Origin of the sequence: Limnochorda sp. (assembly GCF_047459355.1) — a bacterium.
Lineage (GTDB): Bacteria > Bacillota > Limnochordia > Limnochordales > Limnochordaceae > Limnochorda.
This window is the reverse complement of record NZ_VSCV01000010.1, coordinates 1-57312: the sequence shown is the minus strand read 5'-3', so window position 1 is coordinate 57312 and position 57312 is coordinate 1. Positions and strand designations below refer to the sequence as shown.

The window sequence follows — 57312 nt, the reverse complement described above, 5'->3', positions numbered from 1 at the left end:
GAAGGGGAGGTCGATCAGCCCCTCTAGGAACCGCCGGCCGGGAAAGGGCGCGCGGCTCAGACACCAGGCGGCCGCCAGGCCGAAGAGGGTGTTGGCCGCCACCGCCGAGGCGGCCACCTGAAGGGTGAGGCGGATGGCCGCCAGGGTGTCCGGGTCGCGCAGGGCCTGCCAGTAGGTCCCCACCCCCTTGGCGAAGGCCTCCACGAAGACGACGGCCAGGGGAAGGAAAAGGACCAGCCCCAGGATGGTGAGCCCGCTCCCGATGAGGAGCGCCCGGACCCACGGCGGGTCGCTGCCGGGCGGGGCGGAGGGTGCCCCGTTGGGTGCCTGGAGCCGATTGCCTGCCAGCCAGCAGATCCTCATCCCCCAACCCGCCCCTTATGGCCCCGGGCCCCCGCCAGCCGGGTTTCGAGGACCCGGGCCGCCAGCAGGAGGACGAGGGAGCCCGCCAGCATGACGACGGCGATGGCGGCGGCTCCGGCGTAGTCGAACTGTTCCAGCTTGGCCATGATCAGGACGGGGGTGATCTCCGTCCGGTAGGGCAGGTTGCCGGAGATGAAGACGATGGAGCCGTACTCCCCCAGGGCCCGGGCGAAGGCCAGGGTGGCCCCCGTCAGCACCGCCGGGGCGATGGCCGGCAGGATCACCCGCCCGAAGGTCTGCCACCGCCCGGCGCCCAGGCTCTCCGCCGCCTCTTCCAGCTCCCGGCCCAGATCCCGCAGGGCGGGCTCCACCGTCCGGACCACGAAAGGCAGGCCGACAAAGACCAGGGCCAGGACCACCCCCAAAGGCGTGAAGGCCACCCGGAGGCCCAGCCCGTCCAGGAAGCGGCCCACCCAGCCGGTGGGGGCGTAGACCGCGGTGAGCGCGATGCCTGAGACGGCGGTGGGGAGCGCGAAGGGGAGGTCCACCGCGGCGTCGACCAGCCGGCGCCCGGGGAAGGGGTAGCGGGCGAGGCACCAGGCCAGGAGGAGGCCGAAGACCCCGTTCAGCCCCGCCGCGGCCAGGGAGGCCCCGAAGGAGAGCTTGAGGGAGGCGAGGACCCGGGGGTCGCTCACCTGGCGGGCCACCTCCTGCCACCCCAAGCCGGCGGCCCGCAGGATGAGGGCAGCCAGGGGGAGGAGGACCACCAGGCTGAGGTAGAGGGTGGTCACCCCCAAGGAGAGGCCGAAACCTGGGAAGAGCCTGGGACGGGCTGGGAACATGGGCGCCTCACCTGCCTTGGGCCAGGATTTGGTCAAAGAGCGCGCCGTCGGCGAAGTGGATCCGGTGGGCCTCTTCCCAGCTTCCGAAGACCTCCTCAATGGTGAACCGGTGCACCTGGGGGAAGGCTCGGAGCTCCTCGGGAGCCACATATTCGGGGAAGGCGGGCCGGTAGTGGTGGCGGGCGATGAGGCGTTGAGCCTCGGGCGAGTAGAGGTAGGCCAGGTACGCCCGGGCCACCTCCAGGGTGCCCCGGCGCCGGGCCACCCCCTCCACCACGGCCACCGGCGGCTCCGCCAGGATGCTGATGGGGGGCACCACCACCTCGAAGGCGCCGGGGCCCAACTCCTCCAGGGCCAGGTAGGCCTCGTTCTCCCAGGCAAGGAGCACATCGCCCAGGCCCCGCTGCACGAAGGTGATGGTTGCCCCCCGGGCGCCGGAATCGAGGACGGGCACGTTCCGGTAGAGCTGGGTGAGGTAGGCCCGGGCCTGCTCTTCCGCGGCCCGGACAGCTTCCGCATGCTGGGGGTCGCGGACCCGGCTCAGATCGCCCAGCTCCCGGTGGAGGACGGCTCCCCAGGCGGCCAGGTAATTCCAGCGGGCCCCGCCGCTGGTCTTGGGGTTGGGGGTGATCACCTGGACCCCCGGCTGGATGAGGTCGTCCCAATCGGTGATCCCCTTGGGGTTCCCCCGGCGGACCAGGAAGACGATGGTGGAGGTGTAGGGGGCGCTGTTGTGGGGCCACGCCTGCTGCCAATCAGCGCTGATGAGGCCGGTGAGGGAGGCGATGGCGTCGATGTCGTAGGCGAGCGCGAGGGTGACCACGTCGGCTTCCAGCCCGTCGATAACCGCCCGGGCCTGCCGGCCGGAGCCGCCGTGGGACATCTGGACCCGGACCTCTTGGCCGTGCGCCGCCAGCCAGTACTGGGCAAAAAGCTCATTGTACGCCTGGTAGAACTCCCGGGTGGGGTCGTAGGAGACGTGGAGCAGGGTGACGGGGGGCGCCTGGGCGCCCGCCCCGCCGGCCCAGCCGCTCATCAGCCCCAGGGCCAGCACCACCCCGAAGGCCCGACGGAGGACCCCCCGCCCCGGGAGGCCAGGGTGCAGCGCCATGGTCTCATCTCCTCCTCGCACGAAGGGCTCGAAGGCGATCAGACCATGTACTATGCAGGCTTGGGCTCCTAGGAGCGTTGTCCACCCCGGAAGGGCGGCCTCAGGCGGGCCGTGGGGCGGGTCGCGGATGGGGTGGGGGTTGGAGGGTTCTGCCGGCGCTGGGAGGGCTCAGAGAGGCATGCCCCACATGGGGTACCAGCGGGTGACGTCGGGTTCGATGGGCATCTCTTTCTCCATGGCCGCTTGGAACTGGAACTCCAGGTCGCTCGCCCGGTCCTTGCCGGACCCGGTGGGGACAAAGGGGTAGAAGGCGCCCCGCTTGTAGTTGTAGATCAGGTAGGCGGCCGGCCGGTCGGGGGTGGTGAAGCGGAAGACGGCGGCCAGGAGCTGGGGCCCGTACCCGTGGCTTTGAAGCTCCTGGGCGGCCAGGTGGATGAGGGCGACCAGATCGTCCAGTTGGGGGTCTGTCAGGACGATCCAGCGGTACCGGTAGGAGTCGGTCTCCACCTGGATCTCGGTGCCCGTCTCCCCGGCGGCCGCCCGGACCAGATCCTTCAGCTCCTCATCCAGCTGGCGGAAGGCGCCGGTGGTGATGGGTTTGAGGCAGAGGGCCGCGCGGCCTGCCGGCTCCCAGCCCAGCTCGGTCTTGAGGGCGAGCTGGGCGGTGGTGAGGGCGAAGAGCCCCTCAGGGCGGGCCTTGGGCAGGCGGGTGCGGCCCAGGAGCGCGTCCAGCCAGCCCATTACCGGCGCATCTCCTCTTCCAGCCGCCGGAGGTGGGCCAGGCGCCGCTCCAGGGACGGGTGGGTGGAGAAGAGCTCGGCGAAGCCATCGCCGCTCAGGGCGGGCGCGATGAAGAAGGCGTTCATCGCCTCCGCCTCCCGCAGATCCCGCTGCGGGACCACCTTCATCCGGCCGCTGATCTTGATCAAGGCTGACGCCAGGTGGGACGGCGCGCCCGTCAGGATGGCCGCGCCCCGGTCGGCCGCGAACTCCCGGTACCGGGAGAGGGCCCGGATGAGGAAGAAGCTCAAGGTGTACACCAGGATGGAGACCAGGTAGACGATGACGCCCCAGTTGGCCCCGTTCCGGTCATCCCGGCCGCCGAACCCGCCCCAGAGCCCCCAGTAGAAGAGGTGCTGGGTGAGGTACCCGGCCAGGGTGGCGAAGAAGCTGGCAAAGGTGATGATGGCCACGTCCCGGTTCTTGATGTGGGTGATCTCGTGGGCCACCACCGCCTCCAGCTCGTGGGGTTCCAGCTGATCGAGGAGCCCCTGGGTGACGGCCACCGTGGCGGTCCGCTGGTTCCGGCCCACCGCGAAGGCGTTGGGAATGCGGGCGGGCGAGATGGCCACCTTCGGCTTGGGCAGGTCGGCCAGAGCCGCCAGGCGGGCGACCATGTCGTGGAGTTCCGGCGCCTGCTGGGGCGTCACCTCGCGAGCCCCCATGGAAAGCAGGGCCAGCCGGTCGGAGAGAAAGTACTGGGCGGCCAGCATCAGGCCCAGCACGAGGACCATGGTCTGGATGCCCGCGTTGGCCTGGAGGAGGATCCAGGTGAAGAAGAGGTAGAGGGCCCCCAGCAAGACCACCGTCAGCATCATGCGGGCCGTCAGGCCTCGATCTGGCGGAAGGGTCTTGGTACGAACTGCCATGCCCGTGCCTCCTTGACCACGCTCGCAGATGGAGGAGCGGCGCTCCCAGGGCGCGGCCCCGGCCGCGCAGCCCCGGACACCGGGTCGTCCTCACCAGCATTGTACGACAGCTCCTGTTCTCACACAACGGCCGGGCCCGGCAAAGGCAGAGCCGCCGCCTTTTCCCGCCGCCCGATCCCGACGGGCGAGGCCCTGAGCTGGCTCCCCCTTCCGGCAGGGAGGGCCCGCCCCTGGAAGAAAGGGGAGGGGCGAGGAACGATTGCTTGCCGAAAGGGTGTCTGCCATGACGGGTCTCCAGACGGGGCACGGAGCGGGGGCCGCCTGCCGGGCCTTTGCCCGCCGGCTCTTTGGCGGTCTCCTGGCGTGGGTTCTGGTCGCCGGGCTGGCCGGGGGCGCGGCCGCCCAGGAGCCTGTGCCTGAACCGCTGCCCTACGGCCGGCTCACGGTGGAAGGGGTGGCCTCCCGTACAGTCGTCCCCGACCAGGCCACCATCGACTTCGGGGTCCGGCAGGAGGCGGCCAGCGCGCAGGCTGCCTTCGACAGCGCCCAGTTCCTTCTTTCCATGGTGGTCACCGCCTTGAAGGCCAACGACGTGCCGGAGGAGGCCATCCGGACCACGGGCCTCACCCTTCACCCCGTCTACCGGTACGAGGAGGGGGCCTCCAAGCTGGTCGGGTACGCGGCCGAGGGGAGCGTCCGGGTGGAGACCCGGGACCTGCGCCGCCTGGCCAACCTGATCGATGCCGCGGTGGCGGCGGGCGCCAACCGGATCGCCAACCTCCAGTATGGCGTGAGCGACGAGCAGGCCTTGCGGGAGGAGCTGCTGACGGAGGCGGCCCGCCAGGCCCGGGAGAAGGCGGAGCGGATCGCCGGGGCCTTGGGCCAGACGGTGAAGAGCGTGGCCCAGGTGCGGGAGAGTTCCGCCCGCGCCTTCGGCCTCCAGCGGAGCGTGGCCCTGGAGGCGGCCGCCGACGCCTCCTTCGTCCTGCCGGGGACCATGGCCATCGAGGCCCGGTTGGAGGTGGAGTTCATCCTGGCGCCCGCCAAGCCCATGACCGCCCTGCCCCACCCGGAGCCGGAGGAGGCTGAGACCACCGCTGAGCCCTAAGGCAAGGAGCGCCGGGGCAGGGCCCCATGGCCTCGCCTGGAGCGCCCGGGGTGTGGGGGCAGGGCGGGCAGAAGGGGGCCGGGCCTAACCCCCCAGGTAGGCCTGCCGCACCTGGGGATCCTGGGCCAGCGCGGCCGCCGGGCCAGCCGTCTGGATCCGGCCCGTCTCCAGCACATACCCCCGATGGGCGAGCTTCAAGGCCTGATGGGCGTTCTGCTCCACCAGGAGGAGGGTGGTGCCCTCCCGGTTGATGGCGGCCAGGGTGGCGAAGATCTCCTCTACCAAGACGGGGGCCAAGCCCATGGAAGGCTCGTCCAGGAGCATGAGCCGGCTGCGGGTCATGAGGGCCCTTCCCACCGCCAGCATCTGCTGCTCGCCCCCCGAGAGGGTGCCGGCCAGCTGGCCTTTCCGCTCGCCCAGGCGGGGGAAGAGGGCGAAGACCCGCTCCAGGTCCTGGTGGACCCGGGCCCGGTCCCGGCGGCCGTAGGTGGCCAGGAGGAGGTTTTCCAGGACCGTCAGGTTGGCGAAGATCCCCCGGCCCTCGGGGACGTGGCTCACGCCCAAGGCCACCACCTGGTGGGGGGGAAGCTGGGTGAGGTCCACCCCGGCGAAGCGGATCGTCCCCCCGCTGGGCGGGACGAGGCGGGAGATGGCCCGCAGGGTGGTGGTCTTGCCCGCGCCGTTGGCGCCGATGAGGGTGACGATCTCCCCTTCCTCCACCACCAGGTCGATGCCGTGGAGGGCTTGGATGGGCCCGTAGTGGACCCGGAGCCCCCTCACCTCCAGCAGGCTCACGACCCACCCGCCCCCTGGCCCAGGTACGCCTCCAGCACCCGGGGATGCCGGCGGACCTCGTCGGGGGTCCCGCTGGCGATGAGCCGGCCGAAGTCCAGCACGTGGACCACCTGGCAGAGGCCCATCACCATCCGCATTTGGTGCTCGATGAGGAAGATGGTCACCTGGAAGCTGGCCTGCAGCCAGCGGATTAGCTCCATCAGCGCCTCCACCTCCGCCGGGTTCATGCCCGCGGCCGGCTCATCCAGCAACAGGAGCCGGGGCCGGGTGGCCATGGCCCGGGCGATCTCCAGCCGCCGCTGGTCCCCGTAGGGGAGGCTCCCTGCCGGTTCCAGGGCGTAGCGGGCCAGGCCGAACCGCTCCAGCCACTGGTAGGAGGCGGCGAGGATCGCCTCTTCCTCCTCCCGGAAGGGCCGGCCCCGGCTCAGCCAGGCCCCCGGCCCGTAGGTGACCCGGGCGAAGTGGGCGATGCGGACGTTCTCCAGGGCGGTCAGGCCCTTGAAGAGGCGGATGGACTGGAAGGTCCGGGCGATGCCCCGCTGGACGATGGCCGCGGGCGGAAGGCCCACGAGGTCCTGGCCGTCGAAGAGGATCCGGCCCCCGGTGGGCCGGTAGACGCCGGTGATCAAGTTGAAGACGGTGGTCTTGCCCGCGCCGTTGGGCCCGATGAGCGCCGTCAGCTCGCCCTCCGGCACCTGGAGGGTGAGGTCGGCGACGGCCTGGAGGCCGCCGAAGCGGCGGCTCACCCCCTGAAGCTCAAGCAGGGCCATGGGGTCCCACCCTCCCTGCCTCGCCCGCCGGGGGCCACCCTTGGCGGCCTCGGCCCAGGGCCTCCAGGCGGGCCCGGAGGTTCCGCTCCTCCCGCGGAATGAAGGCGACGAACTCCCGGAGGCCCATGATGCCCGTGGGCCTCAGGATCATGAGGAAGACCAGGAGGAGCGGGGCGATAGCCATCCGCCACTGGCCCAGGAAGCGGAGCCACTCCAGGGCCACGGTGTAGACGGTCGCCCCGATGACCGAGCCGGCCAGGGACCCGATCCCGCCCAGGTAGACCATGACCAGGATCTCCGTGGAGCGGACGATGTCGAAGCTCCTTGGGGTGATGAACTGGACCACGTGGGCGAAGAGCCCCCCGGCCAAGCCCGCCAGGGAGGCGGAGAGGATGAAGGCATGGAGCTTCACCCGGCGGGTGTCCACCCCGAGGAGCTCCGCGGCCACCTCATCCTCCCGGATGGCCAGCACCCCCCGGCCCAGGTTGGCGTAGATGAAGTTGCGCAGGAGCCAGAGGGAGGAGATCACCCAGAAGACCACCCAGGGCAGGGTGGTGAGGCGCTGCATCCCCAGGAAGCCCCGGGGCCCGCCGATCACCTCCAGGTTCTCAATGGCGCTCTTGACGATCATGTTCAGGGCCAGGGTGACGATGGCCAGGTAGTCGCCCCGGGTCCGGAAGGAGGGGAAGGCGACCAGTAGCCCCACGATCCCCGCGGCGAGGCTGCCCACCAGGAGGGCCAGGGGGAAGAGGAGCGGGGCGGCCTGGAAGGGGAAGAGCCGGACGGTGATGAGGGACGAGACGTACGCCCCCACGGCCATGAAGGCCGCATGGCCCACGGCGAACTCCCCCATGTAACCGTTGACCAGGTTGAGGCTGGCGGTGAGGATGATGTGGATCCCCACGTACATCAGGATCTGCTGCTGGTAGGGGTTGAGCCACCCGTACCGGTGGATGAGCCACGCGGCCAGAAGGAGCCCGGTCAGGACCAGGGGCCAGCTGGCCGGCCTCGCGAAGAAGGCGGTGGTGAGATCGGCGGCCCGGCTCACCAGCCGGCGGGGCGCGGCGGGCGTGGACGGGACGATGGCGGCTCCCTCCTTCCCCTAGACCTTCTGGACCTCCCGCCGCCCCAGAATCCCCTGGGGGCGGAAGATCAGGAGCAGCAAGAGCAGGCCGAAGGCGATGAAGTCCCGGTAGGTGGAGGGCAGGAAGGCGGCCACCAGCACCTCCGCCCCGCCCAGGACGAAGGCGCCCAGCATCGCCCCCCGGATGACGCCGATGCCGCCCACCACCGCGGCCACGAAGGCCTTCCAGCCTACCAGCACCCCCATGTAGGGCTCGATGACGGGATAGGCGGTGGCGTAGAGGAGCCCGCCCGCCGCGGCCAGCCCCGAGCCGATGGCGAAGGTGAGGGCGATGATCCGGTCCACCGAGATGCCCATCAGGGGCACCACGCTCTTGTCCCAGGAGACGGCCCGCATGGCCATCCCCGTCAGGGTCCGGTTGACAAACCGGTCCAGGATCAGCATGAGGAGGAGGGCCACCAGGAAGATGACCAGCTGGACAGTGGTCACCCGGACGGGCCCCGCCTGGTAGACGGCGCTGGCGATGAGGGGCGGCATGAGCCGGGGCTGGGCCCCTACCGAGGCCAGGGTGAAGTGCTCCAGGAAGAGCCCCACCCCCAGCGCGGTGATGACGGCCGAGACCCGGGGCGCGTGCCGCAGGGGGCGGTAGGCCAGGCGTTCGATCATGACCCCCAAGAGCGCGGTGGCCGCCATGCTGGCCAGCAGGGTGGGGAGGAAGGGGAGCCCCAGGACGGCCGCGGCGAAGAAGCTGAAGAAGGCGCCCACCATGAAGATGTCGCCGTGGGCGAAGTTGATCAGGCGGAGGACGCCGTAGACCAAGGTGTAGCCCAGGGCGATGAGGGCGTAGATGCTCCCCAGCTGGAGGGCGTTGACCATCTGCTGGGCGACGAACGGCATGGCGAACCTCCCCTCGCGAGGCGGAATGGGCGGGTGCTCAGGGATCTGGCCGCGGCCCGGGGGTGGGGCCGCGGCCAGCCTCCCGCCTTAGGGGGCAGCGCTGCCGAAGTAGCGGAAGGCGCCCTCCTGGATCTGGAGGACCACCGCGGTCTTCTCCGGATCCCCCGAGCCGCGGAAGCTCATGGTGCCGGTGACGCCCGTGAACTCGGTGATCTGGGCGAGGGCCTCCCGGATCGCCTCCCGGTCGGTGGAGCCCGCGGCCTGGATGGCCTGGAAGAGCATGCCAAAGGCGTCGTAGGTGAGGGCGGCCACATCGTCGGGGGTGGCGCCGTAGCGGGCCTCATACCCCTCGATGAAGCGGCGGGCCTCCGGGGTGGCGATGTCGGGGGCGTAGTGGGTGGTGAAGTACTGGCCCTCCATGGCCTGGCCGCCCAAGGTGATGATCTCCGCGCTCCCCCACGAGTCGCTGCCCACGACGGGGCCGGAGTAGCCCAGGTTCCGGGCCTGCTGGATCTGGAGCGGCACCTCGCTGTAGTAGTTGGGGAGGAAGAGGACGTCGGGCTGGAGGGCGGTGATCCGGGTCAGCTGGGAGCTGAAGTCCCGGTCGCCGGTGGTGTAGGTCTCAAAGGCGACCACCTGGCCGCCCAGCTCGGTGAAGGAGCTCCGGAAGATCTCGGCGATCCCCTTGTTGTAGTCGCTGGCCACATCGTAGAGGACCGCGGCCCGCCGGGCGCCCAGGTCGTTGTAGACGAAACTGGCCACCACCCGGCCCTGGAAGTCGTCGGTGAAGCAGGCCCGGAAGACGTACCGCTTCCCCGCGGTGGTCTGGGGGTTGGTTGACCAGGGGGAGATCATGGGGGTCCGGGCCGACTCGGCGATGGTGGCGGCAGGGATGGCGTCCCGGCTCGCGTTGGGGCCGATCATGGCCACCACCCGGTCCTGGTAGATGAGCTTCTGGGCGACCGCGGCGGCGATGGCCGGGTTGTCCTGGTTGTCCTCGATGATCAGGCGGACGGGACGGCGGGTGCCACCGACCAGGAGTCCCCCGGCCGCGTTGACCTCGTCCACCGCCATCAGGGCCGCGTTCCGGCTGGACTGGCCGACGACGGGAATGCTGCCCGTCAGCTCCGCGTTGAGGCCGATGACGATCTCCTGGGCGGAAGCGACCCCCCACGCTCCGCAGGCCAGGGTGAGCACCAGGAGCAGGAGCAGCCGACGGCGCACAGGACCTTCCTCCTCTCAGAGTGTGGGAATCGAGCGAATTGACAGTCTAGACCGAGTACCCACGACAATTCCACCCGGAGGAGGGGAATCCTGCCGCGGGAGCCGGACGATCTGCGCGCGAGTATACAAACATTTTCCGGTCGGTTTGATTAGAATTAGCTATGATCATCAGGAAGGCGGCCCTTCCCGGGCGGCCGGATCATAGCGTAGAGAAGGGGGTTTGGCTGACCTATGGCGGCACACGGCGCCGTTGAGGCTGCCATCCAAGCCAAGGGGTACGCCCACCCGGAAGCCCTGGTCACCACCCAGTGGGTGGCCGACCACCTGGACGATCCCAATGTCCGCCTGGTGGAGTCCAACGAGGACGTGCTCCTCTATGATCTGGGGCACATCCCCGGCGCGGTGAAGATCGACTGGCAGACGGACCTGCAGGATCCGGTGATCCGGGACTACCTGGATCCCGAAGCCTTCGCCCGGCTGGCCAGCTCCAAGGGCATCGGACCTGACACGACCGTCGTCTTCTACGGGGACAAGAACAACTGGTGGGCCTGCTACGCGTTCTGGGTCTTCAAGCTCTTCGGCCACCGGGATTGCCGCATCATGGATGGGGGCCGGGCCCTCTGGGAGGCGGAAGGGCGGCCCCTGGTCCGGGAGGTGCCCCAGTACCCGGAGACAGCCTACCCCGTGCCCAGCCGGCAGGACTCTCTGATTCGGGCCTTCCGGGAGGACGTGGAGGCCCACATCCGGGCCCGGAAGCCCCTGGTGGACGTCCGCTCGCCGGACGAGTACTCTGGAAAGAAGCTGCACATGCCCGAGTACCCCCAGGAGGGGGCCCTGCGGGGCGGCCACATCCCCGGGGCTCGGAATGTGCCCTGGGCCCAGGCGGTCCGGGAGGACGGCACCTTCAAGAGCGCGGAGGAGCTGCGGGCGATCTACGTGGAGCGGGAAGGGCTGAAGCCTGAGGACGACGTGATCGCCTACTGCCGCATCGGCGAGCGGAGCTCCCACACCTGGTTCGTCCTCACCTACCTGCTGGGCTTCGCCAAGGTACGGAACTATGACGGTTCCTGGACCGAGTGGGGGAACCTGGTGCGGGCCCCCATCGAACGCTGAGGCGTCCGGGAGCCGCGGGTCCAAGGAGCACCGGGGCGCGTCCCTCTCCGCGAGCGGCGGAGGGGCGCGCCCCGTCTGAGATGGGAGTGGGGCGGGTGGACCGCCAGACGCAGATCGAGTTCCTCAGCGATCACTACCGGAATCCCCGGGGACGGGGCCCCCTGCCCGGTGCCGATGTGGTCCTCCCCGGCGGCAACCCGGGATGCGGCGACGTGGTGACCATCTACCTGAAGGGGGACGGCCAAGGGGGCATCGACCAGGTCCAGTTCGAGGGCGAGGGGTGCACCATCAGCCAGGCGGCCGCTTCGGTCCTCATGGAGCTGGTCGCCGCGGGTCAGCTCGATGCCGAGAGCATCCTGGCCATGGACGGTACGGACATGATGGACATCCTGGGGCGGGAACTGGTGGCCTCCCGGCCCAAGTGCGCCACCCTTGCCCTGGGCACCTTAAAGACCGCCCTCCGCCAGTACCGGCGGAAGCTGGCCCTGGAGCGGGCAAGCCAGGAGGACCGGCCCGGCGGTGGGCTCTAAGAAGAGGAGGTCCGGGGCCCGCGTGGAAGGTTGGGCTGTCACCAGGGGTCCCTGGGCCGGGTGAGACCAGGGTGGGAGGGGGCAGGAGGCCACGGGAGCGGGTCAACCGCCGGAGCAGCCGGTCGACGTGGTGCTCCTGGAAGCGAGCTACGGCGGGGGGCACGCCCACGCGGCGGCCGCCCTGGCCGCGAGCTTGGCGGAGCTGGCGCCCTCCCTTCGGGTGGAGCGGGTCGACGTCTTCGATCGGATCAGCCCTGCCCTCAATGAGGCGACCCGCTACGCCTACATCCAGTGCCTGATCCACGTGCCGCTGCTCTGGCGGGAGGTGTACGAGCGGACCCGGCACGTCCCGCCCGACTCCCCCTGGCAGCTCTTGGACCGGGCGGCGGCTCGGCGGGTTGGGCGCTTCCTGGCGGGCAAGCGTCCCCGGGCGGTGGTGGCCACCCATCCAGGACCGGCCCGGCTGGCCGGAGCGTTGCGGGCTGCGGGCCAGCTGGACGCCCCCGTCTTCGCGGTGGTGACCGACTACGTGGTCCACGGCCTTTGGGCCCATCCCGGGGTGGACTGGTACCTGGTGGGCCATGAGGCGGTCCGGGACGGGCTCACCGCGCGGGGGATCGACCCGGCCCGGGTGGCGGTCACGGGGATCCCCATCCATCCCCGCTTCGGCCGCCCGGCCGACCGAGAGCGGCTCAGGCGGGCGTGGCAGCTGGGCCCGGAGCCGGTGGTCCTCTTCATGGCCGGCAGCGCCGGCCTGGTTCGGGGCATGGAGGACGCGTGCCGGGCCCTGGTCCAGGCCCAGGGGCGCTTCCAGCTCCTGGTGGTGGCCGGCCGGGACGGGGTCTTGGAGCGGCGCTTGCGGGCGGCTGTGGCCGGGGCGGCCCGGCCGGCGCGGGTGCTGGGCTTCGTCGACCGGGTGGACGAGCTGATGAGCCTGGCCGACCTGCTCCTCTCCAAGGCGGGGGGCCTGACGGTGAGCGAGGCCCTGGCCAAGGGGCTGCCCATGGTGATCTACCGGCCCATCCCCGGCCAGGAGGAGGGGAATGCGGCCTTCCTGGTGGCCCACGGGGCGGCCCGGGTCACCCGGGAACCCCAGGAGCTGGTGGCCCAGGTCCAGCACCTTCTGAGGAGCCCAGGGCTCAGGGCTCAGATGGCGGCGGCCGCCTCCCAGTTGGGCCGGCCGCAGGCTGGGTTGGCGGCGGCTGGTCTGCTCCTGGAGGCCGCCGGACTGGCGGGGCGGGATGGAGGCCCGAGGCGCGATGGTGGCGATGGGTTGGGCTAAGATGGGGGCCTATTCCGAGAAGCTCGGTCGGGATGGCCCGGGCCCCGTCGGACATCCAGGGGCCGGGGGAGGCAAAGGGCATTCAATTCGGCCTTTCCTTGCCTTGACGCTGGGGAATCCCCCCCATATAATGACTGGCGACGGCAGGGCTATGGGCTGAAAACCAACTAACGAACTCGGTTTTGCCCCGGTTCGCCGTGGGGGCGGGCGGAGCCCGGGGCCGAAGGAGGTTGGGATCATGGGCAAGGCGGTCGTCGATCTCGGCGAGTACAAGTACGGCTTCCGCGACCCAGAGCAGTACGTCTACGATACGGGCAAGGGGCTCTCCCGGCGGGTGGTGGAGGAGATCTCCTCGATTAAGGGCGAGCCCCAGTGGATGCGCGACTTCCGCCTGAAGGCGCTGGAGATCTTCGAGAAGAAGCCCATGCCCACCTGGGGTGGCGACCTCTCCAAGCTCAACTTTGACGAGGTGCGCTACTTCGTGCGGGCCAGCGAGCGGCAGGGCCGGAGCTGGGACGAGGTCCCCGAGCAGATCAAGCGGACCTTTGACCGGCTCGGCATCCCCGAGGCGGAGCAGAAGTTCCTGGCCGGCGTCTCCGCCCAGTACGAGTCGGAGGTCGTCTACCACAACATCCGGAAGGACCTGGAGGCGCAGGGCGTCATCTTCTGCGACATGGACACCGCCGTCCGGGAGTACCCCGACCTGGTGCGGGAGTACTTCGGGACCGTGGTGCCGCCGGGCGACAACAAGTTCGCCGCGCTCAACAGCGCGGTCTGGAGCGGCGGCAGCTTTGTCTACGTACCGGCCGGGGTGAAGGTGGAGATCCCCCTGCAGGCCTACTTCCGCATCAACGCCCAGAACATGGGCCAGTTTGAGCGGACCCTGATCATCGCCGAGCCGGGGAGCTTCGTCCACTACATCGAAGGCTGCACGGCCCCCATCTACTCCACCGACTCCCTCCACGCCGCGGTGGTGGAGATCATCGTCAAAGAGGGCGCCCGGGTCCGGTACACCACCATCCAGAACTGGTCGACCAACGTCTACAACCTGGTGACCAAGCGGGCCGTCGCCTACCGGGACGCCACCATGGAGTGGGTCGACGGGAACCTGGGCTCCAAGCTGACCATGAAGTACCCCAGCATCTACCTGATGGAGCCTGGGGCCAAGGGCGACGTCCTCTCCATCGCGTTCGCCGGCCATGAGGGCCAGCACCAGGATGCCGGGGCCAAGATCTACCACATGGCGCCCTACACCACGTCGACCATCGTCAACAAGTCCATCTGCAAGAACGGCGGCATGACCACCTACCGGGGGATCGTGCACGTCGCACCCGACGCCCACCACTGCAAGTCCAACGTCAAGTGCGACGCGCTCATCCTCGACAACCGGTCCAAGACCGACACCATCCCCGACATGGAGATCATGAACAACACCGTCGCCATGGAGCACGAGGCGTCGGTCTCCAAGGTGTCGGAGGAGCAGCTCTTCTACCTCATGAGCCGGGGCTTGTCGGAGCAGGAGGCGACCCTCATGGTGGTCATGGGCTTCATGGAGCCCTTCGCCAAGGAGCTTCCCATGGAGTACGCCGTGGAGCTGAACCGGCTCATCGAGCTGGAGATGGAAGGTTCGGTTGGCTGAACGGGCAGAACCCCCTCGTCCTGCCAGGGTCGCCGGCAGTCCGGCGACCCTGGCGCGTTGAGCGGAGTTTTCCGATGGCTCCGGCAAGGCCCGGCCCCGGAGGAAGAGGGATCGCGGACGAGAAAGGAATCGGGGATGGAAGGTGCCTCGATCGACCCATGATGATGCGGGGGGTTGGGTGACGTGGCTGAGTGGATCCGCCTGGCCGAGGCCTCGGAGATGAAGGTGGGCGAGGCCCGCCGGTTTGTGGTGGGCAACCAGGCCATCGCCCTCTTCCGCCTGGCCGACGGCTTCTTCGCCATCGGCGACCGGTGCTCCCACGCGGAGGCCTCCCTGGCCGAGAGCGACGTGGACCCGGAAGCGGGGGAGGTGGCCTGCCACCGCCACGGAGCCCGGTTTGACATCCGGACGGGGAAGAACCTCAGCCTGCCGGCCACGCGCCCGGTGCCCCGGTTCCCTGTCCGGGTGGTGGACGGGCAGGTGGAGGTGGCGATCGAGTAAGGCGGCGCGCCGGGGCCGGCGCGTCTGGGGTGGGAACTGACGTGGACGAAGGGGGCAAGATCATGGAGGAGCTCGTACAGCAGCTGGCCACCCCGGGTGGCAAGATGGTTCTTCTGGTCTTGGACGGCCTGGGAGGGTTGCCGCACCCGGAGACGGGCAAGACCGAACTGGAGACGGCCCGGACGCCCAACCTGGACGCTTTGGCCCGGAAGGGCAGCCTGGGGCTGCACGATCCTGTCGCGCCGGGCATCACCCCGGGGAGCGGCCCGGGGCACCTGGGGCTCTTCGGCTATGATCCCGTCAAGCACCTGGTGGGCCGGGGCGTGCTTTCGGCCCTGGGCGTCGGCCTGGAGCTGGGTCCCCAGGATGTCGCCGCTCGGATCAACTTTGCGTCCATGAAGGACGGAGTGATCGTCGACCGGCGCGCAGGCCGGATCCCGTCGGAAGAGGGCGCCCGGCTGGTGGAGAAGCTCTCCCAAATCCGCCTGCCCGGGGTGGAGATCGAGCTGAAGGCGGAGATGCAGCACCGGGCGGTGGTGGTCTTCCGCGGGGAGGGTCTTTCGCCCCACGTGACCGACTCCGATCCCCAGGAGACGGGCGTTCCCGCCCGCCGGGTGGAGCCCACCAGCTCCGAGCCCGAGGCGGCTCGGATGGCGGAGGTGGCCAACCAGTTCATCGCCGAGGTGAACCGGGTCCTGGCCGATGAGTGGCCGGCCAACACCGTCCTCCTGCGGGGCTTCGACCGGATGCCCAACCTGCCCAGCTTCCAGGAGCGGTACGGCGTCAACCCCGCGGTCATCGCCGTCTACCCCATGTACCGGGGTTTGGCCCGGCTGGTGGGGATGACCGTTCTCGATGCGGGCCAGGAGATCAGCGACGAGTTTGACCGGCTGGAGGCCGCCTGGAACGACTTCGACTTCTTCTTTGTCCACGTCAAGCCGACGGACTCGGCCGGGGAGGATGGGGACTTCGACCGGAAGGTCCAGGTCATCGAAGAGGTGGACGCCCAGATCCCGCGGCTGTTGAAGCTGGAGCCGGCGGCGATCCTGGTTACGGGCGACCACTCCACTCCGGCCCTCTTCCGGGCCCACAGCTGGCATCCCGTGCCCTTCCTGATCGCCTCCCAGTGGAGCCGCTGGGAGAACGACTGCGAGGGGTTCGGCGAGCGGGCCTGCTCCCGGGGCCAGTTGGGCCGGGTCCGGGCGGTGGACTTGATGCCTCTCCTCTTGGCCCACGCCGGGCGGCTGAAGAAGTTCGGCGCCTGAGCCAAGGTCGGGGCCTGAGCAGGGGAGCCGCACCCAGGAGCTGCCAGCGCCGGGTCTGGCCGGCGCCGGGCAGGAGAAGCCATCCTCGCCGGGGAAGCCCCCTGGCGAGGATGGAGTGCGTGTGAGGGGACGAAGGGCGATGGTGCACGGAGAGGTCGGCGGGCGGGCAGGGCGACGGGCCTCCGGGCGGATCCTGCGCGGAGGGCTCCTGCTCCTGGTGATCTGCCTGCTCGCCGGGGGGACAGGCCTGCCCGCCGCGGCCCAGGCGGGCGAGCCGCGCGTCTTGCGGCCGGGCATGTGGGGCGAGGACGTCTTCAACCTGCAGCGCCTGCTCATCCGGGTGGGCTTTGAGCTGCCCGCCACGGGCATCTACGGCGAGATGACCACGGCGGCCGTTCGGCAGGTCCAGCGGTACGGCGGCCTGGCGGTGGACGGCGTGGCCGGGCCGGCCACCATCGCCTTCCTCCAAGAGCTGGCCGCCCGTCCCCGCTACGTGGTCCAGCCCGGCGACACCCTCTACGACTTGGCCCGCCGCTTCGGCCTCTCCATGACCGACCTGGTGGACGCCAACCTTCTCCAGTCCACCACCCTCCGCCCGGGCCAAGAGTTGGTCATCCCCGGGTACTGGATCTACTCGGTCCGCCAGGGGGAGACCCTGGGCGGGCTGGCCCGCCGCTTCGGCGTGAACGTGAACACCCTGGCCCGATCCAACGGGCTGGCCACCAACGCCTCCCTCAAGGCGGGGCAGGCCCTGTGGGTTCCCCTGCCCGACTGGTGAGCCCTTCGGCCGGGGGCCCCCGGCGCCGTCAGGTCTCTTCCTGAACCCAGCCGGGCTCCCTTCGGGCCAGCTCCTCCAGCTCGGCGGGGGGCAGGGCCCCCAGGGGGCCCTGCCGGCCCCGGCGCTGGCTGCCCAGCGGGTGATCGGCCTCCATGTGGTACTCCTGATGGGCGAGGCATCCGTCGCAGAGCACCCGGTCCGGGCCTGGCGTCGGTGCGCCACAGACCTGGCAGAGACCCGCTTCCACCCCGATCCCGCCTTTCACGAGGCCACCATCCTTCCTCAGTCTCCCACCCGGGTCGGCCCGCTACCCCCTTCGGCCCCCGTCGGGCCCTTTCTGGTGCATCTTTACAGCCCATGGTATGATCGATGGGGGGGTGACGGCTATGTGGCTTCCAGCCCTCATTTGGGCCTTCTTACTGGTAGGCCTGCTGGCCGCCATCCGCCGGGACCGGCGGGCCTGAGTGGCCCGGGCGGCCCGCGCGCAGGATACCGTTGCTCAGAGGCCGAATCGCGACGAGGTTCGCTCTCACCAGCAGGACTTGGTGCGGCAATCGGCGTATAGAGGGAGCAATCGTGCGGATTTCCCGATGGGTGGAGGGGTTCCGATGACCGAGGCCGACTTCGACGCCCTGGATAAGGCGATCCTGCTCGAGCTCCAGCGCGATGGGCGGGCGCCCTTCACCAGCATCGCGGCCCGCCTGCAGGTGGCGGAAGGCACGGTGCGCAAGCGGGTCAACCGCCTGGTGGAGCGGGGCGTCTTGCGGCTGGTGGGCATCATCGACCCGGCCCGGGTGGGCCGGACCATCCAGGCCATCGTGGGAATCCGTGTCGGTGACGGCCACGTGGAACAGGTGGTCGAGCATCTCCGCTCCCTCCCGCAGGTCCGGTACCTGGGCGTGACTGCCGGCGCCTACGATCTGATCATCGAAGTGGTGGTCTCCTCCAACGAAGACCTCTACCAGTTCCTCACCAACCAGCTCCGGCAGGTCCCGGGTGTGGCTGCCAGCGACACCTCCCTGATCCTCAAGGTCTTCAAGGATCGGTATGAGTGGCGGCCCTACGAGGATGACCAGCCCGCCGCGGGGGAAGCGGGGACGTGATGGTCCTGATCCTCTGGAAGGGGGCTGCGCGCCTTGAAGCTGCAGCGCTGGTTCCGCACCGCCGGCCTGCTGGTGGTGCTGGCGGCTCTGGTGACGGCCTGCTCGGCCGGGGTCCAGGCCCAAGCGGTCAGGCTGGGCATCATTCAGATCGTTGAGCATCCCTCCCTGGACCAGGCCCGGCAAGGCTTTCTCGACCGGCTGGAAGAGCTGGGCTACACGGTTCAGGCCGATTATCAGAACGCCCAGGGCGACATGGCCACGGCCCAGATCATCGCCCGGAGCCTGGCCGAGAGCCGACCGGACCTGATCCTGGCCATCGCCACCCCGACGGCCCAGGCCATGGCCCAGGCGACCTCCACCATTCCCATCCTCATCACCGCGGTCACCGACCCGGAAGCGGCGGGCCTCGTCGAGCGGAACGAGCGCCCTGGCACCAACGTGACGGGGACCTCGGATCTCAACCCGGTGGACCTCCAGCTGGCGCTGGTGCCCAAGCTGGTGCCGGACGCCCGGCGGGTGGGCATCGTCTACAACGCGGGGGAGGCCAACTCGGTGGTCCAGGTGGAGTGGGCCCGCCGGGTGGCGGCGGAGCTGGGCCTCACCTTGGTGGAGGCGACGGTGGCCACCTCCAGTGAGGTCTTGCAAGCGGCTCAGAGCCTGGTGGGCCGGGTCGATGCCCTCTACGTCCCCACAGACAACACGGTGGTGAGCGCCCTGGAGGCGGTGGTGCAGGTGGCCGAGGCGGCCCGGCTCCCCCTGGTGGTGGGTGAGCCTGACAGCGTCGCCCGGGGCGGTCTGATCACCGTCGGCATCGACTACTACCAGCTGGGCCGGCAGACGGCCGACATCGCGGACCGGGTCCTGAAGGGAGCGAACCCGGCCGAGCTGCCCATCGAGTACCAGACCAACCCGCGCCTGGTGGTCAACCCGCAGGCCGCGGCGCGGATGGGGGTCCAGCTGCCCGAAGAGCTCCTGGTTGAGGCGGAGCAGGTCGGGTCGTGAGCAGCACCTTGGTCCTGGGGATCCTGGAGCAGGGCCTGGTCTACGGCATCATGGCCCTGGGCGTCTACCTCACCTTCCGGGTGCTCAACTTCCCCGACCTGACCGTCGACGGAAGCTTCACCCTGGGAGGGGCCATCGCGGCCGCCATGATCGTGGCGGGGCACCGTCCCGCGGTGGCCACCCTGGTGGCCGTGCTTGGCGGCCTGGCCGCCGGCGCGGCCACGGGGCTCCTCCACACCCGGCTCCGGGTCTCGGGCCTCCTGGCCGGCATCCTCACCATGACCGCGCTCTACTCAGTCAATCTGCGGGTCATGGGGCGGTCCAACGTTCCGCTGCTCCGGCGGGAGACCCTCATCACCCAGGTGGAAAGCCTCTGGGCCTCGCCCTGGACCACCCTCCTCTTCCTTCTGGTGGCCGGGCTGGCCGTGAAGCTCTTGCTCGACTGGTTCCTCCAGACGGAGTACGGCCTGGCCATCCAGGCGACGGGCGACAATCCGGCCATGATCCGCAGCCTGGGGGTGGACACGGACCAGGCGGTCCTGGTGGGCCTCGCCCTCTCCAACGGGCTGGTGGCCCTGTCGGGCGCCCTGGTCGCCCAGTACCAGGGCTTCGCCGACGTGGGGATGGGTATTGGCATGATTGTGGCGGGGCTCGCTTCCGTCATCTTGGGCCAAGCCCTGGTGCGGGTCCGGGGCGTCTTCTTCGGCACCCTGGCTGCCCTGGTAGGCTCCATCCTCTACCGGGCCGCGGCGGGCCTTGCGCTGAGGATGGGCCTGGCCCCGGGGGATCTGAAGCTGATTACCGCCCTGGTGGTGGTGGCCGCCCTCGCGGTGCCCCGGACCCTGGAGTGGGCCGGCCAGCTCCGGCGGCAGGCCCGTCCCCGGTCCGAGAGGGGTGGGGAGTATGCTTAGCCTGCGGGGCGTCTCCAAGCGGTTCCGGCTGGACGGGGGCTGGGAGCGCCCGGCCCTCCAAGGGGTGGACCTCTTCCTGGCCGAGGGGGACTTTGCCACCGTCATCGGCCCCAACGGCGCTGGCAAGTCCACCCTGCTCAACGTGGTGGCCGGCACCCTCCGGCCTGAGGAGGGGCAGATCTGGCTGGACGGCCGGGAGCTCTCCCACTGGCCGGAGCACCGGCGGGCCCGGTGGATCGCCCGGGTCTTCCAGGATCCCTTGCGGGGGACGGCGGCCCACCTGACGGTGGAGGAGAACCTGGCCCTCGCCTGGGCCCGGGGCCGCCGGCGGGGCCTCCGCAGGGCGGTGGGGGCCCGGGAACGCCGCCGGTTCCAGGAGTGGCTGGAGCAGCTCAACCTGGGCTTGGAGCACCGGCTGAAGCAGCCCGTCGGCCTCCTGTCGGGGGGCCAGCGCCAGGCCCTGGCCCTGGTGATGGCGGCCGCCACCCGGCCCCGCCTCCTCCTCTTGGATGAGCACACGGCCGCCCTCGACCCCACGGCCAGCCGCCAGGTGATGGAGCTCACCTGCCGGCTGGTGGCGGAGCACCGCCTGACGGTCCTCATGGTGACCCACAACATGGAGCAGGCCCTGGAGGTGGGCAACCGGACCCTGATGATGCACGAGGGCCGGATTATCCTGGATCTCCAGGGCGAGGCCCGCCGCCGCATGGGGGTGGAGGAGCTGGTCGCCTCCTTCGCCCGGCTCCGGGGCGAGCGGCTGGTGGAGGACCGGCTCCTCTTGGGCTAGGCGCGCCTGGGGCGCGGCTCGTGGGTTGGCCCGCCTCGCCTCAGGCCCGGCGCCAGAAGCTGGGCGTGAGGAGCAGGAACAGGGTGTAGAGCTCCAGCCGGCCTGCGATCATGAGCAGGCTCAGAAACCACTTGAGGGCCGGCGCCAGCCCCCCGTAGGACCCGCTGGGCCCCAAGGGTCCCAGCCCCAGGCCGATGTTCCCCAGGGTGGCCGCCGCGGTGTGCAGGGCGGTCAGGGGGTGAAGACCGGCCAGGGCCAGGACAGCGGCCGCTCCGGCGAAGACCAGAAGGTAGAGGAGGATGAAGGCCGTCGCCCCCCGGACGGCCTCTTCACTTAAGCTCCGCTCCCCCAACCGGATGGGGAGGACCACCTTGGGGTGGAGGAGTTGAATGACCTCCCGGCGGAGGACGCGGGCCAGGATCACCCACCGGATCACCTTGATGGAGGAGCTGGTGGAGCCGGCACTCCCCCCGATGAACATGGCCATGAGCAGGAGGAACCGGGCCGCCTCAGGCCACTGGGTGGTGTCGGCGGTGGTGTAGCCCGTGGTGGTGATCAGGCTGACAGCCTGGAAGAGCCCCTGGCGGGAGGCCTCGGCCAGGGGGAGCCCCCCGCGGGCCAGGGTGGCGGTGAGGAGCAGGGCCAGCACGCCCATGCTCCCCAGGTAGGCCCGGAACTCGGGATCCCGGTAGGCGGCCAGCCCTTGGCCCCGGAAGAGGGCCCGGTCGTGCAGGGCGAAGTTGGTGCCCGCCAGGACCATGAAGACCAGGATGATCAGCTCCACCACTGGATCCTGGAAGGCCGCGATGCTGGCCGTGTGGCTGGAAGAGCCGGCGGTGGCGATGGTGCCGAAGGCGTGGACCAGCGCGTCGAAGAGGGAGAGGCCCCGGGCCCAGAGGAGGAGGGCCGCCAGGGCCGTCAGCCCTACGTAGATGGACCAGACCAGGCGGGCCGCGTCCCGCAGCCGGGGCCGGAGCCGCTCGTTGGCCGTGCCGGAGGCTTCCGCCCGGAGGAGCTGGAGGCCTCCCACCTCCAGCCGGGGCAGGATGGCGATGGCCAGCACGATGATCCCCATGCCGCCCAGCCAGTGGAGCAACCCCCGCCAGAAGAGGACCCCCGGCGGGTGCGCCTCGATCGCGGTGAGGACCGTGGCCCCGGTGGTGGTGAGGCCGGAGGTGGCCTCGAAGAAGGCGTCGGTGAAGGAGGGGAAGCTCCCCGACCAGGCCAGGGGCACCGCGGCCACCAGGGAGGCCACCACCCAACCAAGCCCCACGGTGGCCAGGGCCTCTCGGGGGTGGAGGGCCTCCGCCCCGCCGGAATGGGAGGAACGGCCCCACCGGCGGAGCCCCCAGCCGGTGAGCCCCGCCCCCAACCCCGCGCCCAGGAAGGCCGGAAAATCAGGCGTGCCGGCCGCGAGGGCCCAGGCCGCGGGCAGGAGCATGGCCGCCCCCATGAAGAGGATCAGGGTGCCCAGCATGTGGACGATGAGCCGTATGTTCACGGGATTGCTGCCTCGCTTGGGTCTCCCCGCTGTGCTCTTCGGGCCGTCCCCTCAACTTCCTCGGAAGAGCGGCTGGACCCTTGGTTCGACCTCCGGCTTGAGGAAGAGGAGGACCTCGTCCCCTGGCTGGATGACGGTGGCGCCCCGGGGGATGAGGACCTGGTCCTCCCGGATGATGAGGCCGATCACCACCCCGGGAGGCAGCCCCAGGCGGGCCACAGGCCGCCCGGCGGCGCGAGCGCCCGCCTCCACCACCAGCTCCAGGATCTCGGCCTGGCCTTCGGCCAAGAGGGTGAGGCTCCGCACGTTCCGCCGCTCCACCAGCTGGAGGATGAAGCTGGCCGTCACCACCCGGGGCACCACGCAGGCTTGGATCCCCAGCCGATGGGCCAGGGGAATGTACTCCTCCCGGGCCAGCTCGGTGATGCAGGTGGGGGTGCCCCGTTCCCGGAGCATGGTGCCCACCAGCAGGTTCCGGTGGTCGTCGCCGGTGGCGAGGATGCACGCGTCGGCCCGGGCCAGGGCCTCCTCCTCCAGGAAATCGGGGTCGGCCGGATTGGCGTTGAGGACCATGACCGCGTCGGGGAGCCGCTCGGCCAGGACCCGGCACCGCTGCCGGTCCCGCTCCACCAGCCGGACGGCCAGCCCCGGCTTCCGGCCCGTGGTCAGGAGGCGGGCCAGCTCCAAGCCCAGGGGGCCGCCCCCGAAGATGACCACGTCCCGGAGGGGATGCTCGTCCCGGCCCACCAGCCGCCGGACCTCGTCCAAGGGACCCGCCGCGGCCATGAAGTAGACCCGGTCGCCCGGCTGGATGAGGGTGGCCCCGTCGGGAAGGACCACCTCGCCGTCGGGCCGGATGATGCCGGCGACCACCGTCTGCTCCAGGCCCAGCTCCTCGATCCGCCGGCCCGCCGCGGGAGCCTGGGGCTCGATGAGAAAGCTCACCATGAGCGCCCGCTCCCCGGCGAAGAACTCCACCTCCGAGGCGGCGGGGGTCCGGAGCATGCGGATGATCTCCTGGGCCGCGAGCTCCTCCGGGCGGACCACCCGGTCGATGCCCCAGCCGGCCAGGCCCGGGCTGCCGGACGGGTCCAGGGTGGCGTACTCGGGATCCCGGACCCGGGCCACACAGAGGGGCTGGCCCAACCGCTTGGCCACCAGGCAGGCGACAATGTTCACCTCGTCGCTCTCGGTAGCGGCCACCAGGAGCCGGGCCCGCTCGATGCCCGCCTTCCGGAGGACGGAGGGCGAGGTTCCGGGCCCGGCCAAGGTCATGACGTCCAGGTGCTCCGCCGCCTCCTCCAGGGCCCCGGCCTCCTGGTCCACCAGGACCACCTCGTGGCCCGCCTCCGCCAGCCGCCGGGCCACCTCAAAGCCGAGCTTGCCCGCGCCGACCACCACCGCCTGCACGAGGGTCCCTCCCGCCTGGCAGCGTTCGCCTCGGGGTGGAGCCCGCGCCCAGCCCCTCCCCCAATGGCCACTAGTATACCGTTGGAAGACGGTGGAGGAAAGGGCGTTCCAGCGCCAGGGCCTTCATTGACCTGGACCAGCCCCTGTGGTACGATACCGGTATCTGTGAGGTTTCATAGGTTGAGGCGATGAAGGGGAGCAGTACCACCCTCTCCCCGGTTCAGAGAGCCGCCGGGGCTGGGAAGGCGGTCCGGGGCCGGTGGGAACTCGCCCCAGAGCCTGAAGACCGAGACGGCGCCGACGGCGCCGGCGTAGACTCTTCCGGAGGTGCCCGTTACCGCACCAGCCCGCCTCCTGGATCCGCGGCGATCCACGGGGGCGGGATCGAGGTGGGCGGCGGCCGGCCGCCAAGCGGAGTGGTCCCGCGGAAGGTAAGCCTTTCGTCTCTGCATGACGAGGGCTTTTTTCTTTCAAGGCTTGTGGAACGACCGGGGCGCGGCGGGGCGCCCCTGTGGCAGGGTGAGGTGAGGGCCGTGGAGACCGAATACCGTCCCCATGTGATCGAACCCAAGTGGCAGGAAGTGTGGCGGACGACCCACCTGTACCGGGTGGTGGAGGATCCCGCCCGGCCCAAGTACTACAACCTGGAGATGTTCCCCTACCCGTCGGGGGATCTCCACATGGGCCACGTGCGGAACTACAGCCTGGGCGACGTGATGAGCCGCTATTACCGCATGCGGGGCTACAACGTCCTCCACCCCATGGGTTGGGACGCCTTCGGGCTGCCCGCGGAGAATGCGGCGATCCAGCGGGGGGTCCCTGCGGCCCAGTGGACCTGGTCCAACATTGAGCGGATGCGGGGCCAGCTCCAGCGCCTGGGCTTCAGCTACGACTGGGACCGGGAAGTGGCCACCTGCGCGCCGGACTACTACAAGTGGACCCAGTGGCTCTTCCTCCTCCTGTACAAGCGGGGGCTGGCCTACCGGGGGAAGGCCCTGGTCAACTGGTGCCCGGGCTGCCAGACGGTCCTGGCCAACGAGCAGGTGGAGGGCGGCCAGTGCTGGCGGTGCCACTCGGAGGTGGAGAAGCAGGAGCGGGAGCAGTGGTTCTTCCGGATCACCGCCTATGCGGACCGCCTCCTGGAGGACCTCAAGCTCTTGGACGGCTGGCCCGAGCGGGTGAAGGCGATGCAGGCCAACTGGATCGGCCGTTCCGAGGGGGCCGAGGTGGACTTCCGGGTGGAGGGGCTGGACGAGACCATCACCGTCTTCACCACCCGGCCGGACACCCTCTGGGGCGTCACCTACATGGTCCTGGCGCCGGAGCACCGGCTGGTGGAGCGGCTGATCGAGGGCCGGCCGGAGGCCGAGACCGTCCGGGCCTTTGTCCAGAAGGTGAAGGCCACCCCCGCCCGGGAGCGGGAGCAGATGGAGAAGGAGGGCGTGCCCACCGGCGCCTTCTGCATCAACCCTGTCAACGGCGAGCGGGTTCCCATCTGGGTGGGGAACTACGTGCTGAGCGAGTACGGCACCGGCGCGGTGATGGCGGTGCCCGCCCACGACCAGCGGGACCTGGAGTTCGCCCGCAAGTACGGCCTCCCCGTCAAGGTGGTGATCCAGCCGCCTGGCGGCTCCCTGGACGAGGCCACCATGACCGAGGCCTACGTCGATCCGGGGATCATGGTCCACTCGGGTCCCTTCGACGGCACGCCCAGCCAGGAGGGGATCCAGCGGGTGATCGCCTACCTGGAGGAGCGGGCGTTGGGGCGGAAGGCGGTCAACTACCGGCTGCGGGACTGGCTCATCTCCCGCCAGCGCTATTGGGGCGCGCCCATCCCCATCATCTACTGTGACCGGTGCGGCATGGTCCCCGTCCCCGAAGAGGATCTGCCCGTCCTCTTGCCGGCCAGCCTGACGGACAAGACGGGCGGCACCTCCCTGGCCGACGCGCCCGACTTTGTCGCCACCACCTGTCCCCAGTGCGGCGGCCCGGCCCGGCGGGAGACGGACACCATGGACACCTTCATGTGCTCCTCCTGGTACTTCCTCCGCTTCGCCTCGCCCCACGAGGAGAGCGCCCCCTTCAACCGGGAGGCGGTGGACTACTGGCTCCCCGTGGACCGGTACACGGGCGGGATTGAGCACGCGGTGATGCACCTGCTCTACTCCCGCTTCTTCACCAAGGTGCTCTACGATGCGGGGCTGGTCTCCTTCCAGGAGCCCTTCACCCGTCTCTTCACCCAGGGGATGGTGACCCTGGGCGGGGCGGCCATGTCCAAGTCCCGGGGGAACATCGTGGACCCCGACGAAATCGTCAACACCTACGGGGCCGACACCGCCCGGCTCTTCATCCTCTTCGCGGCGCCGCCGGAGAACGACCTGGAGTGGAGCGAGGCGGGCGTGGAGGGGGCCCACCGGTTCCTCCAGCGGGTGTGGCGGCTGGCCGCGGAGTGGGCGCCACTGGTGAAGGGCGCCGGACCCGTCAACCCGACGGAGTTCGGTAAGGAGGAGCGGGATGTCTACCGGACCATCCACGAGACCCTCCAGAAGGTGACGGGGGACATCGAGGATCGGTTCAGCCTCAACACCTCCATCAGCGCCATGATGACCCTGGTCAACCGCCTCTACCAGTACAAGGAGGAGGCGGAGGCCGTCCGGCCCGAGCTGGCCCGGGAAGGGCTGGAGAAGCTGGTCCTCATGCTGGCCCCCTTCGCGCCCCACCTGGCGGAGGAGCTCTGGCATGAGGCCCTGGGCCACCAGGAGAGCGTCCACCTAGCGGCCTGGCCCGAGGTGGATCCCGACGCCCTCCAGCGGGAGGAAGTGGAGGTGGTCGTGCAGGTGAACGGGAAGCTGCGCGACCGCATGCTGGTGCCCGCCGCGGCCGATGAGGCCGCCTTGCGGGAGCAGGCCCTCGCCCTCCCCAAGATCCAGCCCTTCTTGGAAGGCAAGGAGGTGGTCCGGGTGGTCGTCGTGCCCGGGCGCCTGGTCAACGTGGTGGTCAAGTAGCGGCAAGAAGCCGCGCTCGGCGGAGGCGGCTCCCTTCCCCGGGGCGAAAGCCCCGGGGAGGACCGCCACCCAGGGAAGGGCCGGCAGGAGAGGGGCGCCCCCCAGGCGAAAGAAGCAGCGTCACCGGTCGCCCGACCCGCAGGGGGGAAGGGGGTTGTCCGGTGATGCTTGCTTTTCGCCCCTGGTGGCGCACCCTCACCCTCCTGGTCCTCCTGGCCCTCCTCCCCCTGGCTTGGCGGGGAACGGGCCGGGAGACACCCATCCTGATCCAGCACGTCTCCAGCGATCCCACGCACGTCCCGCCCCCGGTGGCGATGCTCTCCGTCGCCGATCCAGGGCCGCCCGGGACGCTCCGCAGCGCGAGGGGGCTGTTGGTGGCGGGGGCCGCCCAGGCGGCCGATGCCGCGGCCGAAGGGTCCGCGGTCGAAGAGCCTCTCCCCGAGGCGCCCTTGCCGGCTGGGCCCCTGCCGGAGGAGCGCCCGCCGGCAGGCCGGCTCGGCGAGGATGAGGCACCCACCCGCCCGTGTCCGAACGACGCGCCCGACCCCCAGCACAGGTCTGACCAACCCGCCCGGGGACGGATCAACCTGAACACCGCCGATGCCGCCTTGCTCCAGACCCTGCCCGGCATTGGCCCCGCCCTGGCCCAGCGGATCCTCGAGTATCGGGAGCGCTGGGGGCCCTTCACCCATCCCCGCCAGCTCTTGGAGGTCTCCGGCATCGGCGAGAAGCGGCTGGAGCAGCTCCTGCCATGGGTGACGGTGGAGTAGCCCGGCCCCTGGTCCCCCTCTTCCTCGGTGGCGTGGCGGCCAGCCTGGCGGCCGGCCGGTGGCCCCCCGCCCTCTGGGCGGCCGGCGGGCTCCTGGCGGTGCTCCTGGCCGGCTCGGGAAGGGCCGCATGGGGCCCCGGCTGGCTCCTCGCGGGCGGCCGGTCCCGCCTGGCCGCCCTCTTCGCCGCGGGAGGGTTCCTGGTCAGCCTCCTGGCCGCCGGCTCCCTGGCCCGGCTCCCGGGGGATCTGCCCGAGCTCTTGGCCCGGCCCCAACCTCTGGATCTCCAGGGGGTGGTGGCTGGGCCGCCGGAGCCCGTCGTGGGAGGCTGGCGCTTCCCGCTGCGCCTCATCGCGGCCGGCGACGGGGCGGGGACCTGGTGGCCCGCCCGGGGGCGGGTGAGCCTGCTCGTTCGGGTTCCGGAGCTGGAGGGCCGCCCGGGCGAGCCAGGGGTCCTGGAGGAGCTGGGCCTGGGCCTGGGGGACCGGGTGGCCGTCCGGGCGGAGCTTCGCCCCCTCCCCTCCGACGGCAATCCAGGCCTCTTCTCCCCGGGAGCCTGGCGGCGCCGGCAAGGGGTGGCGGCGGAGGGCTGGCTGCCCTCCCCCCGCTTTCTCCAACGGCTCGAGACAGGCACGGGGCTTCGGGCCTGGGCGGAGGGGCTGCGCCTCCGCTTGGCGGTCCGGCTCTTCGAGGGGCTGGAGCCGGAGCTGGCTGGTCTCGGGGCGGCACTCCTCCTGGGCGACCGCCGCTGGCTGCCCCCGGCCACCGCGGATCAGGTGCGGGCGGCAGGGCTGGGCCACCTTCTGGCGGTCTCGGGGCTCCATGTCGGGATCCTGGGCGGCCTGGCCTGGTGGCTGGTGGGGGGGCGGCGGCAGGAGCCGGGGTGGCTGGTCCGGGGGGTGATCAGCCTCTGGCTGGGGCTGGTGGGCCTGCTGACGGGAGGGGCTCCCTCGGCCCAGCGGGCGGTGATCATGGCCCTGGTGGGGCTGTGGGCCCCAGCAGGCCGCCGGGATCCGGCCCAGGCCCTGGCCGCCGCGGGCTTGCTCCTGCTCCTCCGCCATCCCTTAGCCGGGCAGGACCTGGGCTTCCAGCTCTCCTTTGCCGCCACCGCCGGGGTGCTGCTCCTGGGGCCCCGGCTGGGCGAGGCGGGCCGGCGGGCGGTGGGCCGTCTGGGCCTGGCCTTGGGGTATGGCCTGGGTGCCGGGCTGGCCGTGGCCCCTTTGACCGCTTGGCACCTGGGGGAGGTGGCCCTCTGGGGGGTCCCCGCCACCCTGGCGGCCACCCCGGTGCTCACCGCCGGCCTGGTGGGGCTCCTAGCAGTGGCCGTCTTCGGGAGCGGGGCGCCTTCCTGGCTGGTGGACGGGACCGAAGGCGCGTTGGAGGCGCTCCTCGCCGTCGCCCGGGTGAGCGGGGGGCTGCCCGGGGCCCGCTGGTCCATCCCTCGGCCGCCCGGGTGGCTTTTCCTCCTGGCCGGGGGAGCCTTCCTCTGGGGCGCCCGGCAGGGACCGCGCCTCCTCCCGCAGGGCCTGGCGAGGCGGCGAGTGGTCCTGGCCGCGGCCGGGGTGGCGCTCCTGTGGGGGTGGAGTTGGGGGCGCCCCCCGGGCCTGCTCACCTTGACCGTCATCGATGTGGGGCAAGGGGACGCCCTGCTGGTGGAGACGCCCCGGGGGCGGCGGGTGCTCATCGACGGGGGCGGCTGGCCCGCTTTCGGGGCGGCGCCGGCCCCCGACGTGGGGGAGCGGGTGATCCTCCCCTTCCTCCGGGCGGAGCGGATCGGCCGGTTGGACCTGGTGGTGAGCACCCACCCTGATGGGGACCATACCCTGGGCTTGCGGGCGGTCCTGGAGAGGATGCCCGTGGGCCTCCTGGTCCACAACGGGTGGATCGGCCCTGGGACGGCGGTGGATCTCTTGGGACCGTGGCGGGCCGAGGCGGACCGCCTGGTCTGGCAGGGGCCTGGCCGGCCGCGGGCCCTGCCCCACGTGGCCCTCCACGCGGGGGATCGGATCCTCCTGGAACCGGGGGTGAGCCTCACCGTCCTCCACCCGCCCCGGGAAGGCTTCCCCCGGGACGGGAACGACGGGTCCCTGGTCCTTCTCTTGGAAGGGCGGGGGGTTCGGTTTCTCCTCCTGGGGGATGCGGAGCGGCGGGCCCAGGAGGCCATGCTCCGCCGCTGGGGCCGAGAGGGTTTGGCCAGCGACGTGGTGAAGCTGGCTCACCACGGGGCGGCTTCAGGCACGTGGCTGCCCTTCTTGGAAGCGGTGGCGCCCCAAGTGGCGCTCAACTCAGCGGGCCGGGCCAACCGGTACGGCCATCCCCATGCCGAGACCCTGGCGGCCCTCCAACGGCTCGGGGTGCCCCTCTACCGGACCGACCGGGACGGGGCCCTGCGGGTGGTGGTGGGACGGGGGTGGGCCCGGGTCCAGGCCTTGGGGCGGTCCGGCTCGCCGTGAGGAGGGGTGTGGGTGGCCCGTCGAGCTCCCGATCCGTCGGCCCGGCTTCACCTGGTGGTGGGGGCGGAGCCAGGGGGTGTGGAGACTGTTCTGGAGCAGATCCGCGAGGCCCATGGGGTGGGTGAGGGGAGCCCCCAGTGGGAGGAGCTCCGGCTGGACGGGAGTGAGCAGGACGCGGAGCGGATCCACGGTGCCCTGGCCGGCGGCTCCCTCTTTGCCAGCCACCGCTTGGTCCTCCTGCGGCGGGTAGAGGAGGTGCCGCCGGAGGCGCAGGAGGTGCTGGTGGCTCTGGTGGACCCGCTCCCGCCGGGGGTGGTCTTGGTCCTCACCGCCAGCCGCCGGGACGGCCGGACCGGCCTCTTCAAGGCCCTCAAGGCCGCGGAGACCTGGGATCTGACGCCGCCCGACCGGGCGGCCGATCTGGCCCGTTGGGTGGAGGAGCAGGCCCGGGCCCAGGGGGTCACCCTTTCCAAGGCCGCGGTCCAGCGGCTGCTGGAGGTGGTGGGGGGTGAGGCGGCCCTCATCCCCGGCGAGCTGGCCAAGCTGGCCACCTACGCCAGCGACGGTGCCCCCGTCACCCCGGAGGTGGTGGACGCCCTGGCCTCCACCGCCTGGCCCGGCCTGCCCCGTTACGCGGTCTTCGACCTGGTCGATGCGGTGAGCCGGGGGGATGCGGCCATGGCCCTCACCCGGTTCCGAACCCTCCTTCGCCGGGGCGAGGAGCCCCTGCGGCTTCTGGCCATGCTGGGCCGCCAGCTCCACCTCTTGGGGGTGGCCCGGGGGCTCCAGGCCCGGGGCGAAGGACGGCCCGAGGCCCTCATGGAGGCGACGGCCATCAAGTCGCCCTTCGAGGCGAGGAAGATCCTGCAGCTGGCCACCCAGTGGGATGAGGTCCGGCTGGCTCAGGCCGCGGAGCTGGCGGCGGAGGCCGATGAGGGAATGAAAAAGGGCGCCTCAGCGCCCACAACGATGGAACTTCTGGTCCTTGCGCTCTGCCGCTTGAGCCGCGGGACGAGCCCGGGCCCAAGCTAGCCTCACTGGCCTTCGGTGGCCGCGGCGGCTTGGAGCGCGTTCAAGCGGCGAGCGAGCCGCGACTTCCGCCGGGCCGCCTGGTTGGGGTGGATGACACCCTTCCGGGCGGCGCGGTCCAGGGCCGTGAAGGCCTCCTGCAGGCGGGCGGTGGCCAGCTCGATGTCACCGCGCTCCAGAGCCAGACGAACCTTCCGCACGGCGGTCCGGGTGGCACTCTTGATCGCCTGGTTCCGCCGCCGCCGGCGCTCCGCCTGGCGGGCCCGCTTGGCGGCCGATCGCGTGTTCGGCAACGAACCTTCCCCCTCTACGCGGATCAAAACCGCATGCATTCTACCACGTTGGACGGGCACGATCAACCGTCCGTTCCCAGCCTTTACCCAGCCAGGAGCACCTGCGCCAGCAGGATCTTGCCGATCATGGCGATGGGGTAGACGGCCGCGTAGCCCATGTTGGGCTGCTCCGACCGGGCCTGCTCGGTGGCGAAGGCCAAGGTGGCCGGCTGGGTCTGAAGCCCTGCCACCATCCCCGTCAGGACGTGCAAGGGGACCTTAAAGAACCGGAGCCCCAAGACGAAGGCGATCAGGCTGAAGCTCAGGGCGACCAAGGTGGCGCCCACGAGGATGGCCCAGCCCGAGGCGCGCAGGGTTTCGGCGAGGGCGTAGCCCGACCGGGTGCTCACCCCGGCGAGGAAGAGGACCAGCCCCAGCTGGCGCAGGGTGAGGTTGGCGTTGTGGGGCTGGATCCAGACGATGGGGCCCGTCCGCCCCACCAGGCCCAGGATCAGCGCCACCACCAGGGGTCCACCGGCGAAGCCCAGGCGCAGGACGGTCCCACCGGGCAGGGGGATGGGAATGAGCCCGACGAGAAGGCCGAGGGCGATCCCCAAGGAGAGGCTGGGCACGTCCACCTCCGAAAGCTGGCGGTAGGAGTCGCCCAGGAACTTGGCCGCCGCCGGCAGCTGGTCCCGGGGGGCCACCACCCGCACCTGGTCGCCGAGCTCCAGCACCATGTCGGCGGTGGGGATCAGGTCCACGTCGCCCCGCTTCACCCGGGTGATGGTCGCCCCGCACCGCTCTTTCAGGTTCAGGTCGCGGATGCGGCGGCCCGCCACCTCCCGGTTGGAGACGAAGATCCGTCGGAAGTCGAGCTGGGACCGGTCCAACTCAGGCCGGACGTTACTGGGGACGCCCAGGTGGGGCACCACCTGATCCAGGGAGTCGGCGGAACCGACGAGGGTCACCACGTCGCCCAGGGCGAAGGTGGTGGCGCCCGTGACGATCTGCTGCTGCCCCTGCCGGACGAGCCGGGCCGCCACCACGTTCCGGGCGGCCGCAGGCAGGGTGGGCCAGAGCTCCCGGACGGGGATGTTGGTCACCTCAGCCCGGGTGATCTCCACCGCCCGGCTGTGGGGGGGCTCCACATCTCCCTCTTCCCCGGCGGCTCCCCCTTCGGCCCCGGGGCTCGTCCCCCAGCGCCGGGTGGCCACGTAGCAGGCGCCGATGACGATCAGCACCCCGACGGGGTAGGCCAGGCTGTAGCCGACGGCCGGCAGGGCCAGGGGTTCATTGGTCCCGCCGATCCGCTCCAAGACCGCGGCGAGGGCGGGCGTGTTGGTCAGGCTGCCGGCGAACAGCCCAGCCAGGAGCGGCCCGGGCAGGCCCAAGAGGCGGCCGATGAGCCAGGAGGCCCCGGTGGTCAGCAGGAGGACCAAGAGGGCGAAGCTCGTATCCCGCAACCCCCGGCGCCGCAGGCCGGCAAAGAAGCCCGGACCCGAGGCCAGCCCTACCGTATAAACGAAGAGAACAAGGCCGAACTCGTAGACGATCTCAGGCAGGGCCAGCCTGGGGTCGAGAGCTCCGACGGCCAGACCGGCGAAGAGGACGGCGGCCACTCCCAGGCCGAATCCGTGGATCCGGATTCGGCCCAGGAGGTACCCCAATCCCGCCACGATGAAGAGGAGCAGCAGGGGATGGGAGGCCAGGAGATCGACGACCGACTGCCACAGGGAGGAGGAGCTCATACCTGCGGTCCCGCCCGTCGCACAGCCTCAGGCACCGAGGCGGCATAGGTTTCGAAGTTGGCCTTGAACATCTGGGCCAGCTTCCGGGCCTGCTCGTCGTAGGCGGCCGGGTCGCTCCAGCTGCTCCGCACGTCCATGACTTCCTGCGGCACACCGGGCACCCGCTCGGGCACGCGCAGCCCGAAGATGGGATCGGTCTTGAGGGGCACGTCGTCCAGCTGCCCCTCCAGGGCGGCCTTCACCATGGCCCGGGTGTAGGCGATGGGCATCCGGTGCCCCACCCCGTAGGGCCCGCCGGTCCATCCGGTGTTGACCAGCCAGACCTTCACCTGGTGCTTCGCGATCTTCTCACCCAGAAGCTGCGCGTAGACTTCCGGGTGGAGGGCCATGAACGGGGCGCCAAAGCAGGAGGAGAAGGTGGCCTGGGGCTCCGTCACGCCCTTCTCCGTCCCCGCCACCTTGGCCGTGTACCCGGAGAGGAAGTAGTACATGGCCTGCTCAGGCGTCAGGTGGGCGATGGGCGGCAAGACACCGAAGGCGTCGGCCGAGAGGAAGATGATCGTCTTGGGGTGGCCGCCCCGCCCGGACCGGATGGCGTTGGGAATGTGGCTGATGGGGTACGCGGCCCGGGTGTTCTCCGTCAGGGAGTCGTCGTCCAGGTCGATCCGCCGGGTGGCGGGGTCGATGGCCACGTTCTCCAAGATGGTCCCGAACATCCGGGTGGTCTGGTAGATCTGGGGCTCAGCCTCGGGGCTGAGGCGGATCACTTTGGCGTAGCAGCCGCCTTCAAAGTTAAAGATCCCATCGTCGCTCCAGCCGTGCTCGTCATCGCCGATCAGCTGGCGGTCCGGGTCGGCCGAGAGGGTCGTCTTCCCCGTGCCCGACAGGCCGAAGAAGAGGGCCACCTCGCCATCCTTCCCCTGGTTGGCCGAACAGTGCATGGAGAGCACCTGCTCCTGGGGCAGGAGGAAGTTGAGGACGGTGAAGATGGACTTCTTGATCTCCCCCGCATAGCTGGTGCCGCCGATGAGGACCAGCCGGCGGGTGAAGTTGAGGACCACGAAGACGCCGCTGCGGGTCCCGTCCACCTCGGGCACGGCGGTGAAGCCGGGAACCTGGATTACGGTGAAGCGGGGCTCGAAACCCTGAAGCTCCTCAGGGGTCGGCTGGATGAAGAGGTTCCGGGCGAAGAGGTTGTGCCACGCCCGCTCGGTGATGACCCGGATGGGCATGCGGTACTTGGGGTCCGCGCCGGCGAAGAGGTCTTGCACGAAGATGTCCTTCCCCTGGAGGTAGGCCAGGAGACGGTGGTACAAAGCTTCGAAACGCTCGGGGGGCATGGGCTGGTTGGATTCACCCCACCAGACCCGGTCGTGGGTGGTCTCGTCATCCACCACGTACTTGTCGCGAGGGCTGCGGCCCGTGTGCTGCCCCGTCCGCACCACCAGGGGGCCCAGGTGGGACAGGAACCCTTCCCGGCGGCGAATCGCCTCCTCGTACAGGGCCGCGGTGGTCAGGTTCCAGTAGACGTTGCCCGGGTTGACAATCCCATGCTTTTCCAGACTCCGATGCATTTCCAGCAAAGCCTCGGCCATTCTGTCGCCTCCCTGTCCGTCCAACCGGACACGTGTCCGGCTGGACCTCCTTACTGAGCGTACCATGTCCATCTTCCCCCGGGTAGGGGCGACCGTCTCAACGGTTGCGGGACAAATGTCACCCGCCGGGATCAAACTTGTCCCGCTGCGCTCGGTTGCACGGGCCTGGGGAGAGCGCGACAATGAAGGTACTTGGGTCTTTTGGGTATCGATCCTCCAAAGGGAAGGCCGACGGAGGATGAGCCAACTCAGGACGAGGGGGACGAAGGCTGTGGCAGGATCCAACGGCTGGCAGCGCGCGGTCGACGGCTCCCTGGAGAGGCTGATCGGCCTGTTGACGGAGCGGATCATCGAGAACGTGCCCCGGGCCCTCGGGCTGATGCAACACCTCACCACCAACCCCACCCACCGGGCGGCCTTGGCCGCCTTCGGGCGCCGCTGGGAGCGGGACCCGGCCCTTCGGCGGCAGGCGGAACGGCTGGCCCGGAATCCCCGGATGATTCAGAAGGTGGCAGTCAACTGGGTGGTACGCGACCTGCTCTGGGGCGGGCGCATCCGGGACCGCCGTTCCGAGGAGCTGGGAGTCCACGTGCCCCACTTCCTCCTGGTGGATCCCACCGAAGGGTGCAACCTGCGGTGCCGGGGGTGCTGGGCGGGCGCCTACGAGACCCACACCCTGCCCTTCGAGCGTCTGGACCGGCTCTTCACCGAGGCGGAGGAGCTGGGCATCCGCTGGATCGTCCTCTCGGGGGGCGAACCCTTCGCCTACAAGCGCCTCCTGGAGCTGGTGGACAGGCACCCCGACCTGGTCTTCATGGCCTACACCAACGGGACCCTCATCGACGATGGGACGGCCGACCGCCTGGCCGAGCTGGCCAATCTCTCGCCGGCCATCTCCCTGGAAGGCTTCCGGGAGGCGACGGACGCCCGGCGGGGCGAGGGGGTCTTCGACCAGGTGGTGGCCGCCATGGACCGCCTCACCGAGCGGGGGGTGATCCACGGCGCGTCGGTGACGGTGACCCGGGAGAACGTGGAGGAGCTCTTCTCCGACGCCTTCATCGACTTTCTCATCGACCGGGGCTGCGCCTACCTCTGGAGCTTCCATTACATCCCCATTGGGCGGGATCCCGATCCTTCCCTGATGCTCACCCCCGAGCAGCGCGCCTGGCTGGTCCACCGGGTGCGGGAGCTCCGGGCCGAGAAGCCCATCTTCATCGCGGACTTCTGGAACGACGGCCACGCGGTGGGCGGCTGCATCGCCGGCGGGCGCCAGTACGTCCACATCAACGCCAAGGGCGACGTGGAGCCGTGCGCCTTCGCCCACTTCGCCACCGCCAACATCCGGGAGACCTCCCTGGTGGAGGCCCTCCGGTCGCCGCTCTTTGCCGCCTTCCAGGCCCGGCAGCCTTTCAACGAGAACCACTTGGTGCCCTGTCCCATCATCGACAACCCCCAGGCCCTCCGGGAGATGGTGGCCGAAAGCGGCGCCTACCCCACCCACCCGGGGGCGGAGACGGTGCTGGAGGGCCCCATCGCCCAGTACCTGGACGAGCTTTCGGCCCACTGGCAGGCTGAGGCCGACCGCCTGGAGGAGACCCTGGGGCTCAAGGGCAAGGTGGGTGTCGTCTAGCCTCCCGCGGGTCCCGGGGCCCCGGGGCCAGGCGCTAGGCCCGGGTGGGCGGATCGGGGCCCTGGAGAGGTGACCTCCATCCCTTCCGAATCGGGCCGGGGACGGACGGACAGCCTAACGGCGTCCAGCCATTTCCCCGGCCCGCCGCGTTCGGGGAAGCGGAGGTGGTTCTCCTGGGCGACGACGCCAGCATGCGGCTGCTGGAAGAGGCCGAGGGCTGGGAGGCCCTCTCAGACCTGGCGCTGGAGGCCCACGGCCTCCTCATCAAGGAGCCGGGGCCGCCGGAGATCCCCGGGGTGACGGTGGACACCCAGGAACAGGACGGCATCACCTTGAGCCGGGTCTTCATTGAAAGCGAGGAGGGGGCCCGGCGGATGGGGAAGCTGCCGGGCCACTACTCCACCCTGGAGGCTCCCCAGCTCCGGAGCCGGAGCGTGGAGATGGAGGAGAAGGCCGGGATCGTTCTGGCCCAGGAGCTGCGGCGCTTCTTCCAGGCCTTGGGGGTGGGGCCCGAAGACGAGACCTTGGTGGTGGGCCTGGGGAACTGGAACGCGACCCCCGATGCCCTGGGGCCCAAGGTGGTCAGCCGGCTCACCGTCACCCGCCACCTCCACCGGATGGTCCCGCCCGAGAAGCGGGGGGGCCTGCGGCCGGTGGCGGCCATCGCGCCTGGGGTCTTGGGGCTGACGGGCATCGAAACCAGCGAGATCGTCCAGGCGTTGGTCGCCCAGCTCCGGCCCAAGCTGGTCATCTGCATCGACGCCCTGGCGGCCCGGGAGAGCCAGCGGCTGGGCATCACGGTCCAAATCGCCGACACGGGGATCCACCCGGGGTCCGGGGTGGGGAACCGCCGGCTGGGGATCACCCCCCAGGTTCTGGGGGTGCCCGTCCTGGCCGTGGGGGTGCCTACGGTGATCCGGGCGGCCACCCTGGTCCAGGACGCCCTGAGCCAGATGGGCCGCCCGGCGGGACCGGCGGCGGAGCGCCTCCTCCAGCCCTACTTCCACTCCATGATCGTCACCCCGCGCGAGGTGGACGATCTGGTGGACAGCATGGCCAACGTGGTGGCCGGGGGCTTGAACGTGGCCCTCCACCCCTCCCTGGACGTGGACGACCTGCTGAGCTCCCTCTTCTGAAGCGGCGCGGCCGGTGCCTGAGCGGGAGAAGGCCCCGTGCCCGTCCAGGGAGGCGGGGCGGGCCGGGTTGGCCGGTGCCCGTCGGGCTTGGGGCTGAAGGGCAAGGTGGCCGCTGCAGGGCTGGGCCTTCGGGTTCAGCCGCCGGGCTCGGGCACCTGGTCCAGCAAGGCCTGGTAAAGGCCGGCGGCCCAGGCCGACGGCGCCTCTTCATCCCAGAGTCGGGCCAGCCACGGGGCCAGAACCTGGTCGTCCATCTGCCGGAGGACCGCCGCTTCGTCGGGGTCCAGGGAAGGGGTGACGGCCGCCTCCGCCCACCGTAGGAGGGCCTGGCTGGTCGCCTCGGGCCAGGGCGCTTCCCGCTGCCACAAGGCCTGATCGCTCAGGAGGGCGGGGACCGCGGGGAACTGGGAGCTGACCCAGGCGTCCTTGGACTGGATGAGGAAGCGGGCCAGTTCCATGGCCAGCCGGGTCTGATCGTCCCCCTGGTAGGGGGTCTGGCGGAAGACCAGGTAGGCGGCCAGGTCGGCGGGCACGTGGAAGGGGCTCCCCTCGGGCCGGGGCGGGGGCAAGAGCACCAGCTCTTCCCGGGGGACGGTCCGCAGGAGGTGGGCGGCCAGCTCGGGCCGGACGGGCGTGATGACGCCCACCCGGCCCTGGAGGAAGCGGGCCACCCGCTCCCGGGCGGCGGCCTCCAGGTTGCGGGGCATCCGGGTCTGCTGGCGGGCCGCCACCAAGAAGGCGGCCACCTCCTCGATAGCGTCCTGGCTCCAGGCCAGGCTCCCCTCTTGGAGCATCAAGCCGTGGCCGCCCGCCGCCATCAGGCTCCGGACGAGTTCAGGCTCCTGGGGATGGACCAGAAGGCCGGGCATCTGGCCCCCGCCGGCCTGGGCGAGGCTCGCCAGGGCCTGGGGGAAGGTCCAGCCTTCTTGAGCCGCCTGGTCCACATCCAGGCCCGTGCCGGCCAGCAGGGAGCGGCGGCCCGCCCAGGTGATGAAGCGGATCCACCGGGGCCAGCCCCAGACCTGGCCGTCGGCCGTCAGGGCTTCCCAGGCGGCCGGAAGGAAGTGGGGCTCGCCGTCCCGGGCCCGGGGCAGGAAGGCGTCCACCGGCACCTGGTAGTTCCGGTCAAAGAGGCGGGGGCTGAGGCTCCCGTAGACGTCGGGGGGCTGGCCGGAGGCCAGGGCGCCCTCCAGCCGGTTGACCGCCTCCCCGGGGGGAAGGAGCTGGAACTCGACGGTCACGTTGGGGTGGACCTCGCGGAAGGCCTCCACCCGGTCCTCCAGGAAGGTCCGGTAGGTGGTGCCGGCGCCGGAGAGGACCACATTCTCCTCCCAAAGGATCAGCCGGTAGGTCCGCTCCGGGTTGATGGGCGCGCGGGGATCGATGGTCACCTCCCCCACCCGGACCGTCGGCCCGGCGCGGGCGAGCCAGAGCGCCACCCCGAGGCCCATCAGGACGAGAAGGCCCAGCCCCGCCAGGAGGGCGCGCCCCTGGCGGCCGTTGGTGCTGATCCGTGCCATGGTCGTCCCCCCATGCCGGAGAGGCCCGCCCCTAGGGGGCCCGCTTCAGGCCCAGCACGTAGTAGATGTCCTCATAGACCCGCCCGTCCTCGGGGAGCCCGTAGAACCGCTGCAGCTCCCGAACGGCCGCCTCCGTCTGGGGCCCGTACCGGCCGTCGGCATACCCCAGGTCGAAGCCCAGCTCCTTCAGCCGGAGCTGGACCTGCACCACATCGGCCCCGGTGGCGCCCGGCTGGAGGGTCCGGTTGAAGGCGAGGTCGGGCGTGGGGCCGACGATGCGGACGGGCGTCCGCAGGGGAACCCACCGGTAGAGCTCCTCCACGTCCCGGTTGAACATGCGGATGCAGCCCTGGCTCGCCTGGGTGCCAATGGACCAGGGTTTGTTGGTCCCGTGGATGCCGTAGATGCCCCAGGGGACGTTGAGGCCCAGCCACCGGGTGCCGAACCCGTCGCCCCAGCCCGAGTCCTTGTGGACGATGAGCCACTCCCCCACAGGGCTGGGGGTGCGGCTGGTGCCCACGGCCACCGGGTAGCTTTTGTACGGCTGGCCGGCGCTGTACAGGGTGAGGGTTCGCTCGTTCACATCGATGACGATGGAGAGGGGCCCTGGGGGCGCCTCCGTCGGCTGAGCGGCCACGGGGAGCACCACGCCGTCGGCCAGGGCAGTCCAGGTGGCCGGGTCCACCATCCCGGAGGGCGGAAGCCCCGCGGTTTGTTGGAACCGGCGGACCGCCTGGGCGGTCTCGGGTCCGAAGAGGCCGTCCAGGGGGCCGTCGTAGAGGCCCAGATCCTGCAGCCGGCTCTGGAGCCCCTGGACGTCGGGATGGGGCTCAGCCGGACGGCCCAGCTGGAGGAAGACCGGTTCCCGACAGACGGTCCCCTCGGGGCCGTAGGGGGTGCCCTCGTCTTCAGCCCAGCCGCCGCCCATGGCGAGGAACAGCCAGAGAAGCCCCATGAGGGCCAGGCGGCCCCCCGGCCGCCCGCGGCGCGGCCTGCGTGGGTTCATCGCCCTCCACCGACCTCCCTTTGGGTTCCACCCCCTTGAGGATATGGGCCCCGGCGGCCCCGTATGTGCGGAGGCCCTGGGGCCTGGCCCTGCTGGCAACCATCTCCAGGGAACGTCTGCCACCCGGGGGCGGGGCATAGCATGGACTGGGAAGGGGGGATGGGCATGGCGGCGCCCCTGCGGGGTTTCCGTTCCGGCGGGGGGAGGCTCCGGCTCGGGGGAAGGAGGGGGCTCCTTCAGGGCCTGGCGGGTGCGTGGCGGCGGGCCGGGACAGGCCGGCGGCGTTGGGCCCGCCGGCGGGAGCTGCCCCGAATGGCGTGGGGCCGGCCGGCCATGGCTTGGGGCCTGGCCCGGAGCTCCCGCCGCCCGCGGGTTGTCCCGTTCTGGCGGCCCGCCACCCTCCCCGGGCCCGGCTGGGCCCTCCGCCCCCTCGGGGACGGGGGACCCGCGCGCCGGGGCCACAGGCTGCAGCGGGCCTTTCCCGCCCGCGCCGCCGGCGCCCCCCGCCCCGTCCCAGCCTTGGGGCGCCTTCTCCTGGTGCTCCTGGTGGTGGGTGGGTTTCTGGTGGGGCGGGGTCTGGGGGCCGTCATCCTCCCTTACTGGGAGGCGGCCGCGCCCTACGTCGATCGCCTGCAGCTCGATGGGGAGCGGGCCGCCCGGCTGGTGGCCAGCGCGCTCCCCCGGGGAAGCGAGGTGGAGGCGGTGGGCAGCGGGGCCCTGGCGGCCGGGGCTGGGGATGGAGAGAGGGAAGGCGCGGCCGTGGGATCCTGGAGCGACCGGATCCAGGGGTGGGCGTCCACCCTGAGCCGCCGCCTGCCCGAGTGGCTCCTGCTCAGTGAGCTGCCGCTCTTGCAGGTGCCTGCCGTCCGGCCGGCCGCCGCCCCCGCGCCCGCCTCAGGCGGACCGGCCGGCCCGGCGCCGAACGGGACCCCGGGGGAAGCGGGCTCGGCCTGGGAGGTGCCCGCTCGGGCCAACCCGACGGTCCGCCCAGCCGGCGTCGCGGGACCGGCCCCGGAACTCCTCGGCCCCGAGGGGGCGTTCCCCGAAGGGGCCTTCCCGGACGGGCCCGCCGCCGCCCCGGCCGGGATCCTGAGCCCCGGCCCGGGACGGGAGCCCTTGGTCCTCCTCTACCACACCCACATCTCTGAGATGTATCAGGAGCCGGGCCAGCCCCTGATGGAGCCCTCCCGCTACCACCGGTTCAACACCACCGACACCGGGGTGGCCCGGGCCGGCGCCGCCTTGGCCCGGGCCCTGGAGGCCCGGGGCATCCCGGTCCTCCACGACCGGGGGATCTACGACGTGCCCTCGCACAGCCAAGCCTACGCCGCCTCAGGGCGGGCCGTCGCCCGGATCCTGGAGGCCCACCCCTCCATCCAGGTGGTGATCGACCTCCACCGGGACACGCCCGCCGGTCTGGTGACCACCGTGGGGGGCCGCCGGGTGGCCCAGATCACGCTGGTGGTGGGCACGGGGACGGAGCCCGGCGGGGACCATGCCAGCTGGCAGCCCAACCTGGCCTTCGCCCAGGAGCTGGCCGCGGCCTTGAACCGGCAGGCCCCGGGCGTCTTCAACCGGATTCTCCGGGTCCCCAACCGCCGGTACAACCAGGAGCTCCACCCCAACGCCATCCTGGTGGAGCTGGGCTCCTACCACAACACCCTGGCCGAGGCGGAGGCGGCCGCGGAGATCTTGGCCGCGAGCCTGGCCCAGGTCCTCCACGAGCGCCTGGCCCGGAGCCCGGGGCCGTCCAAGGGCCTGGCGCCCGCCGGCGAGGCTAGGCCAGGCGGATGATCAAGAGGGCCAGGGCCACGGCGAAGGTGATGGCTTGGGTCCAGACCCCCAGGGGCGGCGCCACCTGGCGGTGGGGGGTGAGGCCCGTGTGGCTGGGGTAGAGGTGGCGCATCCGGCCCTGGAAGAAGAGGTGGGCGACGGCCACCTCCACGTCCGGCAACATACCCCCCAGGCCGCCCCAGAAAGCGGCCCAGGCCAGCCCGCCGCCCGGCTGGGCGAGGGCGAGCCAGGTGAGGAAGAGCAGCCCGGCCAGCCCATCGACGACACCGGGTCCCGTGGTTTGGTAGTCGGTGTGGGGGACGGCGTCCAGCACCCCGTGGCTCACCAGGCCCGTGACGAAGGCGGCCGCCGGGTTGCCGGTGAGGGCCCCCAGGGCGGCCCCCGTCACCGCGTGGACCGAGGCGATCATGCGCTGCCACTCCTTTCCGGACCGATGCCCCCAACCCCACTTTACGCCGGCTCCCGGGTGTTCCGTCGGCCCCTGAGGAGCCTCAAAAGCTCTCGGGTCTCCTCCCCTTGGACCACCAGGCTCACGGCGCCGTAGGCCGCCACCCCGCAGGCGACGGGCACCAGGGTCTCCACCAGGCGGTCGCTCAGGCTGGCCAGGTCCAGCCGGAGGAGGAGCTGGCGGTGGACCACCCCGACCAGCAGGCCCATGACCGCCGAGGCCACCAGGCTGCCTGCCAGCCCCCGGAGGAGCAGGCTACCTTCGATCCGCCCCAGGCGCCGCCGGAGGATGAGGAGGTAGAGGCCCAGGCTGAGCAGGGTGGTGATGGAGTAGGCCAGGGCCAGGCCGGCGTGAGCCAGATCGGTGGCGTGGAGGAAGAGGAGGCTCAAAGCCGTGTTGCTCACCAGGGTGAAGAGGCTGACCCAGACGGGGGTCCGGGTGTCGTGGAGGCTGTAGAAGACCCGGCTCAGGATCTGGGTGCCCGACAGCCCGATGAGGGCCGGCGTGTAGAAAAGGAGGGCTTCGTAGGTGGCCGCGGTGTCCCGAGCACTGAAGGCGCCCGCCTGAAAGAGGAGGCGGATGACGGGCTCCCCCAGCACCGCCAGCCCCACCGCCGACGGCACGGTGACGAAGAGGATGGTCCGTAGCCCCCGGCTGAAGGTGGTCCGGAGGGCGTCCAGCTGCCCCTGAGCGGCCAGCCGGCTCATGGAGGGGAAGAGCACGGTGGAGATCCCCATGGCAAAGACCCCCAGGGGGAACTGCATCAGCCGGTTGGCCATGTTAAGGGCGGTGATGCTCCCCTCACTCAGGGTGGAGGCCAGGTTGGTGCTGATGATCAGGTTGACCTGAGCCACCGAGAGCCCCACCAAGGCCGGGCCCATCAACCGCAGGATCTCCCGCATCCCCTCATGGTGCCAGTCGATGATGGGGCGCCAGCGGGCCCGGCGGACCACGTAGGGGGCCTGGACCAGGACGTTCCCCAAGGCGCCGGCCACGGTCCCGTAGGCGAGGCCGTCGATGCCCAGGCGGGGGCCCAGGAGGTAGGCTCCCAGGATGATGCCGATGTTGTAGACGATGGGCCCCAGCATGGGCAGGACGAAGCGCTGGTAGGCGTTCTGGACACCGATCCCCAGGCCCGCCAGGGCCGTGAGGAAGACCGCGGGGAACATAAGCCGCATCAGGTGGATGAGGAGGGCCTCCTGCTCGCCCGTGAAGCCGTAGGCGACCAGGGGGGCGAGGACGGGTGTGAAGAGGATCCCCAAGACGGTGAAGAGGAGCAGCAGGCTGACCACCAGGTTGAGGAAGGAGCTGGCCACGTGCCAGGCCTCATCCTCGTCCCGGGTGGCCAAGTACTGGGAGAAGACGGGAATGAAGGCGGCCGAGAGGGCCCCGCCCACCAGCAGGTAGTACATCAGGTCGGGGATGTGGAACGCCGCCCGGAAGGCGTCGGTCTCCCAGCTCCGCCCGAAGACCTCCGCCACCGCCCGTTCCCGGACGAAGCCCAAAAGGCGGCTGATCAGGATGAGGATCATGGTCCCGCCGGCCGCCCGGGCCAGCCTCCCTGCTCGGCTCAAAGAGGTTCCGTGCCTCCGTTTCCCCTGGGGCGGACCGCCCCGTTCCCGCCGCGGCTTCGTCCCAGGGTGGGCCAACTCCTGCTATAATAAGAGCCGTCCATTGACCGGGAGGGTCTCAATGACGGCGATCGAACGCCTTCGCAACTTCTGTATCATTGCCCACATCGACCACGGCAAGTCCACCCTCGCAGACCGCCTCCTGGAGGTGACGGAGACCGTCGAAGCCCGACGGATGACCGACCAGGTGCTGGACTCCATGGATCTGGAGCGGGAGCGGGGCATCACCATCAAGATGCAGGCCGTCCGCCTCCACTACCGGCGGCCCAACGGGGAGGAGTACGTTCTCAACCTCATCGACACCCCGGGCCACGTGGACTTCTCCTATGAGGTCTCCCGGAGCCTGGCCGCCTGCGAGGGAGCCCTCCTGGTGATCGACGCCTCCCAGGGGATTGAGGCGCAGACCCTGGCCAACCTCTACCTGGCCCTGGAGCACGACCTGGAGATCATCCCCGTCATCAACAAGATCGACCTGCCCAACGCCGATCCCGACCGGGTCCTCCGGGAGCTGGAGGAGAGCGTGGGGCTCGATGCCTCCGGCGCCCTGCTGGTGAGCGCCAAGACGGGCCATGGGGTGCCGGAGGTGCTGGAGGCCATCGTGGAGCGGATCCCGCCGCCTCAGGGCAACCCGGATACGCCCCTGCGGGCCTTGGTCTTCGACTCCCACTTTGACAGCTACCGGGGCGTGGTCGCCTACATCCGGGTGAAGGACGGCCTCCTCCGCCGGGGGGATGAGATCCTCCTCATGCAGTCGGGGAAGACCTTTGAGGTGAGCGAGCTGGCCGTCTTCCGGCCCAACCTGGTGCCCGTGGAGGAGCTCCGGGCGGGGGAAGTGGGCGCGGTGATGGCCAGCATGAAAGACGTAACCGACTGCCGGGTGGGGGACACGGTCACCCTGGCCGGCCGCCCGGCCGAAGAGCCCCTCCCGGGGTACGAGCCGGCCAAGCCCATGGTCTTCTGCGGCCTCTACCCCGTGGACAATGACGCCTTCGAGGACCTGCGGGCGGCCCTGGCCAAGCTCCAGCTGAACGATGCCGCCTTGCTTTACGAGCCGGAGACGTCGGCCGCGCTGGGCTTCGGCTTCCGCTGTGGCTTCTTGGGTCTGCTCCACATGGAGATCATCCAGGAGCGGCTGGAGCGGGAGTTCGGCCTGGAGCTGGTCACCACCGCCCCCAGCGTCGTCTACCGGGTGGTGGACCGGCAGGGCCAGGTCCATGAGGTGCGGAACCCCGAGGAGCTGCCCGACCCCGCCCGGATCCAGGAGATCCAGGAGCCGTACGTGCTGGCCACCATCTTGACGCCGGAGGAGTACATCGGGCCGGTGATGGAGCTCTGCCAGGAGCGCCGGGGCGAGTTCGTCACCATGGAGTACCTGGGGCCCGAGCGGGCCCGGCTGGAGTACCGGCTGCCTCTGGCCGAGATCCTGATGGAGTTCTTCGACCGGCTCAAGTCCCGGACCCGGGGCTACGCCTCCCTCGATTACCGGTTCGATGGGTACCGGCCGTCCAACCTGGTCAAGCTGGAGATCTTGATCAACGGCAAGCCTGTCGACGCCCTGTCGGCCATCGTCCACCGGGAGAAGGCCTACGAGCGGGGCCGCCAGCTGACCCAGAAGCTGAAGGAGCTCATCCCCCGCCAGCTCTTCGAGGTGCCCATCCAAGCGGCCATCGGGGGGCGGATCATCGCCCGGGAGACGGTGAAGGCCATCCGGAAGGACGTGCTGGCCAAATGCTACGGGGGCGACGTCACCCGGAAGCGGAAGCTCCTGGAGAAGCAGAAGGAAGGCAAGCGGCGCATGAAGCAGCTGGGCAACGTGGAGGTGCCGCAGGAGGCCTTCATGGCCGTCCTGCGCATCGATTGAGCCGGGGCCTCTACGTCCACATCCCCTTCTGCATCCGGAAGTGCTACTACTGCGACTTCAACTCCTTCCGCCTGCGGGGCCCTGAACGGGACCATTTCCTCGATCTCTTGGAGCAGGAGGCGGACCGGTGGGCCGCCCGCCTGGAGGCCGCAGGCGGCGTGCCCGTCTTGGACACCCTCTACGTGGGCGGCGGCACCCCCACCACCCTGGAGGCCGGGCAGCTAGCCCGGCTCTTCGGCGCCCTCCGGCAGCGCTTCCCCCTGGCCCCCCAGGCGGAGATCACCGTCGAAGCCAACCCGGGAACCCTCACCCTGGAGAAGCTGGCCGCGCTCCGGGAGGCGGGGGTGAACCGCCTCTCCTTGGGGGCCCAGGTCTTCGACGACGGGCTCCTCCGCCGGCTGGGGCGGGAGCACGACGCCGCCGCGATTGAAACCAGCGTCGCCCTGGCCCGGGAGGCGGGGATCCCTTCCCTCAACCTGGATTTGATCTTCGCCCTGCCCGGCCAAGACCTGAGGGGCTGGCGGGCCACCCTCCAGCGGGCTCTGGCCCTGGAGCCCGATCACCTCTCCTGTTACAGCCTCATCATCGAGGAAGGGACGCCCTTCTACCGCTGGCACCAGATGGGCCGGCTCCCCAGGCCCGATGAGGAGGAGGAGCTGGCCATGTACCAGGCCGCCATCGAGGCGGCGGAAGGCGCGGGGCTGGCCCAGTACGAGATCTCCAACTTCGCCCGCCCGGGCCACCAGAGCCGGCACAACCTGATCTACTGGCGGAACCAGCCGTACCTGGGCCTGGGGCCTGGGGCCCACAGCTGGTGGGAAGGGGTCCGCCGGGCGAACCTGGGGCCCCTGCCTGCGTACGAGGCGGCCCTGCAGGCGGGCCGGCTCCCCCTGGAGCGGGAGGAGCCCATCAGCCGGGCCTTGGAGATGGACGAGACCATGTTCCTGGGGCTCCGCCTGACCCGGGAAGGGGTGGACCGGGCCGCCTTCCGGGCCCGGTTCGGGACGGAGCCCGAAGCCGTCTATGGCCTGGCGATTGACCGGTTGGTCCGCCTGGGCCTGCTGGAGGCGGACGCCCACCGGATCCGGCTGACCCGCCAGGGGGTGCCCGTGGCCAATCAGGTCTTCCTCGCCTTCCTCCGGACGGTGCCAACGGCCGTCTGAGGCGGCTTGGCGGGCCTCTCCGCCTTGACAGGGGGAGGGCCGAGTGCTATGCTGCCCCTAGCACGTTAGCACTCGCCGGTCGCAAGTGCTAGCAGAGGGTGAGTCCGTCGTGGATCAGCGCAAGATGCGCATCCTTCAGGCGGTGACCGACGACTACATCCTCACCGCGGAACCGGTGGGATCCCGAACCATTGCCCGGAAGTACAGCCTGGGGGTCTCCCCAGCCACCATCCGGAACGAGATGGCCGACCTGGAGGAGCTCGGTTACCTGCAGCAGCCGCACGCTTCGGCAGGGCGGATCCCGTCTGATTTGGGGTACCGGTATTATGTCGATGGACTCATGACCCCCGCCTCCCTCGATGAGGAGGAGCGGTGGGCCATCCAGACGGAGCTCTCCCGCCGGACGGCCATCGAGGAGCTGGTCCACTCCACCGCCCAGGTGGTCGCCTCCATGACCCGCTACGCGAGCCTGGCCGTGGTGCCCCGGATTGAGGACGCGATCCTGAAGCGGGTGGAGCTGATCGCCCTCGATCCCCAGGTGGTGCTGGTGGTCTTTGTGGGCATCCCAGGCCTGGTGGAGCACCGGGTGGTGGAGACCCACCGGAGCTGGACTCAGGAGGAGCTCGCCCGGGTGGAGGCGGTCCTCAACGACTGCTTGGAGGGTGTGAGTGTCCGGGATCTGGGGCGGACCCTCTACCAGCAGGTGGCCGATGTCCTGGGTGACCCGGACCTGTACGACGGCGCCGCCTCGTTGCTGGAGGACGCCCTTGCGGCCGGTGGTGACGAACGGGTCTACGTGGAGGGGGCCATCAACCTCTTCCACCAGCCCGAGTTCCGGGATGTGGACCGGCTCCGGCCGCTCTTGGAGTTCTTGGAGCAGAAGGATGCGCTCCTCAACATCCTGAGCTCCCACGGCCAGAGCGGACTCACCATCCGGATCGGCCAGGAGAATGGCCAGGGGCCGCTGGAGGGGTGCAGCCTGGTGATGGCCACCTACGAGGTGGGCGGCCAGGTGGTAGGCCAGATCGGGGTCCTGGGGCCCACCCGGCTCGAGTACAGCCGGGTGGTGGCCGTCATGCGCCTGGTGGCCGAGGAGTTGAGCCAGGCCCTGGCCCGGCGCCGCAACCGGCCGTGAACCCCCGGGGTGGTCGACGTGGGAAGGTTTTTCAGGAAGGGTCCTGCGGGGCCCTTTTTCGTGGCGCCGCATCGGTGCGGCGGTTCTCTGTGGAGGGGAGTCTATGGCCGAGCAGGCTGAGGAACGCGCCAGGATGACAGAAGAGCCGGTCACCTCGGCCGGCGGGACCGAGGCGGGCCAGCCCGCCGCGCCGTCGGAATCCGAGCCAGCCGCCGAAGGGCACGGGAAGGGGCCCGCGGGGGAGAAAGCCCAGGCGGAGGGGAGCGCCTCCGGCGGGGAGGTCGCGGCCCCGGAGGGTGAGGGCGAGGCGGAGACCGATGTGGAGGGCCTCACCCAGGAGCTGGCCGCGGTCCGGGAGCAGTACGAGCAGGCTGAGGCGGCCCGCCAGCAGCTTTGGAACCAGTACCTCAGGCTGCAGGCCGACTTCGACAACTACCGGAAGCGGATCCAGCGGGAGCGGGAGACGTGGCAGAATCAGGGCGCCGAGGAGGTGGTCCGCCAGCTCCTGCCGGTGGTGGACAACCTGGAGCGGGCCCTGGCCGCCGTCCCGGCGGACGGGCTCCCGGAAGGGTCGCCGGCGCAAGGTTTGGCCACCGGGGTGCGCATGGTCTACGACCAGTTCCGCTCGGTGCTGGAACAGGCGGGCCTCCAGGCGGTCGAGGCGGTCGGGCAGCCCTTCGACCCCCGGTACCACGAGGCCATGGACCGGGTGGTGGCCCCGGGCTACGAGCCCGATACGGTCGTGGAGGAGCTTCAGCGCGGGTATCTGTTCCGATCCAAGTTGATCCGGCCCAGCTTGGTGCGCGTCGCCCAGGCTGGCGAGGGGCAGGCTTCTGACGGCGAAGGAGGCAACAACGTTGGGTAAGGTCGTAGGCATCGACCTGGGGACGACCAACTCGGTGGTGGCGGTCCTGGAGGGCGGCGAGCCGGTGGTCATCGCCAACTCCGAGGGGAGCCGCACCACCCCGTCGGTGGTCGCCTTCACCAAGGACGGCGAGCGCCTGGTGGGCCAGGTGGCCAAGCGCCAGGCGGTGACCAACCCGGAGCGGACCATCATGTCCATCAAGCGGCGGATGGGCACCGACTACCGGGTGGAGATCGACGGCAAGCGGTACTCTCCCGAGGAGATCTCGGCCATGGTGCTGAGCAAGCTGAAGGCCGACGCGGAGAGCTACCTGGGCGAGCCGGTCACCCAGGCGGTCATCACGGTCCCGGCCTACTTCACCGACGCTCAGCGCCAGGCCACCAAGGATGCCGGCCGCATCGCGGGCCTGGAGGTGCTCCGGATCATCAACGAGCCCACCGCGGCCGCGCTGGCCTACGGCCTGGACAAGGAGCAGAACCAGATCATCGCCGTCTATGACCTGGGTGGGGGGACCTTCGACATCTCCATCCTGGAGCTGGGTGATGGTGTCTTCGAGGTGAAGGCGACCAGCGGGAACAACCACCTGGGCGGGGACGACTTCGACCAGCGGATTGTGGACTGGATGGTGGAGGAGTTCCGGAAGGAGCATGGGATCGACCTCCGGGAGGACCGGATGGCCATGCAGCGGCTCCGGGAGGCGGCCGAGAAGGCCAAGATTGAGCTGTCGGGGCTCCAGCAGACCACCATCAACCTGCCCTTCATCAGCGCGGGTCCCAACGGCCCGCTCCACCTGGACCTCACCCTGACCCGGGCCCAGTTCAACCAGATGACCCGGGACTTGGTGGAGGCGACCCTGGGGCCGGTCCGCCAGGCCCTGGCCGACGCCGGCTTGCAGCCCCATCAGGTGGACCGGGTGCTCCTGGTGGGCGGGTCCACCCGGATTCCGGCGGTCCAGGAGGCGGTGCGGGACCTCTTCGGCAAGGAGCCGCACAAGGGGATCAACCCCGATGAATGCGTGGCCCTGGGGGCGGCCATCCAGGCAGGGGTCCTGGCCGGCGAGGTGCGGGATGTGGTCCTGCTCGACGTGACGCCCCTCTCTCTGGGCATTGAGACCTTGGGTGGCGTTTTCACCAAGCTGATTGAGCGGAACACCACCATCCCCACCAGCAAGAAGCAGATCTTCAGCACCGCGGCGGACAACCAGACGACGGTGGAGATCCACGTCCTCCAGGGTGAGCGGCCCATGGCGGCCGACAACATCACCCTGGGCCGGTTCCAGCTGACGGGCATCCCGCCCGCGCCCCGGGGCGTGCCCCAGATCGAGGTGAGCTTTGACATCGACGCCAACGGCATCGTCCACGTGTCGGCCAAGGATCTGGGGACCGGGAAGCAGCAGAGCATCACCATCACCTCCCGCGGCAGCCTGAGCGAGGAAGAGATCCAGCGGATGGTGGAGGAGAGCCAGCGGTACGCCGAAGAGGACAAGAAGAAGAAGGAGCTGGCGGAGCAGCGGAACGCGGCCGACACCCTCATCTACACCGCGGAGAAGAGCCTGAAGGACCTGGGTGACAAGGTGAGGGCCGAGGAGCGGGAGCGGATCAACGGCGCCATCGAAGAGCTCCGGAAGGTGATGGGCCAGGACGACGTGGAGGCCATCAAGGCCAAGCAGGAGGCCTTGAGCCAGGCCCTCTACCAGGTGACCACCCGGATCTACCAGAGCCAGGGTCCGTCGGGGGCCGACGGGGCCGCGGGTCAGGCCCAGCAAGCCCAGGAGGACCCGAACGTGGTCGATGCGGAGTACCAGGTCAAGGATGAGCCCAAGGCTGACGAGAAAGGTGCCTGAACCGGATGCCCGGGAAGCGGGACTACTATGAGGTGCTGGGCGTCGACCGGTCGGCGACGGCCGACGAGATCAAGAAGGCGTACCGCCGGCTGGCACGCCAGTACCACCCTGACGTGAACAAAGCGCCCGACGCGGCGGAGAAGTTCAAGGAGGCGACCGAGGCCTACGAGGTCCTCTCCGACCCGGAGAAGCGGGCGGCGTACGACCGGTTCGGCCACGCCGCCTTCGAGGGTCCCGCCGGCGGCGGGGGCGCCGGCGCCGGCGGGGGCGGCTTCGATCCCTTCGGCGGCTTCGCCGATCTGGGCTTCGAAGACATCTTCGACGCCTTCTTCGGCGGCGGCGGGCGGCGCCGGGCCCGGGGGCCCGTCCGGGGCGCCGACCTCCGGTACGATCTGGAGCTGGACTTTGAGGAGGCGGCCTTCGGCATCGAGACGGAGATCTCGGTGCCCCGGGTGGAGGTCTGTCCCCACTGCCACGGGAACAAGGCGGAGCCCGGCACCCCCATCCGGACCTGCCCCGAGTGTGGTGGGACGGGTGAGGTGCGGCGGGTGCAGCAGACGCCCCTGGGGCGGCTGGTCAACGTCCACACCTGCCCCCGCTGCCGGGGCGAGGGCCAGACCGTCGAGACCGCCTGCCGGGAGTGCCGGGGCGCGGGCGTGGTCCGCCGCACCCGCCGGATCCGGGTGAAGGTGCCGGCGGGGATCGAAGACGGGCAGCGCATCCGGCTGGCCGGCGAAGGGGAGGCGGGCGAGCGGGGCGGGCCCCCGGGGGACCTGTACGTCTTCGTCACCGTCCGTCCCCACCCGTTCTTCCGCCGGGAAGGGCGCGACATCCACTGCGAGGTTCCCATCAGCTTCGTGCAGGCGGCCTTGGGCGATGAGATTGAAGTCCCCACCTTGGAGGGGACGGCCACCCTCAAGATCCCTGAAGGCACCCAGACGGGGACCGTCTTCCGCATGCGGGGGAAGGGCGTGCCCGATGTACGGGGTTTCGGCCGGGGCGATCAGTACGTCACGGTGAAGGTGGTCACCCCCACCCACCTGACCGACGAGCAGCGGGACCTCTTGCGCCGGTTCGCCCGGGCCGGCGGCGAGCAGCCGCAAGGGGAGCGGGGCTTCTTCAACCGGATGCGGGATGCCTTCCGAAAGGCGGAGTAAGATGGGAGCCGGGTGGATCCGCTGGCAAGTGGAGGTGACCCCCGAGGCCGAAGAGGTGGCGGCCGAGGGCCTGCGGGCCCTGGGGGCCGCCGGGACCGAGCACCAGGGAAGCCCGGACGGTGCCGTCCGGGTCGTCGCCTACTTTCCCGCCGAGAGGGCTCCCAGCCCGGAGCACGATTTTGCCCACCTTCAGGAACGGCTGGCCGCCTCAGGGCTGCAGCCCTGGCCGGCCCGGCTTCACCAAGAGGCCGTCGATGATGAGGATTGGGCCGAGCGCTGGAAAGAGCACTTTCCCCCGATGCAGATCGGCCGGCTCTGGATCCGCCCCAGCTGGGAAGCCGGGGAGCCTCCCCCCGGCACCCAGACCCTCGTCCTCGACCCCGGCCTGGCCTTCGGCACCGGGACCCATCCCACGACCCGCCTCTGCCTGAAGGGCTTGCAGCGGTACTTGGCTTCTGGCGATGTGGTGGCCGATGTGGGGACAGGCTCAGGGATCCTGGCCATGGGCGCTGCCCTCCTGGGAGCCCGGCGGGTGGTGGCCGTCGACGTGGACCCCATCGCCGTCCGGGTGGCCCGGGAGAACGTGGAGCGCAACCGGCTCCAGTGGGCGGTGACGGTACTGGAGGGGAGTACCGAGGTGGCCGAGCGGGCCGTCCGGGCGGTCCAGCCCGGGGGAGCCCAGCTGGTGGTGGCCAATCTGCTCACCTCGATCCTGGTCGAGCTGGCCCCCACCTTGGTCCCCATCCTGGCTCCCGGGGGCGTGCTCCTCGCCTCCGGGATTGCCGCGGGCCAAGAGGGAGCGGTGGAGGCCGCCTTCAGGGAGGTGGGGCTGGAGGTGGCCGGGCGGGAGCTGGAGGAGGCGTGGGTGCTGGTGGTCGCGAGGCGCCCAAGAGGCTAGTGAACGGGCTTTGCCCCGCCCTTCCCGTTGACACTTTCTGGGCGGATTGGTATAGTTGCCCCGTGTAGCATGACGACGAGGGGCCGGTCAGCGTTGGCCGGAGCCGGTCTGGGAGGCCAGGTGCAATGGAACGCGTGGGTCGGTGGGTCGCCTCGCACCCCCGGTGGGTGATCGGGGCGATTGTGCTCCTTTCAGCGGCCTGCGCGAGCCTTCTTCCCCGGATCGGCTACAGCGCGGACCTGGGGGCTATGATCCCCCAGGGCGATCCCGTCATCGAGGCCCTCAACCAGACCGCGGTCGACTTCAGCAACGAAAGCGTCCTGATCATCCTCTACGCCGCGGAGGATGTTTTCCGGCCCGAGGCGTTGGCTCAAGTGGATCGCGTCGCCCAGCAGCTCGCCACCATCCCCGGGGTAGCCGGGTTGGTGACGCCCCTCAACATGCCCCTGGTCCGGGCCAGCGACTGGGGGATCGAGATCGAGCCGGCGGCCAGCTCCGTCCCCCGGACGGCCGCGGAAGCCGCCACCTTTCGGGACCGGCTCTTCTCATCGCCCCAAGGCCGGCAGGTGGCCGCCCCCGACGGCCAAGCCCTGGCCCTCCTGGTCGCCGTCGATCCCGCCTACCAGGGCTCTTCTGAGCGGTACCAGGGGCTCATCCGCCGGATCGAAGAGGTCTTGACCCAAGCCGGCGAAGGCCAGTGGTACCTGGCGGGCGATGGCTACATGGGGGCGTACGCCGAGCGGGTCATCTACCGGGATCTGCGGGTGCTCCTCCCCCTGGCGGCCCTGGTGGTCTTCCTCATCCTGCTGGGGGCCTTCCGGACGCCCTGGGGCATCCTGCTCCCCTTGGGTTCCGTCTCCATCGCGGTGCTCTGGACCATGGGCCTGATGGCCTTCCTGGGGTACGAGTTCACCCTGGTCTCGATGCTGATCCCCATCATCCTCATGGCCATGGGGAGCGCGGCGGGGATCCACGTGATGAACCGGTTCTATGAGGAGGTGGGCCGGGGGCTCTCCCAGCGGGAGGCCATCGAGCTGACCATGACCGAGATCACCCGGCCCGTGGTGATGACCGCCCTCACCACCGCGGCGGGCTTTGCCTCCCTGCTCACCTCCTACGTCCAGCCCATCCGGGAGTTCGCCCTCTTCTCGGCCATTGGCATCCTGTTCGCGATGGTGGTGACCCTTACCTTCATCCCGGCGGTCTTGGTCCTCCGGCCGGTTCCGGCCCGGCAGCAGGGCGGCAGCCTCCGGTCGGGTCTCTGGGCCCGGCTGGTGGCGCCGGTGGCCCGGGCCTGCGCCCGGCGGCCCCTGGCGGTGGTCGGGGCGGGCGTGGTGGTGTTGGTGGTCAGCCTGGTGGGGGTGCCCCGGCTGGAGGTGGAGACCAACCTGGTCTCGTACTTCCGGCCCGACAGCCCCGTCGTCCGGGGGACCCGTCTGGCCGAGCAGTTCTTGGGCGGGACGACGCCCATCTCGGTGGTGATCGACACGGGCGTTCCCGACGGGGTGAAGGAGCCTGAGATCCTCCGCCGGCTGGCCGCCTTGGAGGCGGACCTGGCGGCCATGCCGGAGGTGAGCCAGCCCCTCTCCCTGGCGGGCGTGGTCGCCCAGGTGCACCAGGCCTTGAACGGCGACGATCCCGACGCCTACCGGATCCCCGACAGCCGGGAGGCGGTGGCCCAGGAGCTCCTCCTCTTCGACTTCGCGGGCGGGGTGAGCCTTGACGGGTTGGTGAGCTACGACTACCAGAAGACCCGCCTGGTGGCCCGTATCGCCAATGTGGGCACCGCCGATCTGGCCCGGATCATCGGCCAGATCGAAGAGGCGGCCCGGGCCCGGTTCGCGGGCACGGGGATCGAGCCGGTGGTGGTGGGGACGGCTCAAGTGGTCCTCCGGCTGGCCGAACACTTCACCGGGGGGCAAATCAGCAGCATGAGCTGGGCGGCGGGGACGGTCTGGGCCATCGTTGCCGTGTTTCTCGGCTCGCCGCTCCTCGCGCTCTTCTGCCTGATTCCGCTCCTCTTGACCGTGGCGGTCTCCTTCGGGGTGATGGGGTACGGCGGCGTGCCCCTGGACATGGTGACCACCATGGTGGCCAGCCTCGCCATCGGCATCGGCGTGGACTACTCCATCCACCTGGTGAGCCGTTACCGCCAGGAACTGAACCGCGGGGTGGCGAAAGGCGAGGCTATGGCCCGAACCTTGGCGGGCACAGGCCGGGGCGTGATGGTGAACGCGCTCACCCTGGCCGCGGGGTTTGTGGTCTTGCTCGTCTCCAGCCTGCAGGCCACCGCGATCTTGGGGTGGCTCCTGGCCCTGACCATGGTGGTCAGTTCGGTGGGCGCCCTGACGGTGCTCGCCGCGGTCTTGGGACTCTTGCCCGAGGGCTGGGTGCGGGCACGGTGGGCCCTACCGGGGCGCGCCGTGCGCGGCGGGACGGAAGGCCGGGTCCGGCGCGGGGGATCGGCTTGGAGGTGACGTGGATGGATTGGCGGAAGGGTCTGGCCGCACCCTTTCTCGCGGCGTGCGCGGCCTTGTGGCTCCTGACGGCGGTCGGGGCGGCCGCCGAGCTGACGGGGCCCGAGATTCTGGAACGGCTCCAGGGCGACTCCCCGCTGGCCACCCAGCAGGGGATGGCCCAGGTCCGGCTTACCACGGTCAACGAGCGGGGCCAGGAGCGGCCCAGCGAGATGCGGATCTTCATCCGGACGTCCGCAGACGGGACCGAGCAGCTCCTGGAGTACGTGGCCCCGGCCGACGTGGCGGGCACCAAGCTCTACACCCGCACGCCCCGGAAGGGCGACCCCGACATTCTCCTTTACCTCCCCGCTTTGGGCCGGGAGCGGCGGATCGCCGCCACCGAGCGGGGCTCTACCTTCATGAACACCGACTTCACCTATGAGGAAATCACTAGCTTCGCTTCCTTTACCCAACTGTACACCGCGGAGCGGTTGGCCGACAGCGAGTGGGAGGGGCGCCCGGCCTACGTCCTCCGGCTCACCCCCAAGGAGGCCGACAGCCTGTACAGCCACGTGGTGATGTACGTCTGGCAGGAGGAGTTCCTGCCCCTGAGGGTCGACTTCTACAACCGGGATGGGGTCCTGTGGAAGCAGCTCCTCAACAGCAATTTCCAGCAGACCCCCGCCGGAACGTGGGAGGCGCGGCGGATCGAGATGGTGAACGTGCTCAAAAAGACCAAGACCATCATCGATCTGGTCACCACGTCCCGCACGGACGTCCCCGCCAACTTCCTGCGGGAGCTGCGTCGCTAGGCGACGGAAGGACAGGCTGGAACCTTGTTGAGGAGGATCGCGATGGGCCCCCGTCACACCCCAGAACGCTCCCCCCACCCAGCGCTCGCCTTGGTCCTGGGCTTGCTGTTGGCTTTGGGCCTGGCGGGCGTGGCGCGCGCCCAGGATGAGGTGACCATCCGGGGCCAGGTGGGCCAGACGCTGGGGTTCTTTCTTACCGAGGGATCCCGGCTCAACGGGGATGAGATCGGGGATGAGATCACGTGGGGACCGGGCCAGGTCTCCCTCAACCGGACCCACTACCAGCTCCAGTTTGAACGCCGGTTCGGCTGGGAGGCGGCGGGCCACATCTCCCTCAAAGGCTACTGGGACGCGGGGGTGGCGGGTCTGGAAGCCCTGAAAGGGGTGGCCAACGGCGACAGCTCCACCCTCCTGGAGCTGGACCAGGCCTACGTCGATCTCTACTCGGATCTGACCGACTTCCGCATTGGCCGCCAGCGGATCGCTTGGGGAACGGCCGACGGCTTCAACCCCACCAGCTACTTCTCGCCCCTCACCTTGGACCTGACCCGGGGTTTGGAGGGGCTGGTCCAGCCCGTCACCGCCATCCGGACCAGCACCTACTTCAACGTGGGGACCCTGAGCGTGGTGATCGTCCCCGCGTTCGAGCCGTCGGAGTGGGAAAGGGTGCTCCAAGACGAGACCGGCCTGACCGCCGAGAACGTGAAGGACTATGAGAACCCCGGCGAGATCGGCCTCCAGTTCGACACCTTCTACCGGGGGACAAGCCTGTACCTGAGCTACTTCAACGGGTACGAGGACCAGCCGGTCGTCTGGGAGGGCGAGGCCAACCTGCACGGCGCATGGCGGCGGGAACAGAAGGTGGGGCTGGCGGCCGCGACGGCCTGGCGGGGCTTCACCCTCTGGGGGGAGGGGACCTACACCTTCCCCGGCCGGGTGGAGGGCCTGGACGAACAGCGCGCGGGGCAGATCTGGGGCCCCACGAAGCCTTATCCCACCGCCGTTCTGGGGGTGGACTACCTCTTCCCCCGGGGGATCCGGGCGGAGCTCCAGTACATCTACAACGGCCGGGGGAGCCTCCTCAAGATCTTCAACGAGAGCGACGTTCCGGCGGGCCAGTACCTGATGGGGCTCGCCTCCATCCCCCTCACCGATGATCAAACCCTGGAGCTCCTGGCCCTGGACAGCCTCCGGGATGATTCGCGGGTCCTGGTCCCCACCTACCGGTACCAGCTCACCCCCACCACCCAGGCCAGCCTGAGCCTCATCCTGGTGGATGGGGGCCCGGCGAGCGAGGTCGGCCAGAAGCATCTGAGCGACCTGGACCAGCTGACCCTCGCGGTGACCGTCCGCTTCTGACCCGGCCAAAGCCGAGCGGTCTTGGCATCCAGGGAGGGAGCGTGGGTGAAGCTCTTCG

49 protein-coding genes (1 of these 49 only partly in view) are annotated in these 57312 nt (G+C 70.5%); 29 read left to right on the top strand and 20 right to left on the bottom strand.

Going from position 1 to position 57312, the window contains the following annotated elements:
• The 5 genes from cysW to htpX form a co-directional block, all read right to left on the bottom strand.
• On the bottom strand, positions 1-363 hold the 5' end (the start) of the coding sequence (cysW, locus tag FWJ67_RS05540) for a sulfate ABC transporter permease subunit CysW (RefSeq protein ID WP_304171361.1). 552 nt of this gene lie to the left of the window's left edge; the window shows 363 of its 915 coding nt (coding positions 1-363); it begins with the start codon at positions 361-363; its stop codon lies beyond the left edge, outside the window.
• Complete coding sequence (cysT, locus tag FWJ67_RS05535) at positions 360-1205, bottom strand: sulfate ABC transporter permease subunit CysT (RefSeq protein WP_414482621.1); 846 nt, start codon at positions 1203-1205, stop codon at positions 360-362. Before cysT ends, cysW begins: the two co-directional genes overlap by 4 nt.
• A 7-nt stretch (positions 1206-1212) precedes the next feature.
• On the bottom strand, positions 1213-2316 hold the full coding sequence (locus FWJ67_RS05530; protein ID WP_304171364.1) for a sulfate ABC transporter substrate-binding protein: 1104 nt from the start codon (positions 2314-2316) through the stop codon (positions 1213-1215).
• A gap of 168 nt (positions 2317-2484) precedes the next feature.
• Complete coding sequence (gene pspAB, locus FWJ67_RS05525; RefSeq protein ID WP_304171366.1) at positions 2485-3057, bottom strand: PspA-associated protein PspAB; 573 nt, start codon at positions 3055-3057, stop codon at positions 2485-2487.
• Positions 3057-3965: a zinc metalloprotease HtpX gene (gene htpX, locus FWJ67_RS05520; protein ID WP_304171368.1), complete on the bottom strand. Its 909-nt coding sequence runs from the start codon at positions 3963-3965 to the stop codon at positions 3057-3059. The genes pspAB and htpX overlap by 1 nt, the downstream gene beginning before the upstream one ends.
• A 283-nt stretch (positions 3966-4248) precedes the next feature.
• On the opposite strand from htpX, the gene FWJ67_RS05515 reads away from it, so the two are divergent.
• Entirely contained in the window at positions 4249-5073 is an 825-nt protein-coding gene (locus FWJ67_RS05515) for an SIMPL domain-containing protein (protein WP_304171370.1), read from the top strand.
• 84 nt (positions 5074-5157) lie between these two features.
• On the opposite strand, the gene FWJ67_RS05510 is transcribed toward FWJ67_RS05515, so the two are convergent.
• The 5 genes from FWJ67_RS05510 to FWJ67_RS05490 form a co-directional block, all read right to left on the bottom strand.
• The gene (locus tag FWJ67_RS05510; RefSeq protein ID WP_414481969.1) at positions 5158-5868 is read right to left on the bottom strand and encodes an ABC transporter ATP-binding protein; all 711 of its coding nucleotides are present in this window, start codon (positions 5866-5868) and stop codon (positions 5158-5160) included.
• Entirely contained in the window at positions 5865-6638 is a 774-nt protein-coding gene (locus tag FWJ67_RS05505; protein ID WP_414481968.1) for an ABC transporter ATP-binding protein, read from the bottom strand. The genes FWJ67_RS05510 and FWJ67_RS05505 overlap by 4 nt, the downstream gene beginning before the upstream one ends.
• On the bottom strand, positions 6625-7686 hold the full coding sequence (locus FWJ67_RS05500) for a branched-chain amino acid ABC transporter permease (RefSeq protein ID WP_414481967.1): 1062 nt from the start codon (positions 7684-7686) through the stop codon (positions 6625-6627). The genes FWJ67_RS05505 and FWJ67_RS05500 overlap by 14 nt, the downstream gene beginning before the upstream one ends.
• A gap of 54 nt (positions 7687-7740) precedes the next feature.
• A complete protein-coding gene (locus FWJ67_RS05495; protein ID WP_304173468.1) occupies positions 7741-8619 on the bottom strand; it encodes a branched-chain amino acid ABC transporter permease in 879 nt (292 codons plus the stop codon).
• Positions 8620-8706: 87 nt separating this feature from the next.
• Complete coding sequence (locus FWJ67_RS05490; RefSeq protein WP_414481966.1) at positions 8707-9843, bottom strand: ABC transporter substrate-binding protein; 1137 nt, start codon at positions 9841-9843, stop codon at positions 8707-8709.
• A gap of 231 nt (positions 9844-10074) precedes the next feature.
• On the opposite strand from FWJ67_RS05490, the gene FWJ67_RS05485 reads away from it, so the two are divergent.
• The 7 genes from FWJ67_RS05485 to FWJ67_RS05455 all read left to right on the top strand — a co-directional run bounded on the left by FWJ67_RS05485 (position 10075) and on the right by FWJ67_RS05455 (position 16951).
• Complete coding sequence (locus tag FWJ67_RS05485; RefSeq protein WP_304173464.1) at positions 10075-10956, top strand: sulfurtransferase; 882 nt, start codon at positions 10075-10077, stop codon at positions 10954-10956.
• A 95-nt stretch (positions 10957-11051) separates the two neighbouring features.
• Positions 11052-11486, top strand: coding sequence for an iron-sulfur cluster assembly scaffold protein (locus FWJ67_RS05480; protein ID WP_414481965.1), 435 nt, complete (start codon positions 11052-11054; stop codon positions 11484-11486).
• Positions 11487-11613: 127 nt separating this feature from the next.
• Positions 11614-12768, top strand: coding sequence for an MGDG synthase family glycosyltransferase (locus FWJ67_RS05475; RefSeq protein WP_304173459.1), 1155 nt, complete (start codon positions 11614-11616; stop codon positions 12766-12768).
• A gap of 238 nt (positions 12769-13006) precedes the next feature.
• Positions 13007-14407, top strand: a complete 1401-nt coding sequence (gene sufB / locus FWJ67_RS05470) for a Fe-S cluster assembly protein SufB (protein WP_304173458.1) — start codon at positions 13007-13009, stop codon at positions 14405-14407.
• 183 nt (positions 14408-14590) lie between these two features.
• Complete coding sequence (locus tag FWJ67_RS05465) at positions 14591-14908, top strand: non-heme iron oxygenase ferredoxin subunit (RefSeq protein WP_304173455.1); 318 nt, start codon at positions 14591-14593, stop codon at positions 14906-14908.
• A gap of 62 nt (positions 14909-14970) precedes the next feature.
• Positions 14971-16173 carry a 2,3-bisphosphoglycerate-independent phosphoglycerate mutase gene (locus FWJ67_RS05460; RefSeq protein WP_304173453.1) on the top strand — a complete coding sequence of 401 codons (1203 nt, stop codon included), beginning with the start codon at positions 14971-14973 and terminating at the stop codon, positions 16171-16173.
• A 139-nt stretch (positions 16174-16312) separates the two neighbouring features.
• Complete coding sequence (locus tag FWJ67_RS05455) at positions 16313-16951, top strand: LysM peptidoglycan-binding domain-containing protein (RefSeq protein WP_304173452.1); 639 nt, start codon at positions 16313-16315, stop codon at positions 16949-16951.
• A gap of 28 nt (positions 16952-16979) precedes the next feature.
• Here the strand turns inward: FWJ67_RS05455 and FWJ67_RS05450 are convergent, their stop codons facing one another.
• A complete protein-coding gene (locus FWJ67_RS05450) occupies positions 16980-17216 on the bottom strand; it encodes a hypothetical protein (RefSeq protein ID WP_304173450.1) in 237 nt (78 codons plus the stop codon).
• Between the two features lie 343 nt (positions 17217-17559).
• Here FWJ67_RS05450 and FWJ67_RS05445 point away from each other — a divergent pair, with 343 nt between their 5' ends.
• Genes FWJ67_RS05445 through FWJ67_RS05430 form a run of 4 tightly spaced genes read left to right on the top strand, consistent with a single transcriptional unit; the run spans position 17560 to position 20754 of the window.
• On the top strand, positions 17560-18054 hold the full coding sequence (locus FWJ67_RS05445) for an Lrp/AsnC family transcriptional regulator (RefSeq protein ID WP_304173448.1): 495 nt from the start codon (positions 17560-17562) through the stop codon (positions 18052-18054).
• A 33-nt stretch (positions 18055-18087) separates the two neighbouring features.
• Positions 18088-19056 carry an ABC transporter substrate-binding protein gene (locus tag FWJ67_RS05440; RefSeq protein ID WP_304173446.1) on the top strand — a complete coding sequence of 323 codons (969 nt, stop codon included), beginning with the start codon at positions 18088-18090 and terminating at the stop codon, positions 19054-19056.
• On the top strand, positions 19053-19967 hold the full coding sequence (locus tag FWJ67_RS05435) for an ABC transporter permease (RefSeq protein WP_304173444.1): 915 nt from the start codon (positions 19053-19055) through the stop codon (positions 19965-19967). The genes FWJ67_RS05440 and FWJ67_RS05435 overlap by 4 nt, the downstream gene beginning before the upstream one ends.
• Positions 19960-20754 (top strand): ABC transporter ATP-binding protein, encoded by a 795-nt coding sequence (locus tag FWJ67_RS05430; protein WP_304173441.1) that lies wholly within the window; start codon positions 19960-19962, stop codon positions 20752-20754. The genes FWJ67_RS05435 and FWJ67_RS05430 overlap by 8 nt, the downstream gene beginning before the upstream one ends.
• A 40-nt stretch (positions 20755-20794) precedes the next feature.
• Here FWJ67_RS05430 and FWJ67_RS05425 read toward each other — a convergent pair whose 3' ends face one another.
• Both FWJ67_RS05425 and trkA read right to left on the bottom strand, forming a co-directional pair.
• Positions 20795-22255: a TrkH family potassium uptake protein gene (locus tag FWJ67_RS05425; protein WP_304173439.1), complete on the bottom strand. Its 1461-nt coding sequence runs from the start codon at positions 22253-22255 to the stop codon at positions 20795-20797.
• Between the two features lie 51 nt (positions 22256-22306).
• Complete coding sequence (gene trkA / locus FWJ67_RS05420) at positions 22307-23665, bottom strand: Trk system potassium transporter TrkA (RefSeq protein ID WP_304173437.1); 1359 nt, start codon at positions 23663-23665, stop codon at positions 22307-22309.
• A gap of 533 nt (positions 23666-24198) precedes the next feature.
• On the opposite strand from trkA, the gene leuS reads away from it, so the two are divergent.
• The 4 genes from leuS (at position 24199) to holA (ending at position 30922) form a co-directional block, all read left to right on the top strand.
• A complete protein-coding gene (leuS, locus tag FWJ67_RS05415; protein ID WP_304173435.1) occupies positions 24199-26670 on the top strand; it encodes a leucine--tRNA ligase in 2472 nt (823 codons plus the stop codon).
• Positions 26671-26834: 164 nt separating this feature from the next.
• On the top strand, positions 26835-27440 hold the full coding sequence (locus FWJ67_RS05410) for a ComEA family DNA-binding protein (protein WP_304173477.1): 606 nt from the start codon (positions 26835-26837) through the stop codon (positions 27438-27440).
• Entirely contained in the window at positions 27422-29890 is a 2469-nt protein-coding gene (locus FWJ67_RS05405) for a DNA internalization-related competence protein ComEC/Rec2 (protein WP_414481963.1), read from the top strand. The genes FWJ67_RS05410 and FWJ67_RS05405 overlap by 19 nt, the downstream gene beginning before the upstream one ends.
• 12 nt (positions 29891-29902) lie before the next feature.
• Positions 29903-30922 (top strand): DNA polymerase III subunit delta, encoded by a 1020-nt coding sequence (gene holA, locus FWJ67_RS05400; protein WP_414481962.1) that lies wholly within the window; start codon positions 29903-29905, stop codon positions 30920-30922.
• A gap of 2 nt (positions 30923-30924) precedes the next feature.
• Here holA and rpsT read toward each other — a convergent pair whose 3' ends face one another.
• The 3 genes from rpsT to FWJ67_RS05385 all read right to left on the bottom strand — a co-directional run bounded on the left by rpsT (position 30925) and on the right by FWJ67_RS05385 (position 34537).
• Positions 30925-31212 carry a 30S ribosomal protein S20 gene (gene rpsT, locus FWJ67_RS05395; protein ID WP_304173429.1) on the bottom strand — a complete coding sequence of 96 codons (288 nt, stop codon included), beginning with the start codon at positions 31210-31212 and terminating at the stop codon, positions 30925-30927.
• 83 nt (positions 31213-31295) lie between these two features.
• Positions 31296-32942 carry an aspartate:alanine exchanger family transporter gene (locus FWJ67_RS05390; RefSeq protein ID WP_414481961.1) on the bottom strand — a complete coding sequence of 549 codons (1647 nt, stop codon included), beginning with the start codon at positions 32940-32942 and terminating at the stop codon, positions 31296-31298.
• Complete coding sequence (locus FWJ67_RS05385; RefSeq protein ID WP_304173425.1) at positions 32939-34537, bottom strand: phosphoenolpyruvate carboxykinase; 1599 nt, start codon at positions 34535-34537, stop codon at positions 32939-32941. The genes FWJ67_RS05390 and FWJ67_RS05385 overlap by 4 nt, the downstream gene beginning before the upstream one ends.
• 271 nt (positions 34538-34808) lie before the next feature.
• On the opposite strand from FWJ67_RS05385, the gene FWJ67_RS05380 reads away from it, so the two are divergent.
• Together FWJ67_RS05380 and gpr are read left to right on the top strand one after the other, a co-directional pair.
• Positions 34809-36167, top strand: a complete 1359-nt coding sequence (locus FWJ67_RS05380) for a radical SAM protein (protein ID WP_304173423.1) — start codon at positions 34809-34811, stop codon at positions 36165-36167.
• Between the two features lie 164 nt (positions 36168-36331).
• Positions 36332-37303, top strand: a complete 972-nt coding sequence (gene gpr, locus FWJ67_RS05375; RefSeq protein WP_414481960.1) for a GPR endopeptidase — start codon at positions 36332-36334, stop codon at positions 37301-37303.
• A gap of 134 nt (positions 37304-37437) precedes the next feature.
• Here the strand turns inward: gpr and FWJ67_RS05370 are convergent, their stop codons facing one another.
• Positions 37438-38823 carry an ABC transporter substrate-binding protein gene (locus tag FWJ67_RS05370; protein WP_414482620.1) on the bottom strand — a complete coding sequence of 462 codons (1386 nt, stop codon included), beginning with the start codon at positions 38821-38823 and terminating at the stop codon, positions 37438-37440.
• Between the two features lie 31 nt (positions 38824-38854).
• Positions 38855-39829, bottom strand: a complete 975-nt coding sequence (locus FWJ67_RS05365) for a L,D-transpeptidase family protein (protein WP_304173417.1) — start codon at positions 39827-39829, stop codon at positions 38855-38857.
• A gap of 165 nt (positions 39830-39994) precedes the next feature.
• Here FWJ67_RS05365 and spoIIP point away from each other — a divergent pair, with 165 nt between their 5' ends.
• Positions 39995-41623, top strand: a complete 1629-nt coding sequence (spoIIP, locus tag FWJ67_RS05360) for a stage II sporulation protein P (protein WP_414482619.1) — start codon at positions 39995-39997, stop codon at positions 41621-41623.
• On the opposite strand, the gene FWJ67_RS05355 is transcribed toward spoIIP, so the two are convergent.
• Both FWJ67_RS05355 and murJ read right to left on the bottom strand, forming a co-directional pair.
• Positions 41607-42032 (bottom strand): hypothetical protein, encoded by a 426-nt coding sequence (locus FWJ67_RS05355; protein WP_304173414.1) that lies wholly within the window; start codon positions 42030-42032, stop codon positions 41607-41609. The genes spoIIP and FWJ67_RS05355 overlap by 17 nt on opposite strands.
• Positions 42033-42073: 41 nt before the next feature.
• On the bottom strand, positions 42074-43645 hold the full coding sequence (murJ, locus tag FWJ67_RS05350) for a murein biosynthesis integral membrane protein MurJ (RefSeq protein ID WP_304173411.1): 1572 nt from the start codon (positions 43643-43645) through the stop codon (positions 42074-42076).
• Positions 43646-43763: 118 nt separating this feature from the next.
• Here murJ and lepA point away from each other — a divergent pair, with 118 nt between their 5' ends.
• The 10 genes from lepA to FWJ67_RS05300 all read left to right on the top strand — a co-directional run bounded on the left by lepA (position 43764) and on the right by FWJ67_RS05300 (position 57254).
• On the top strand, positions 43764-45563 hold the full coding sequence (gene lepA, locus FWJ67_RS05345; RefSeq protein ID WP_304173409.1) for a translation elongation factor 4: 1800 nt from the start codon (positions 43764-43766) through the stop codon (positions 45561-45563).
• A complete protein-coding gene (gene hemW, locus FWJ67_RS05340) occupies positions 45560-46726 on the top strand; it encodes a radical SAM family heme chaperone HemW (protein WP_304173406.1) in 1167 nt (388 codons plus the stop codon). The genes lepA and hemW overlap by 4 nt, the downstream gene beginning before the upstream one ends.
• Positions 46727-46835: 109 nt before the next feature.
• Positions 46836-47861, top strand: coding sequence for a heat-inducible transcriptional repressor HrcA (hrcA, locus tag FWJ67_RS05335; protein ID WP_304173404.1), 1026 nt, complete (start codon positions 46836-46838; stop codon positions 47859-47861).
• Positions 47862-47994: 133 nt separating this feature from the next.
• Complete coding sequence (grpE, locus tag FWJ67_RS05330) at positions 47995-48726, top strand: nucleotide exchange factor GrpE (protein WP_304173402.1); 732 nt, start codon at positions 47995-47997, stop codon at positions 48724-48726.
• Positions 48719-50569: a molecular chaperone DnaK gene (gene dnaK, locus FWJ67_RS05325; protein ID WP_304173400.1), complete on the top strand. Its 1851-nt coding sequence runs from the start codon at positions 48719-48721 to the stop codon at positions 50567-50569. The genes grpE and dnaK overlap by 8 nt, the downstream gene beginning before the upstream one ends.
• A 5-nt stretch (positions 50570-50574) precedes the next feature.
• A complete protein-coding gene (gene dnaJ / locus FWJ67_RS05320; protein WP_304173397.1) occupies positions 50575-51726 on the top strand; it encodes a molecular chaperone DnaJ in 1152 nt (383 codons plus the stop codon).
• Position 51727: 1 nt separating this feature from the next.
• A complete protein-coding gene (prmA, locus tag FWJ67_RS05315) occupies positions 51728-52624 on the top strand; it encodes a 50S ribosomal protein L11 methyltransferase (protein WP_304173394.1) in 897 nt (298 codons plus the stop codon).
• Between the two features lie 125 nt (positions 52625-52749).
• Positions 52750-55101 (top strand): efflux RND transporter permease subunit, encoded by a 2352-nt coding sequence (locus tag FWJ67_RS05310; protein ID WP_414481954.1) that lies wholly within the window; start codon positions 52750-52752, stop codon positions 55099-55101.
• A gap of 5 nt (positions 55102-55106) precedes the next feature.
• Positions 55107-55895, top strand: coding sequence for an outer membrane lipoprotein-sorting protein (locus FWJ67_RS05305; protein ID WP_304173389.1), 789 nt, complete (start codon positions 55107-55109; stop codon positions 55893-55895).
• A 42-nt stretch (positions 55896-55937) separates the two neighbouring features.
• Complete coding sequence (locus tag FWJ67_RS05300) at positions 55938-57254, top strand: hypothetical protein (protein WP_414482618.1); 1317 nt, start codon at positions 55938-55940, stop codon at positions 57252-57254.
• Positions 57255-57312 lie beyond the last annotated feature (58 nt).

What these genes read in the sequence shown, in the direction of transcription:
- FWJ67_RS05410 (WP_304173477.1), top strand. Translation starts at nt 26,835, where the DNA reads ATGCTTGCTTTTCGCCCCTGGTGGCGCACCCTCACCCTCCTGGTCCTC.
- FWJ67_RS05485 (WP_304173464.1), top strand. Translation starts at nt 10,075, where the DNA reads ATGGCGGCACACGGCGCCGTTGAGGCTGCCATCCAAGCCAAGGGGTAC.
- FWJ67_RS05355 (WP_304173414.1), bottom strand. Translation starts at nt 42,032, where the DNA reads ATGATCGCCTCGGTCCACGCGGTGACGGGGGCCGCCCTGGGGGCCCTC.
- sufB (WP_304173458.1), top strand. Translation starts at nt 13,007, where the DNA reads ATGGGCAAGGCGGTCGTCGATCTCGGCGAGTACAAGTACGGCTTCCGC.
- FWJ67_RS05455 (WP_304173452.1), top strand. Translation starts at nt 16,313, where the DNA reads ATGGTGCACGGAGAGGTCGGCGGGCGGGCAGGGCGACGGGCCTCCGGG.
- grpE (WP_304173402.1), top strand. Translation starts at nt 47,995, where the DNA reads ATGACAGAAGAGCCGGTCACCTCGGCCGGCGGGACCGAGGCGGGCCAG.
- cysT (WP_414482621.1), bottom strand. Translation starts at nt 1,205, where the DNA reads ATGTTCCCAGCCCGTCCCAGGCTCTTCCCAGGTTTCGGCCTCTCCTTG.
- FWJ67_RS05430 (WP_304173441.1), top strand. Translation starts at nt 19,960, where the DNA reads ATGCTTAGCCTGCGGGGCGTCTCCAAGCGGTTCCGGCTGGACGGGGGC.
- FWJ67_RS05305 (WP_304173389.1), top strand. Translation starts at nt 55,107, where the DNA reads ATGGATTGGCGGAAGGGTCTGGCCGCACCCTTTCTCGCGGCGTGCGCG.
- FWJ67_RS05505 (WP_414481968.1), bottom strand. Translation starts at nt 6,638, where the DNA reads ATGGCCCTGCTTGAGCTTCAGGGGGTGAGCCGCCGCTTCGGCGGCCTC.
- FWJ67_RS05405 (WP_414481963.1), top strand. Translation starts at nt 27,422, where the DNA reads ATGGGTGACGGTGGAGTAGCCCGGCCCCTGGTCCCCCTCTTCCTCGGT.
- dnaJ (WP_304173397.1), top strand. Translation starts at nt 50,575, where the DNA reads ATGCCCGGGAAGCGGGACTACTATGAGGTGCTGGGCGTCGACCGGTCG.
- FWJ67_RS05495 (WP_304173468.1), bottom strand. Translation starts at nt 8,619, where the DNA reads ATGCCGTTCGTCGCCCAGCAGATGGTCAACGCCCTCCAGCTGGGGAGC.
- pspAB (WP_304171366.1), bottom strand. Translation starts at nt 3,057, where the DNA reads ATGGGCTGGCTGGACGCGCTCCTGGGCCGCACCCGCCTGCCCAAGGCC.
- FWJ67_RS05385 (WP_304173425.1), bottom strand. Translation starts at nt 34,537, where the DNA reads ATGGCCGAGGCTTTGCTGGAAATGCATCGGAGTCTGGAAAAGCATGGG.
- FWJ67_RS05445 (WP_304173448.1), top strand. Translation starts at nt 17,560, where the DNA reads ATGACCGAGGCCGACTTCGACGCCCTGGATAAGGCGATCCTGCTCGAG.
- FWJ67_RS05310 (WP_414481954.1), top strand. Translation starts at nt 52,750, where the DNA reads ATGGAACGCGTGGGTCGGTGGGTCGCCTCGCACCCCCGGTGGGTGATC.
- lepA (WP_304173409.1), top strand. Translation starts at nt 43,764, where the DNA reads ATGACGGCGATCGAACGCCTTCGCAACTTCTGTATCATTGCCCACATC.
- spoIIP (WP_414482619.1), top strand. Translation starts at nt 39,995, where the DNA reads ATGGCGGCGCCCCTGCGGGGTTTCCGTTCCGGCGGGGGGAGGCTCCGG.
- FWJ67_RS05370 (WP_414482620.1), bottom strand. Translation starts at nt 38,823, where the DNA reads ATGGCACGGATCAGCACCAACGGCCGCCAGGGGCGCGCCCTCCTGGCG.
- FWJ67_RS05460 (WP_304173453.1), top strand. Translation starts at nt 14,971, where the DNA reads ATGGAGGAGCTCGTACAGCAGCTGGCCACCCCGGGTGGCAAGATGGTT.
- htpX (WP_304171368.1), bottom strand. Translation starts at nt 3,965, where the DNA reads ATGGCAGTTCGTACCAAGACCCTTCCGCCAGATCGAGGCCTGACGGCC.
- prmA (WP_304173394.1), top strand. Translation starts at nt 51,728, where the DNA reads ATGGGAGCCGGGTGGATCCGCTGGCAAGTGGAGGTGACCCCCGAGGCC.
- FWJ67_RS05515 (WP_304171370.1), top strand. Translation starts at nt 4,249, where the DNA reads ATGACGGGTCTCCAGACGGGGCACGGAGCGGGGGCCGCCTGCCGGGCC.
- FWJ67_RS05530 (WP_304171364.1), bottom strand. Translation starts at nt 2,316, where the DNA reads ATGGCGCTGCACCCTGGCCTCCCGGGGCGGGGGGTCCTCCGTCGGGCC.
- FWJ67_RS05300 (WP_414482618.1), top strand. Translation starts at nt 55,938, where the DNA reads ATGGGCCCCCGTCACACCCCAGAACGCTCCCCCCACCCAGCGCTCGCC.
- FWJ67_RS05390 (WP_414481961.1), bottom strand. Translation starts at nt 32,942, where the DNA reads ATGAGCTCCTCCTCCCTGTGGCAGTCGGTCGTCGATCTCCTGGCCTCC.
- FWJ67_RS05365 (WP_304173417.1), bottom strand. Translation starts at nt 39,829, where the DNA reads ATGAACCCACGCAGGCCGCGCCGCGGGCGGCCGGGGGGCCGCCTGGCC.